Annotated in this window: 37 protein-coding genes (2 of these 37 cut by a window edge); 18 read left to right on the forward strand and 19 right to left on the reverse strand. The window is 67.9% G+C overall.

Annotated elements, in window-relative coordinates; all coding sequences use genetic code 11:
• Positions 1–3,826: the 5' portion of a CHASE domain-containing protein gene (locus tag FHS02_RS01385; protein WP_137312457.1), read on the reverse strand. The gene continues 62 nt to the left of window position 1, outside the view; the window shows 3,826 of its 3,888 coding nt (coding positions 1–3,826); it begins with the start codon at positions 3,824–3,826; its stop codon lies off the left edge, out of view.
• A gap of 395 nt (positions 3,827–4,221) precedes the next feature.
• Here FHS02_RS01385 and FHS02_RS01390 point away from each other — a divergent pair, with 395 nt between their 5' ends.
• From FHS02_RS01390 to FHS02_RS01400, 3 genes are all read left to right on the forward strand, one after another.
• On the forward strand, positions 4,222–5,880 hold the full coding sequence (locus tag FHS02_RS01390; RefSeq protein WP_229422504.1) for a sensor domain-containing diguanylate cyclase: 1,659 nt from the start codon (positions 4,222–4,224) through the stop codon (positions 5,878–5,880).
• Between the two features lie 193 nt (positions 5,881–6,073).
• Positions 6,074–6,442 (forward strand): hypothetical protein, encoded by a 369-nt coding sequence (locus FHS02_RS01395; RefSeq protein ID WP_137312459.1) that lies wholly within the window; start codon positions 6,074–6,076, stop codon positions 6,440–6,442.
• Positions 6,443–6,581: 139 nt separating this feature from the next.
• Entirely contained in the window at positions 6,582–9,317 is a 2,736-nt protein-coding gene (locus tag FHS02_RS01400; protein ID WP_217496889.1) for a glycoside hydrolase family 3 C-terminal domain-containing protein, read from the forward strand.
• 198 nt (positions 9,318–9,515) lie between these two features.
• Here the strand turns inward: FHS02_RS01400 and FHS02_RS01405 are convergent, their stop codons facing one another.
• Positions 9,516–12,860, reverse strand: a complete 3,345-nt coding sequence (locus FHS02_RS01405) for a DUF8487 domain-containing protein (protein WP_137312460.1) — start codon at positions 12,858–12,860, stop codon at positions 9,516–9,518.
• 241 nt (positions 12,861–13,101) lie between these two features.
• Here FHS02_RS01405 and FHS02_RS01410 point away from each other — a divergent pair, with 241 nt between their 5' ends.
• The 4 genes from FHS02_RS01410 (at position 13,102) to FHS02_RS01425 (ending at position 18,162) form a co-directional block, all read left to right on the forward strand.
• The gene (locus FHS02_RS01410; RefSeq protein ID WP_137312461.1) at positions 13,102–15,093 is read left to right on the forward strand and encodes a TonB-dependent receptor plug domain-containing protein; all 1,992 of its coding nucleotides are present in this window, start codon (positions 13,102–13,104) and stop codon (positions 15,091–15,093) included.
• Positions 15,094–15,109: 16 nt separating this feature from the next.
• Positions 15,110–15,565 carry a YfiR family protein gene (locus tag FHS02_RS01415; protein WP_175424694.1) on the forward strand — a complete coding sequence of 152 codons (456 nt, stop codon included), beginning with the start codon at positions 15,110–15,112 and terminating at the stop codon, positions 15,563–15,565.
• Positions 15,562–17,436, forward strand: coding sequence for a putative bifunctional diguanylate cyclase/phosphodiesterase (locus FHS02_RS01420; protein ID WP_137312463.1), 1,875 nt, complete (start codon positions 15,562–15,564; stop codon positions 17,434–17,436). The genes FHS02_RS01415 and FHS02_RS01420 overlap by 4 nt, the downstream gene beginning before the upstream one ends.
• 72 nt (positions 17,437–17,508) lie before the next feature.
• Positions 17,509–18,162 carry a MarR family winged helix-turn-helix transcriptional regulator gene (locus FHS02_RS01425; protein ID WP_137317245.1) on the forward strand — a complete coding sequence of 218 codons (654 nt, stop codon included), beginning with the start codon at positions 17,509–17,511 and terminating at the stop codon, positions 18,160–18,162.
• Between the two features lie 13 nt (positions 18,163–18,175).
• Here FHS02_RS01425 and FHS02_RS01430 read toward each other — a convergent pair whose 3' ends face one another.
• Positions 18,176–19,780, reverse strand: a complete 1,605-nt coding sequence (locus tag FHS02_RS01430; RefSeq protein ID WP_137312464.1) for a methyl-accepting chemotaxis protein — start codon at positions 19,778–19,780, stop codon at positions 18,176–18,178.
• A 187-nt stretch (positions 19,781–19,967) separates the two neighbouring features.
• Between FHS02_RS01430 and FHS02_RS01435 the strand changes: the two genes are divergently transcribed.
• Positions 19,968–20,873 carry a sugar kinase gene (locus tag FHS02_RS01435; RefSeq protein ID WP_217496890.1) on the forward strand — a complete coding sequence of 302 codons (906 nt, stop codon included), beginning with the start codon at positions 19,968–19,970 and terminating at the stop codon, positions 20,871–20,873.
• A 60-nt stretch (positions 20,874–20,933) separates the two neighbouring features.
• On the opposite strand, the gene FHS02_RS31300 is transcribed toward FHS02_RS01435, so the two are convergent.
• On the reverse strand, positions 20,934–22,121 hold the full coding sequence (locus FHS02_RS31300; protein WP_137312465.1) for a GGDEF domain-containing protein: 1,188 nt from the start codon (positions 22,119–22,121) through the stop codon (positions 20,934–20,936).
• Positions 22,122–22,402: 281 nt separating this feature from the next.
• On the opposite strand from FHS02_RS31300, the gene FHS02_RS01445 reads away from it, so the two are divergent.
• Positions 22,403–22,879 (forward strand): hypothetical protein, encoded by a 477-nt coding sequence (locus tag FHS02_RS01445; protein WP_137312466.1) that lies wholly within the window; start codon positions 22,403–22,405, stop codon positions 22,877–22,879.
• 142 nt (positions 22,880–23,021) lie between these two features.
• On the opposite strand, the gene FHS02_RS01450 is transcribed toward FHS02_RS01445, so the two are convergent.
• From FHS02_RS01450 to FHS02_RS01460, 3 genes are all read right to left on the reverse strand, one after another.
• Complete coding sequence (locus FHS02_RS01450; protein ID WP_137312467.1) at positions 23,022–23,996, reverse strand: IS1595 family transposase; 975 nt, start codon at positions 23,994–23,996, stop codon at positions 23,022–23,024.
• 128 nt (positions 23,997–24,124) lie between these two features.
• Entirely contained in the window at positions 24,125–25,099 is a 975-nt protein-coding gene (locus FHS02_RS01455) for an IS1595 family transposase (protein WP_137312468.1), read from the reverse strand.
• Between the two features lie 173 nt (positions 25,100–25,272).
• On the reverse strand, positions 25,273–28,335 hold the full coding sequence (locus FHS02_RS01460) for a TonB-dependent receptor (RefSeq protein ID WP_229422506.1): 3,063 nt from the start codon (positions 28,333–28,335) through the stop codon (positions 25,273–25,275).
• Positions 28,336–28,912: 577 nt separating this feature from the next.
• Between FHS02_RS01460 and FHS02_RS01465 the strand changes: the two genes are divergently transcribed.
• Positions 28,913–30,139: an ROK family transcriptional regulator gene (locus tag FHS02_RS01465; protein ID WP_137312469.1), complete on the forward strand. Its 1,227-nt coding sequence runs from the start codon at positions 28,913–28,915 to the stop codon at positions 30,137–30,139.
• A gap of 183 nt (positions 30,140–30,322) precedes the next feature.
• Complete coding sequence (gene yghU / locus FHS02_RS01470) at positions 30,323–31,159, forward strand: glutathione-dependent disulfide-bond oxidoreductase (RefSeq protein WP_137312470.1); 837 nt, start codon at positions 30,323–30,325, stop codon at positions 31,157–31,159.
• Positions 31,160–31,232: 73 nt separating this feature from the next.
• Here yghU and FHS02_RS01475 read toward each other — a convergent pair whose 3' ends face one another.
• From FHS02_RS01475 to FHS02_RS01485, 3 genes are all read right to left on the reverse strand, one after another.
• A complete protein-coding gene (locus FHS02_RS01475; RefSeq protein ID WP_137312471.1) occupies positions 31,233–31,976 on the reverse strand; it encodes a PEP-CTERM sorting domain-containing protein in 744 nt (247 codons plus the stop codon).
• A gap of 65 nt (positions 31,977–32,041) precedes the next feature.
• Positions 32,042–35,782 carry an SdrD B-like domain-containing protein gene (locus FHS02_RS01480; protein ID WP_137312472.1) on the reverse strand — a complete coding sequence of 1,247 codons (3,741 nt, stop codon included), beginning with the start codon at positions 35,780–35,782 and terminating at the stop codon, positions 32,042–32,044.
• Positions 35,783–35,932: 150 nt separating this feature from the next.
• Entirely contained in the window at positions 35,933–36,157 is a 225-nt protein-coding gene (locus tag FHS02_RS01485; RefSeq protein ID WP_137312473.1) for a hypothetical protein, read from the reverse strand.
• On the opposite strand from FHS02_RS01485, the gene FHS02_RS01490 reads away from it, so the two are divergent.
• The gene (locus FHS02_RS01490) at positions 36,156–36,740 is read left to right on the forward strand and encodes a hypothetical protein (RefSeq protein ID WP_137312474.1); all 585 of its coding nucleotides are present in this window, start codon (positions 36,156–36,158) and stop codon (positions 36,738–36,740) included. The genes FHS02_RS01485 and FHS02_RS01490 overlap by 2 nt on opposite strands.
• 95 nt (positions 36,741–36,835) lie before the next feature.
• Here FHS02_RS01490 and ppk2 read toward each other — a convergent pair whose 3' ends face one another.
• The 3 genes from ppk2 to FHS02_RS01505 form a co-directional block, all read right to left on the reverse strand.
• Entirely contained in the window at positions 36,836–37,756 is a 921-nt protein-coding gene (ppk2, locus tag FHS02_RS01495) for a polyphosphate kinase 2 (protein ID WP_137312475.1), read from the reverse strand.
• Between the two features lie 44 nt (positions 37,757–37,800).
• Positions 37,801–38,874, reverse strand: a complete 1,074-nt coding sequence (locus tag FHS02_RS01500) for a patatin-like phospholipase family protein (RefSeq protein WP_137312476.1) — start codon at positions 38,872–38,874, stop codon at positions 37,801–37,803.
• Between the two features lie 116 nt (positions 38,875–38,990).
• On the reverse strand, positions 38,991–40,322 hold the full coding sequence (locus FHS02_RS01505) for an MFS transporter (protein WP_137312477.1): 1,332 nt from the start codon (positions 40,320–40,322) through the stop codon (positions 38,991–38,993).
• Positions 40,323–40,705: 383 nt separating this feature from the next.
• On the opposite strand from FHS02_RS01505, the gene FHS02_RS31895 reads away from it, so the two are divergent.
• A complete protein-coding gene (locus tag FHS02_RS31895; RefSeq protein ID WP_137312478.1) occupies positions 40,706–42,286 on the forward strand; it encodes a methyl-accepting chemotaxis protein in 1,581 nt (526 codons plus the stop codon).
• A gap of 80 nt (positions 42,287–42,366) precedes the next feature.
• Entirely contained in the window at positions 42,367–43,482 is a 1,116-nt protein-coding gene (locus tag FHS02_RS01515) for a porin (protein ID WP_137312479.1), read from the forward strand.
• Between the two features lie 4 nt (positions 43,483–43,486).
• Here FHS02_RS01515 and FHS02_RS01520 read toward each other — a convergent pair whose 3' ends face one another.
• The 6 genes from FHS02_RS01520 to FHS02_RS01545 all read right to left on the reverse strand — a co-directional run bounded on the left by FHS02_RS01520 (position 43,487) and on the right by FHS02_RS01545 (position 50,851).
• Entirely contained in the window at positions 43,487–46,204 is a 2,718-nt protein-coding gene (locus FHS02_RS01520) for a glycoside hydrolase family 3 protein (RefSeq protein ID WP_217496891.1), read from the reverse strand.
• The gene (locus FHS02_RS01525; protein WP_137312480.1) at positions 46,201–46,464 is read right to left on the reverse strand and encodes a hypothetical protein; all 264 of its coding nucleotides are present in this window, start codon (positions 46,462–46,464) and stop codon (positions 46,201–46,203) included. Before FHS02_RS01525 ends, FHS02_RS01520 begins: the two co-directional genes overlap by 4 nt.
• Before the next feature lie 182 nt (positions 46,465–46,646).
• Positions 46,647–47,246, reverse strand: coding sequence for a TetR/AcrR family transcriptional regulator (locus FHS02_RS01530; RefSeq protein WP_137312481.1), 600 nt, complete (start codon positions 47,244–47,246; stop codon positions 46,647–46,649).
• A gap of 117 nt (positions 47,247–47,363) precedes the next feature.
• On the reverse strand, positions 47,364–48,596 hold the full coding sequence (locus FHS02_RS01535) for an ABC transporter substrate-binding protein (RefSeq protein WP_229422507.1): 1,233 nt from the start codon (positions 48,594–48,596) through the stop codon (positions 47,364–47,366).
• A 145-nt stretch (positions 48,597–48,741) separates the two neighbouring features.
• Positions 48,742–50,160, reverse strand: a complete 1,419-nt coding sequence (locus tag FHS02_RS01540; RefSeq protein WP_137312483.1) for a sensor histidine kinase — start codon at positions 50,158–50,160, stop codon at positions 48,742–48,744.
• A 1-nt stretch (position 50,161) separates the two neighbouring features.
• The gene (locus tag FHS02_RS01545) at positions 50,162–50,851 is read right to left on the reverse strand and encodes a response regulator transcription factor (protein ID WP_137312484.1); all 690 of its coding nucleotides are present in this window, start codon (positions 50,849–50,851) and stop codon (positions 50,162–50,164) included.
• A gap of 183 nt (positions 50,852–51,034) precedes the next feature.
• On the opposite strand from FHS02_RS01545, the gene FHS02_RS01550 reads away from it, so the two are divergent.
• The 4 genes from FHS02_RS01550 to FHS02_RS01565 all read left to right on the forward strand — a co-directional run.
• Positions 51,035–51,913 (forward strand): DeoR/GlpR family DNA-binding transcription regulator, encoded by an 879-nt coding sequence (locus FHS02_RS01550; RefSeq protein WP_137312485.1) that lies wholly within the window; start codon positions 51,035–51,037, stop codon positions 51,911–51,913.
• Positions 51,914–52,062: 149 nt separating this feature from the next.
• Positions 52,063–54,753, forward strand: coding sequence for a TonB-dependent receptor domain-containing protein (locus tag FHS02_RS01555; RefSeq protein ID WP_175424695.1), 2,691 nt, complete (start codon positions 52,063–52,065; stop codon positions 54,751–54,753).
• A gap of 27 nt (positions 54,754–54,780) precedes the next feature.
• Positions 54,781–56,421, forward strand: a complete 1,641-nt coding sequence (locus FHS02_RS01560) for an alpha-L-rhamnosidase-related protein (RefSeq protein WP_217496892.1) — start codon at positions 54,781–54,783, stop codon at positions 56,419–56,421.
• Positions 56,418–57,671 carry the 5' portion of an MFS transporter gene (locus tag FHS02_RS01565; protein ID WP_137312487.1) on the forward strand. It continues 6 nt past the right edge of the window, so 1,254 of the gene's 1,260 nt are visible here — the first part of the coding sequence; the start codon lies at positions 56,418–56,420; the stop codon falls past the right edge of the window. Before FHS02_RS01560 ends, FHS02_RS01565 begins: the two co-directional genes overlap by 4 nt.

A 57,671-nucleotide genomic window follows, 5' to 3' on the forward strand; every position in this document is an offset into this window, starting at 1 on the left:
TGAAATCATCCATGCCCGCCATGCTGCAGGCATCGCGCTCTTCCTGCGTGACGCCCGCCGTCATCGCCACCACCGGCAGCGTGAGCTGCAGCCTGTCGCGGATCGCCCGCGTCGCGGCCAGTCCGTCCAGCACGGGCATCTGCACGTCCATCAGCACGGCGTCGAAGCCGGCCGGGTCGCTTTCCAGCCGGGCGATCGCCTCGGCGCCGTCGCCGGCCACGGTGACGGCGGCGCCGGCGTAGTCGAGCAGGGCGACGGCCACGGTCTGGTTGATCGGGTTGTCCTCGGCCAGCAGCACGCGCATGCCCGCCAGCGGCGCTATGCCGTCGTCGGCGACCGGTACCAGGGCCGGTTCGACCGGGGTGCGTGCTTCGAGCAGCGCGGCATGCAGCGCGGCGCGGGTCGCCGGCGCATGCACGGCGGCGGCGGGGAAGGGCACCGGCGTGTCGCTGGTCGGCACCGCGAAGCCGTCGAGGATGCGGATCAGCGCGAAATCGGGCGGCAGCTGGGCGCGCCGGGTGGCCAGTGCGGCGATCACCTGCGCGGTGTCGATGCCGGGGCCGACGATCGCCAGCTCCCACGGCAGCGTGCCCGGCGCCGCCAGCAGCAGGCCAACGCGGGCCGGATCGTGCGCGACATGCAGGTGCCAGCCCCAGCGCGCCGTGGCATTGGCCAGCGCCGACACCACCCGTGTCTCGGGCTCGCACACCAGCACGGAAAGATGCATGTGCGCAGGTGGCAGGGCATAACGGTCCGGCGCGGCGACCTCGCGCAGCGGGACCGTCAGCGTAAACGTGCTGCCGGCGCCGGGCGTGCTCGCGACGTCCAGCGTGCCGCCCATCAGCGTGGCCAGGGTGCGTGCGATCGTCAATCCGAGCCCGGTGCCGCCGAAGCGCCGCGTGGTCGACGCATCGGCCTGGGCGAACGCGGAAAACAGCCGCTTCTGCTGTTCCGGGTCGATGCCGATACCGGTGTCGGTCACGTCCACCCGCAGTGCCGGCGCACCGTCCAGCGTGGCGCGGCCGAAGCGGCATTCGACCGCGCCCTGTTCGGTGAATTTCAGCGCATTGCCGATCAGGTTTGTCAGGATCTGTTCCAGCCGCAGCGCGTCGGCCTCGATCGTCGCGGGCAGCGCCGGCGCCATGTCGACCAGCACGCGGAGCCGGCCGCCGCCATTGACGGCCATCAGGCGCGCGCAGGCCAGCGCCACGTCGTCCAGCGCTACCGGTTCCGGGTGCAGTTCGACCTTGCCCGCTTCGATCTTGGAGAAATCGAGGATATCGTTCAGCACCGCCAGCAGCGTTTCGCCGGCGCTGCGGATCATCCGCACCAGCTCGCGCTGTTCCTTGTCCAGTGCGCCCCGTTCGAGCAGCGCCGCGATGCCCAGCACGCCATTCATCGGCGTGCGCAACTCATGGCTCATGTTGGCCACGAAGGCGCTCTTGGCGCGGCTGGCGCTCTGCGCGATCGCCACCGCCTGGCGCAGCTGTTCTTCCGCTGCGCGCGCGGCCGTCACGTCGCGCACGATGCAGGCAAAGCCGGTCGGCACGCCGTCACGGCGCACCGCCGTCAGCTGCAGTTCGCCCAGGAAGCGCGCGCCATCCCTGCGCACCAGTTCCGTGACGGCGGTGGCGCTGTCGCCGGCCATTGCCTCGGCCAGCAGCGCGCGGCCGCGTTCCGGGTCGGCCCACAGGTCGAGCGCGCGGCCGATGGCCTCGCCGTCCGTGTGGCCGAACAGGTTGGCGGCGCCGTCGTTCCACGCTTCCACGTGCCCGGCCGCGTCGAGGAAGATGATGGCGTGGCTGCGCACGCTGGCCGTGAACAGGCGGAAGCGCTCCTCGCTCTGGCGCGCCGCACGCTGCTGCCACTGCAGCTGGCGCGTGATCTGCTGGGCGATCTCCAGCGCGCGCGCGCGCGTCGACGCCAGCCCCCGCACGATGCTGAACAACAGGAAGCTGATCAGCGCACCCAGGCCCAGCGTCAGCAGCGGGCCTTGCCGGTCGATGCCGGATTCGAAGCTGGGGCTGGCGGTGAATTCCAGGCGCCAGCGGTGGCCGGCCTCGTCGATCGCCAGCGTGCGCACCGCCGCCAGCGGCTTCACGTAGCGCGACCCGCGCAGGTCGCGGGCCGCGCTGCGGTAGATTTCGCGGCCGCCCGATGCCGCATGCAGGTCGACGATCCGCAACGAGAACGCATCGTGCCTGCCGAGCAGGCTGCCGACCATCTCGTGCACCCGGAACGGGCTGTAGATGAAGCCGCGCAGCGCCGCCTCGCGCTGGGCCGGCGTGGCGGTCGGCGCATTCTTCCGGTACAGCGGCAGGAACATCAGGAAACCGCGCTGGTCGCGCCGTTCGAAATCGTGCACCAGCAGGATCGTGCTGGTACTGCCGATCCCGCCGCTGGCGTTGGCCGCCGTCAGCGCATTGCGCCGGTTGATCTCCTCCATCATGTTATAGCCGAGCGGACGGGCGTTGCCCGCGTTCCGCGGTGCCAGGTACGTCACCGCCGCGACTGGCCAGCGCACCGGTTCCGGCCACAGCCGGTAAGCGGGTCCGTCGGCGCGGCGGCGCTGCACGAACGCTTCGGCCTCGGCGGCGGAGCGCAGCCAGGTAGCGTAGCCGACCCCCAGCGTGCCCGGGAAGGCGCGTTCCACGTCGAAGTCGGCCACGTAGTCGTGCCACTCGGCGGCGGTGACCTCCTCCGAGGCATCGAAGAACGCCTTGCCGGCCATGAGGATGCGGCGGTAGTTGGCGATCCGGTAGTCCATCTGCTGCCAGGTCAGGTCGACGATGGCGCCGAACTGCTCGCCGATGCGGCGCTCGGCGTGCAGCGCCACCGCATGCCATGCCGTGGCGGTGATGCCGAGGCAGAGCGCCAGCGTGGCCATCGGCCAGCGTCCCGGACGCTGGCTGCCGGCCGGGCGCCGCCAGCCGGGCGCCGTATTGGCCATCAGCATGACGGCGATGGTCATCAGCGCCAGGTACAGATGCAGGCTGAGCAGCGAATGGAACTGGTCGCGCGTCGCGAACGGTCCGGCGCCCGCGAGCGTCAGGCGGATCGCGCCGGCGGCCACGATCGCCGCGGCCGCGGTGCCGCCCGGTGCGCCGAACAGGTAGCCGGCGCCGATCGCAGGGATCAGCAACGCCAGCGGCGCCCAGTCCGGCAAGCCGTCGGCTGCCGGCTGGAACACGGCGGCCGCGGCCAGCGCAGTCGTCGCCAGCAGTGCGGCCAGCGGCAGTGCCGCGCGCCGCAAGCGCAGCGGGCGCAGCGCGGAGCGTGAGGTCCAGGCTGCCACCAGCGGCGTCGCCAGCAGCATGGCCGTGGCATCGCCCAGCGACCACAATGCGATCACGGGGCCCAATCCGTTCCAGGATACGATCCCGGCCACTGCCAGCGTGCAGCCGCCGATCGTCCCGCTGGCAGTGGACGCGAGTACCGTGGCCAGCACATAGCCATAGACCACCAGCGGGCTGTCGCGCCGCAGCGTGCGGGCCGCATGGCGGATCAGCCACCAGGCGACGGCCGTGGCCAGCACGTTGCCGGCGCTGATGGCGCTGGCGGCGGCGATGGCCGCAGCCGGCGCCAAGGGGCGGCCGGCCATCAGGTACAGGTTGACGATCATGCTGCCGGCCGCCACCGCGATGAGCATCGGGCGCCGGTAGTGCAGCACGGCGGCCAGCGCGATGCCGGTCGGAAGCCAGACGGGACTGTGATTGCCGGTGGGTATCGCCAGCGCGATGCAGGCCGCCGCGGCGAGCACATAGGCAAGCGTGCACAGCACGATCCTGCCGGCATTGCCGATGAGCGGACCGGAACGCGTTTTCATGCGGTGTCTGTCTCCTCCCGGCGTTTGCCGGCATTCGCCGGCGCATCTGCCGCTTTTGCGATGCTTTTGCCACGCTTTGGCCTTGGTTTTGCCACGTTTTGGCCTTGGTTTTGCCAAATAATGCCTGAGTTGGTTCAAAGACGCACTTTGTGGCTGTGCGGCATATCGATTGCCTTGCAGTATCTACAACACCGGCTCGCCGCCTTCGGCATTACCTGGCTGTTACAATCGTTGTCCAATTGCAACAAAAGACTTTTTTGCGGCTTCCTTGCCTTATGCCAACGTTATAATCTGACCGTTGCACGCCCGCGCCCATGCCACGCGCGGGCGGCTTTCCTGGCCCAATTCCCTGCCGGATCACCGATCTATGCGTCCTCGCACGCCAGGGAGTTCCCGTGCCATCGGCCATTTCACCGTTCGCCAGCGTCAAGTTCAAGGTCTCCGCACTGGTGGCCTCGATGGTGCTCATCGCCGCCATCGGCGTATGCGGCATTTCGCTGCTGATCGCGGAATCGCAGATCCAGCGCATGATCGCGCGCCAGGAAATCTCGGCGCTGTCCGGCGCCGCGGCCTACCTGGACAACGACGTGCGTGCCAAGCAGCAGGTGTTGCGCAGCATCGCGGAAGAGGCGCTGTCGCGCAACCTGGGGGCGCGCGACGTGCAGGCGCTGCTGGAATCGCACCCTGGCCTGCGCGACGAGTTCGTCAACGTCGCCGGCTTCGATGCGCGCGGCGACCGCGTGGCCAGCCTGAAGAACCGCCGTGACAAGATCATCAACGTCAGCGCGCGCCCGTATTTCCAGGAAGCGCTGCGCACGCGGGACAGCGTGATTTCGGCGCCGTTCCGCAGCGCGCTGTCGGGCCAGCCGGTGGTGTCGGTGGCGCAGCCCCTGAGCGATGCGCGCGGCAGGATCCACACGGTGCTGGTCGGCGGGATCGACCTGCTGCGGCCCGGCTTCGCCGCCCAGGTCGAGGCGTTGCGCACCCGCGAGCAGGGTTACCTGTTCATCCTCGCCAACGACGGCACCGTGATCCACCATCCCCGCAAGGAGCTGATCCTGACCCGGCCGTCCGCCGACGAGATGCCGGCGATCGGCGCCGCGCTGGCGGACGAAGAAGGCTGGCGCGCCGACATCCTCGACGGCAAGGAGCCTTCGCTGGTGGCCTGGAAGCGGCTGCGGCATGCCGACTGGACGGTGGCCGTGTCGTATCCGCTGCGCGATGCCTTCGCGCCGATGGCGTCGGTGTGGTTCAACGCGCTGGGCGCGGCCGGCCTGTTCACGGCGTTGGCCGGCATCTTCGGCTGGGGGCTCGTGAAGGTGATGCTGGAACCGCTGGGCGAACTGCAGCGGGTCGTCGAATCGATCGATGCCGGGGCCACCGACATCAGCGCGTTCAATGTCGATCATGCCGACGAATTCGGCTTGCTGAGCCGGGCGCTGTACCGCCTGTCGCGCAGCCGCAAGGAGGCGGCCGACGAGCTGCGCCGCCTGGCGACGACCGACGTGCTGACCGGTACCCACAACCGCCGCATGTTCGACCAGTTCCTGCCGGCGGCGCTGGCCCGCGCGCGGCGCTCGAACGAATCGGTGGCGGTGGCCTTCCTCGACGTCGACCGCTTCAAGAGCATCAACGACAGCTACGGCCACGCCGTGGGCGACGCCGTGCTGGTGGAGTTCGCGCGCCGGCTGCAGGGGGCGGTGCGCTGCTCCGATACGGTGGCGCGCCTGGCCGGCGATGAGTTCGTGGTGGTGTTCGAACAGGTGCGCGGCCCCGCCGAGGCGCACCAGCTTGGCGAAAAAATCCTGGCGGCGATGCGCGCCCCGTTCCTCGTCGGCGACGCGGCGCTGCCGGTGACGGCCAGCGTCGGTATCGCCATTACCGGCACGCACACGAATGCCGAAGTGATCATGCAGTCGGCCGACTATGCGCTGTACGGCGTCAAGGCGGCCGGCCGCAACGGCTATGCGGTCAACGTGGTCGGCGCGGAAAAGCTCGCCAGCGTGCACGCCATGGCGCGGCACGAAGGAGGTGAGCTGGCCCGCATGGGTTGAACTGCCCGGCCGCGGTACCTGGTCACTCGCGCTGCGCACCATCGGCCCGTTCGGCCCGCGCCGCCACGAAAAGTTGCCCGGAAAATGGGGTACGTCCCCATTTTTCGAGCAACTTTTTTTTTCGGGCTGAATCGTGCAATAACGTGCAGACGTGTGTAATATCGTGCTATCGCAACGATATGGAGTGCACAACATGACCCCCATGACCATCCTGATCGCCGGTCCGTACCGCAGCGGCACCGAGGGCGACCTGCAGCGTATCGCGCGCAATCTCCACGCGCTGGAGCAAGCCGCCTGGCAAATCTATGCAAAGGGGCACGTGCCCCTGATCGGCGAATGGCTCGCGCTGCCGCTGGCGCAGCATGCCGGGCATGGCCGGGTGGCCGAGTACGTGCCGGCCGAGTTCCTGTACGGGGTGGCGCGCCGCGTGCTGGCCCAGTGCGGCGCCGTGTACCGCATCCCCGGCGCATCGCGCGGCGCCGATGGCGATGTGCGCCAGGCGCGCGAGCTGGGCCTGCCGGTCTATTTCAGCGTCGACGAGGTGCCTGCGGCGCAGGCGTAGCGGCTGCATGGCCGATGGACAGCGGCGGCGCGCCGCAAAATCACCTGGCGATTGACGATTTTCGGACTTGCCGTGTTTCTTTCTGGCCTGCAAAATTGCCGGATACCGGCAATTCAACAACAGACCGTCCAGGAGACCCATGCACTTCGCAGCCAGCCCCGGCATCCGCCATCCACTGTCATCACGCGCTTCTCCATCCGGCGCGGTCCCGCTCCGGTCCGCATTGGCCGCCATGCCGCTCGCGCTGGCGCTGGCCTTCGTCCCGGCCCTTGCCGCAGCCGACACCGCGCCCGCCTACCGCGACACCGCGCTGTCGCCCGAAGCGCGTGCCAAAGACCTGGTCGCGCGCATGACGCTGCAGGAGAAGGCCGCGCAGATGCAGAACGGCGCGCCGGCCATCGAGCGCTTCGGCCTGAAGCGCTACGACTGGTGGAACGAAGTCCTGCACGGCGTGGCCCGGGCGGGCCATGCTACCGTGTTCCCGCAGGCGATCGGCCTGGCGGCCACGTGGGATACCGCGCTGGCGGAGCGCCTGGCCGATGCGATCGCACTGGAAGGCCGGGCCAATTTCAATGCCGCGCTGCGGCGCGATCCCAGCGGCACGGCACGCTACTTCGGCGTCAATTACTGGACGCCGAACATCAACATCTACCGCGATCCGCGCTGGGGCCGCGGCCAGGAAACGTACGGCGAAGACCCGCACCTGACGGGCCAGCTGGGCATGGCGTTCATCCGCGGCATCCAGGGCACCGATCCGAAGGTGTACAAGGGCGTGGCCACGCCGAAGCACTTCGTGGTGCACTCCGGTCCCGAGCCGGAGCGCCACAGCTTCAACGTGGACGTCTCGCCGTTCGACCTGGAAGACACCTACCTGCCGGCGTTCCGCAACGCGATCGTCGACGCGAAGGCGTATTCGCTGATGTGCGCGTACAACGCGGTGGACGGCATCCCGATGTGCGCGCATCCGCTGCAGAACGGCCTGGTGCGCAAGGACTGGGGCTTCAAGGGCTTCATCGTGTCCGACTGCGATTCGGTGAGCGACCTCGTCACAGGGCACAAGACGTCGCCCGATATCCCGCACGCGGCGGCCACCTCGGTGAAGGCCGGCACCGATCTGGTGTGCGGCCGGAGCTACCTGGGCCTGCCCGACGCGGTGGCGCGCGGCCTGATCACCGAGGCCGAGATCGACACCTCGCTGGAACGCCTGCTGGCCGCGCGCATCCGCATGGGCCTGCTCGATGGCAGCGCCTGGGACAAGGTACCGTACAGCGCCATCAACTCGGGCGAGCACCGCGCGCTGGCGCAGAAAGCCGCCGAGGAAGCGATCGTGCTGCTGAAGAACGACGGCAACGTGCTGCCGCTCGCGGCCGGCGCGCGCATCGCCGTGATCGGCCCGAACGCGGCGCTGCTGCAAAGCCTGGAAGGCAACTACAACGGCACCATCGTCCACCCGAGCCTGCCCGTGGACGAATTGCGCAAGGTCTTCGGAGCGCAGCACGTCCGCTATGCGCCGGGTGCGCCGCTGATCGACGGCAAGCGCATGCCGATTGCCGAGACCTACCTGAAGGTGGCGGCGGACAGCGCCCAGCACGGCCTGAAGGGCGAGTATTTCGACAACCTGACCTTCTCCGGCACGCCGAAGCTGACGCGCGTCGATCCGGTCATCAACGTCAATTTCGAGCACAGCGCGCCGCAGGGCTTCGCGCCGAAAGGGTTCTCGATCCGCTGGACCGGCGTGGTCGTGCCGCCGAAGCCGGGCAAATACGAGCTGGGCTTCCGCATGGTCGTGCCGCGCGACCGGCCGCTGCCGAACATCAAGGTGTGGATCGACGACGAGCTCGTGGTCTCGCCCGAGAAGGCCGGCATCGGCGCCGGCAACACGGCCGAATGCGTGGCCGGCAACTGCCAGCAGCGCATGAACAAGATCGACTTCACGTTCGACGACACGAAGCCGCGCCGCGTGCGCATCGACTACGCGCGGACCGAGAACGACCGGCACAGCGCGCTGGAATGGGTGGCGCCGCAGGATGCGATGATCGACGATGCCGTTGCCGCGGCCCGCGCCAGCGACGTGGCCGTCGCGCTGGTCGGGCTGTCGCCCGACCTGGAAGGCGAGGAAATGAAGGTGGACTACCCGGGCTTCCGCGGCGGCGACCGCCTCACGCTGGCATTGCCGGACGCGCAGCGCCGGATGCTGGAAGCCGTCAAGGCGACCGGCAAGCCGCTGGTCGTGGTGTACCTGACGGGCGGGCCGATTTCCGACCCGTGGGTGGCGGCGAATGCCGATGCCATCGTGCATGCCTGGTACCCGGGCGAGGGCGGCGGCGCGGCGATCGCGCGCGTGCTGTCCGGCGCGGTGAGCCCGGCGGGCCGACTGCCGTACACCATTGTGCGGTCGGAAGCGGACCTGCCGCCGTTCGCCGACTACTCGATGCAGAACCGTACGTACCGCTACTTCAACGGCCCCGTGCTGCACCCGTTCGGCCACGGCCTGTCGTACACCAGCTTCAGCTACGCCGCGCCGGCACTGTCGGCCACGCGCGTCAAGGCCGGGCAGGCGGTGCAGGCCACCGTTACGGTGCGCAATACCGGCAAGCGCGACAGCGATGAAGTGGTGCAGCTGTACCTGGCCAAGCCAGGCGACCGTTCGAATCCCGTGCTGGCAGGCTTCCGCCGCGTGCACGTGAAGGCGGGGGGCAGCCGGACCGTGACGATGGACATCGATGCCAGGGCGCAGTCGCAGGTGGATGCGAAGGGCGCGCGGTCGGTGCGTGCGGGCGACTACACCGTGTACGCCGGGGGAGGGCAGCCGAAGCATGCCCGCGTGGCGCAGGCCAAGCTGCACGTCGATGGGGAGCTTGCGTTGCCGAAGTGATGGCGTTTGCATTGCTGGTGTCGGACACATTCATGTGTCGGACACCGGTTTTCGCCGACATGCCGGAAGGCGCCTAGGCAAAACCGGTGTCCGACACCATGCAACCGGTGTCCGACACCATGCAATCTTTCCGACACCATGAAACCGGTGTCCGACACCAGATCGCTGGCGTTACTGCGGCGGCGGTCGTTCCGCCGGTCAGCGCTTGCCGCCCCCCGGCCGCGCCGGCCGCCGGTCCTCCATCCCCGCCTCGTCGACGTCCGACGACGTCGACCGCGAACGCTGGTACTGCAGCTCGCTTTCCTCATCCGGCAGCGCCGGCCCGGTGTACGACACGGCCACGTCGGCCAGCGCGCTGGCGCGGTCGGCGCCGAAGCCGGACAGCGCGGTCAGCTTCAGCCAGCGGGCGGTGACGCCGGCGAAGCGGATCGCCTGCGGATCGAACGTCGAACCCAGCGTGGCGCGCGTCACGTCGCGCCATGCGCGGCCGTCGTCGCTGACCTGCACCAGCCATTCGCGCACGTCGCCTTCATGGTCGCGGTGGTTCTGGCGCGGCATCAGCACCAGGCCGTCGAACGGCACGGCGGCCGGGAAGGCGATCGTCAGGGCCGGTTGCGGGCGCACGCCTTCGCCTTTGCCCGCCTCCAGCGCATAAGTGTTCGGATCGCCGTCGATGGTCTTGTCGGCATCGCGCCAGCCGCTGGCGGTGGCGCCCAGTTTCTTCATCACGCGCGTGTCGAACAGCGAGCCGCGCAGCGCTTCGGGCGCGACCGCCGTGCGCGGCCCGAACGCGGCGCTGCCCATGTAGTCGAGCACGGACTTGCGCAGCTGCCGCGCCACCACGCGCGCATCCGGCCCGTTGCCGATGCCGCTCTCCAGGTCCGCCGTGGACACCACCAGCCGGCCGTTGCCGACGCGGGCCTCGAACAGGAGCCCCAGCTTGTAGTTGCGGTTCCAGTCGTCGATCGGCTGCACGATGGGCTGCAGCCCGGGCGGCAGCCGTGCCAGGTTCATCGCGCGCGCCGGCGCCGCCACCTCGGCCCATTGCCAGTCGTAGTGAACGTCGGTGGGGAAGCCGGCCAGGGCAGGGTGGGCCTTGTCGATCCACAGCCCGAGCATGCGGCTCCAGCCCGGATTCATCAGCCGGTTCCAGAACACCGGCACGTCCGCCAGCGGCGGCGAGGTCCAGTCCAGGTCCGCCTTGCGCGGCAGGTACAGCACCTTGCCGCCGGCCGCCAGCCGCGCTTCGGCTTCCGGCCACGCCCGGGTGACCAGCACGTCGGCCGGCGCATCCGCATCGAGCGCCTCCGGGTAGACCCAGAAGTTCCAGTCGTTCTCGATTGCCGTGCCGGCCAGGCCGACCACCAGCCGGTACTTCGCCGGCGCCTGCAAGCCCGCCAGCGGCAGGGCGATGCGGCCCAGCTGCGCATTGCGGCCGACGGGCAGGTCGGCCGCGGCGAAGCTGCCGCCGGCCACTTGCTTGCCGGCGGCGTCGACGACTTTCCACCAGGGCCGTGCGCCGCGCAGCATGTCCTTGCCGTAGTGGGCGATTTCAACCGGCACGTCCAGCGTGTCGGCGCTGGTCAGCACCAGGCGCGTGACCCTCGCCAGCGGCACGGTCTCGCCGTTGAAGCGGCGAAACGCCTCGGCGGAGGCGTAACCCTTCGATTCCCAGAACGTGTCGAGCAGGCCGACCAGCGCCGTGCCCTGGCCCAGGTAGTCGTGCAGGTCGAGCAGCTGGAAGCCGCTCATGCCGGGTGTGCGCAGGATCGCTTCGATCTCTTCCTTGTAGCACGCCAGCTGCCAGCGGCCGGACGCCAGCGCGAATTCGCGGTTCTTTTCCAGCACGCCGCGCGCCCTGGCGGAGTCGCGGAAGATCTCGTAGTTCCCGGGGCGCAGGTAGCCGGTGAACTTGCCGATCACCGAATAATCGGGGTAGGCCACCCACTGGCCGTTCTCGTGCGACAGCACCGGCACGCCGATGCCTTCCAGCGAAGCGGAATAATCGCGGCCGAACCAGCCGGTCTTGTTGCGCAGCGGTTTCGGGCCGATGCGCTGGATCGCCAGGTAATCGGTGCCCTTGTCGACGTCCGGCACCGCCGGTTCCGTGTGGCCGGTGCCATTGGTGTACAGCCGGCGCGGATCCGCCAGCCGGTAGTGGGCGATCCACTTGTCGAACGCTTCCTTCCACTTGCCCTTCGGTTCGTTGCTGGGGCTGAACAGCAGGAACGACGGGTGGTTGCCGTAGGCGCGGATCATGCGCTCCGTCTCCTCGTACAGCATGGCTTCCATCGGCGTGCCGGGTGATACGGTATTCCACATGCCCGGTTCCGGCTGCAGGTAGATACCCACCTCGTCGGCCGCCTGGAAGGCCGCTTCCGGCGGGTTGAACGAGTGGAAGCGCACGTGGTTGATGCCCCAGGCCTTGTTGATCGCGAAGATCTTCTTCCAGTAGGCGACGTCGGTCGGCGGGTAGCCGGTCAGCGGGAAGTCGCCGCCGTGGTGCGTGCCGCGCATGAACGTGGGCCGGCCGTTGACCAGCATCTGCGTGCCCTCGGCGCGGATCTGCACGAAGCCGAATGTCACGTCGCGCCGGTCGCGTGCCTGCGCGCCGTCCAGCGTCAGCTTCAGCGTGTGCAGCACCGGGTTCCATTCATCCCACAGCGCCGCATCGCGCGGATAGCGCACGGTGAAGTCGGCGCTGCCGCCCTGGGCGGTCCAGGTGACGGGAATGCGCTGGCCGTTCGCCTGCACGGTGCCGCTGCCGGCCTTGCCGCCGATGTTGCCGATCTTGAGCCGCACGCGCGCGGTGCGCGCCGCCACGTCCGGGAAGACCTGGGCGTCGTCGATCCACACCGGCGACGTCGCGCGCAGTTCCACCTTGCCGACGATGCCGTTCCAGCTCATGCCCAGCGAATCGGACACGCTGTGCGAATCGGGGCGATACTCCATCAGCATGCGGCTGTCCACGCGCACGGTGATGCGGTGCCGCCCCGGCGCCAGCAACCCCAGGTCGTAGGCGTGTTCGGCCACCAGGCTGCGGTTGCTGCCGATCTCGCGCTCGCCGAGCCACAGCGTGGAACCCCAGCGCGGCCGTTCCAGATGCAGCACCACGCGCTTGCCGCGCCAGGCGGCCGGCACGTCGATCTCGCGCTGGTACCACGCCGCGCCCAGGTAGTGGCGCGGCGGCTGCGACAGGAACGGCACCTTGACCTTGCCCGGCTGCGTATAAGCCTTGTAGTCCTCGCGCTGGTGCCAGTCCTTGTCGTACAGCGACAGTACCCACGGCGTCCGCGTCGAGATCTCGTCGCCGTAGCCCTGTGCGTTCAGGATGCCCGGCAGCGCGATCCGGTCCGCCAGCCGGTTCTGCATCGCGCCTGCGTACCAGCGCGCGGCGATGCCCTCGTCGCTGCGGTCGAGGGCAAAGCGCCAGGTGCCGGACAGGTCGCGGACATCGGCTGCATGCGCCGCGCCTGCCGCCAGCAGCACGGCGGCGCACAGTGGAAGAAAGCGGCGCGCGGAGAGGAAGGTCGAATGGGACATCGCGGACTGGACAGGTAACAGGAACGTGCATTATCGCGTGCCGTCCGGCACTGCCCGCGCGGTGCTGACAAGCAGTCAACAAGATGATCGGACGGCAACAGTTTGTCCTGAACAGTGTTGCATATGCGCACAAAACGTTATACATAACTTATCGAACGTGAATTTTCACGGCCTGTGGATGTAACATCTTTCTTCATATAAATTAACGAGCAGCAACTGCGCAGGCAGTGCGCGCGCCACCATGTCCCGTCCATTCGTACGCCAGCCAGTCGTCCTCGCGCTGCTCCTGCAGGCCGCGTTTGCCGATGCCGCTCCACGCCAGGATGCGGCCGGCGACCTGGCCGGGATGCCGCTGGAAAGCCTGATGGACGTGACCGTCGTGACGTCCGCGTCGCGCTTCGCGCAGCGCATCAGCGATGCGCCATCGGCCGTGTCCGTGCTGACGTCGCAGGACGTGCGGGAGCATGGCTGGCGTACGCTGGCCGAGGCGCTGGCCAGCCTGCCCGGGCTGTACGTGTCGGACGACCGCAACTACACGTATCTCGGTGCGCGCGGCTTCCAGCGGCCGGGCGACTACAACGGCCGGTTCCTGCTGCTGATCGATGGCGCGCGCGTCAACGACAGCGTGTACGACCAGGCCTCGATCGGCACCGAAGGCCTGCTGGACATGGACCTCGTCGAGCGCATCGAATACGTGCCGGGCCCCGGCGCGGCGGTCTACGGCTCGAACACGGTGTTCGGCGTCATCAGCGTGACGACAAAGTCCGGCAGCGCGCTGGCCGGGCCGCGCGCCGCGCTGGCGGCCGGCAGCAAGGGCGAGCGCCGCGGCCGCGCCAGCTGGGGCTATCACGCGCAGGACGGCACCGACGTGCTGCTGTCCGTCAGCGGCTTTACGCGCGACGGCGGCGACCTGTACGCCGCCGAATTCGACACGCCCGAGCAGAACCACGGCATAGCCGCCGGCCTCGATTACGACCGCTCGCGCAGCGCGTTCGTGAAAGCCGCGCGCGGCCCGCTGTCCTTCAGCGCCGGCCACGTGACGCGCGTAAAAGGCATACCGACGGCATCGTTCGGCGCCGTCTTCAACCTGCCGAACCACACGCGCGATGGGCAGAGCTTTGCCAGCGTCGGCTACAGCGCGCCGCTGTCGGAGGACCTGTCGCTGTCCGCCCGGCTGGAGTGGGGCCGCATGGACTATCTCGGCATCGGCACTTACCCGGACGAAGCGGGCACGCCGCGCATCAACGTCGACGGCGCGCACGGCGCCTGGCACGGCGCGAATGCGACCGCCACGTACACCGGCCTGGCAGGGCACCGGCTGCTGGCCGGCGTCGAGGTGCAGCGCAACACCCGCCGCGACCAGTACAACTTCAACCGGGATCCCTACGAGCCGGCGATGGACGACCGCCGCGCCGACAGCCGCGCCGGCATCTTCGTCGAGGACGAGGCGCACCTGGCGCAGGACCTGATCCTCAATGCCGGCGTGCGCTACGACCGCGACAGCACCACCGGCGGCCGTGTCAATCCACGCGTCGCGCTGATCTGGCACGCCGGGCCGAAGGATACGCTGAAGCTGATCCACGGCACCGCCTACCGGTCGCCGAATGCGTACGAACTGTATTACAACGTGGGTGCCTACGCGGTGGTCAATCCCGAACTGCGGGCCGAAGAGATCGCGACCAGCGAGCTGGTATGGGAACGGCGGCCGGATGCGTACAGCAAGCTGACGGTGGCGGCATTCCATTACCGCATCGATGGCCTGATCACGGAAACGCTGCGGCCGGACGGCATCCTGATGTTCGACAACACCGAGCATGCATCGGCCGACGGCATCGAGCTGTCTGGCGAGCGCCTGTTCGCGGGCGGCACGCGGGTGCGCGGCAGCTACACCTACCAGCGGGCGGCGGACGAGAAGGACGAATGGCTGGTCAATTCGCCACGCCACCTGCTGAAGCTGAACGCCACGTGGGCGCTGCCGGGCGATGCGCTGCGGCTGGGCACGGAAGGCCAGTGCACGTCGCGCCGCCGCACCGAGAACGCCGTCACGGGCGGTTTCTGCACGTGGAACGTGACGCTCGGTCCGGCCAGCCGGAACGGCAAGCTGGACTGGTCGGTCAGCCTGTACAACGCCGCCGGCCGCCGCTACGGCGATCCCGCCGGCCCGGCCTTCGTGCAGGAAGCCATCCCCCGCGAGGGCCGTACGGTGCTCGTCAAGCTGGGCCATGCGTTCTGAATGCCGGACTGCCGCCATGCTTGCGCTGCTCGCCGCCGCGCCGCCCGTGCTCGCCCAGACGGATGACGCGGTGCTGAAAGCGGCCTACATCTACAACATCGCGCAGTTCACGGCATGGCCGGCGGGCGCGGGCACGCGGCCGTTGAACGTCTGCGTCGGCAGCGGGCACGTGCTGTGGGAAAGCCTGCGCCGCCTGCAGGGCAAGCCGGTGGAAGGCCGCAGGCTGGCCATCGTCGAGCCGGCGCCAGGCACCGTGTGCGACGTGGCCGTGTTGCCGGCCGGGGCGGAGCGGGCGGCCGGCGACGGCGCCACGCTGGTCATCGTCGACGAGCCGGCCGGCGGTTACGCCGGCGCCGTGGCACTGGTCGAGGAGGACCAGCGCCTGCGCTTCGACATCGACACGAAGGAAGCCGCGCGCGCCGGCCTGCGCTTCAGCTCCCGGTTGCTGCGACTGGCCAGGAACGTCCGATGAAGCTTTTCCCGCGCCGCGCCGCGCCGAACGCGCGTACCCCGATCGCGGCAACGCTGCGCAGCGGCCAGCTGCTGGCGATGGCGGCGGCGCTGGTCATCGCCGGCGTGGTGCTGATCGCCTACCAGCTCATCGAGATTCGCCAGGCACTGACGGAAGGCGCCCGCGTGCAGTCGGCGATCGTGGCCGACAGCGTGACCGCGCCGCTGATGTTCGGCGACCGCGAGGTGGCGCATGAAACGCTGCGCGCGTTCCGCTACGCGCAGGGGTTCAAGGCGGTCGGTATCTACGACGGCAACGGCCGCCCGTTCGCCGAGTTTTCCTACCCGGGCAGCAGGCTGCCGCCCACGCTGGCGGCCGCGCGGGTCGCGCGCGATGGCGGCATCGTCGTGACCGACACGGTGCGCCACCGCGGCACGGTGCTGGGGCACACGGTCCTGCACGTGGGGACCGAACGGCTGCGCGCGGCCATGCTGCGCTACGTGGCCCTGCTGGTGGTGGCCTCGCTGGGGGCGATGCTGGTCGTCGCCACGCTGGGCCGCGCCACACGGGCCAGGGTGATCGCCGCCGAGCGCGAGCTCGACTACATGGCCCATACCGACCACGTCACCGAGCTGCCGAACCGCCATGCCACGTACGCACGGCTGGAAACGGCGCTGGCGCAGGCCAGCGCGGACGGCACGCAGGTGGCGCTGCTGCTGGTCGACCTCGACAATTTTAAGACCGTCAACGATACCGCCGGCCATGCCGCCGGCGACGAGCTGCTGAAGAAGGTGGCGGAGGCGCTGACCGGCGCGGTGCGCACGTCGGACCTGGTGGGCCGCATCGGCGGCGACGAATTCGCCATCATCGTGGCGCCGGTACCGGGGCGTGCCGCGGCGCTGGCGATCGCCGGCAAGGTCACGCAGGCGCTGCGCGCCCCGGTCGCGGTCGCCGGCGGCGAGTTCTTCGCCACCGCCAGCGTCGGCGTCTGCCTGTATCCGGACGATGCGGCCACCATGAGCGACCTGGTCAGCAGTGCCGACACGGCGCTGTACCACGCCAAGGGAGCCGGCCGCAACCGGCTGGCCGAATTCGTGCCGGCCATGACGGCGGCCACGCTGCGCCGCGCCGCCCTCGAGCGCGACCTGCGCCGCGCCGTCGATGCCGGCCAGATGGCTGTGCATTACCAGCCGCAGTTCGCCTGCGACGGCGGGGAACTGGTCGGCGTCGAGGCGCTGCTGCGCTGGCGGCATCCGGAACACGGCCCGATCTCGCCGGCCGAATTCATTCCGATCGCCGAGGAGACCGGCCTGATCGTGCCGCTGGGCAGCTGGGTGCTGCAGCAGGCCTGCGCCGACGTGGCCGGCTGGCAGCGCGCCGGCGCGCCGGCGCTGACGCTGGCCGTCAACATGTCGGCACGGCAGTTGCGCGAACCGGGCTTCATCGAGGACGTGACACGCGCCCTGGCCGACAGTGGCCTGGTGCCCGCCCAGCTGGAGCTGGAGCTGACCGAAAGCCTGCTGATGGAAGACGTGTCCTGCGCGATCGCCTTCATGCAGGCGGTAAGGGCCATCGGCGTGCGGCTGGCGATCGACGATTTCGGCACCGGCTACTCGTCGCTGGCGTACCTGCAGACGTTCCCGATCAACCAGCTGAAGGTGGACCGCAGTTTCGTGCAGATGCTGCCGCAGCGCGGCGAAACGATCATTCTCGCGGTGCTGGCGCTGGCGCGCGGCTTCGGTCTCACCGTGGTGGCCGAAGGTGTCGAAGAGCAGCGCCAGCTCGACTGGCTGCGGCTTGCCGGGTGCGACGTGGTGCAGGGCTACCTGCTGGGCGCGCCGATGAGCGCCGATGCGCTGGCGGCCCGCTACCTGAAGCTTGCCACCACGTAGACGGCACGGCGCCGCAGGACATGGATGTTAGGACTCCTTGACATCAACCGGCGGCGGGACTACCCTGCGCGGATGGATATCACCCCTGAAACCCCCTGGGACACGACGCCGGACCTGTCGGCCCGCATCGTGACCGCGATGGCCCGCCTGGCCAGCGTGCTGCGCGCCGGCATGTGGGCCGCGTCCACCGCCGAACAGCTCAATCCCGCGCAGGCCGACATCGTGCAGCTGCTGCACCGGCGCGTTCGCGGCATGCGCCTGTCGTGGCTGGCCCGGCAGCTCTCGATTTCCACCGCCAGCGCCAGCGATTCCGTGGCCGCCCTGGTGGCCAAGGGATACGTGCGCAAGACACGCGCGGCGGACGACGGCCGCGCCACCGCGCTGCTGCTGACGCCGGAAGGCGAGCGGCTGGCCGAGCGGCTCGAGGGCGCGCTGGGCTTCGCCGACGAAGCGGTGTCGGCGCTGCCGCAGCCGTTGCAGGTGGCCCTGCTGACGGGATTGTTCAAGACGATCGCCGAACTGCAGAAGACCGAACGTTTCCCCGAGCTGCGCGCCTGCCTGTCATGCCGGCATTTCGAGCCGAACAAGTTTCCCGGCGCCGCCGCGCCGCACCACTGCGCGCTGGTCGGCGCACCGCTGCCGATCGCCTTCCTGCGCATCGACTGCGCGGAACACGAACCGGCCGATGCCGGTGCCGCGCAGCGCAACTGGCGGACCTTCGCGTAGTGGTCCGCGTGGGCTAGCCGATCAGCGGAACGGCGCCCGGCTGTGCTGCCGGTCGCCGCACGGTGCCGGCATCTGCGCCGATCCGGAACACCGCCACGGCCTGCGCCAGCCGCGCCGCTTCCCCCTTCATCGATTCGGACGCCGCCGCGGCCTGCTCGACCAGCGCGGCATTCTGCTGCGTCACCGCATCCATCTCGACGATGGCGCGGTTGATCTGCTCGATGCCGGCCGACTGCTCGACGCTGGCCGACGAAATCTCGCCCATGATGTCGGTCACCCGCTGCACGCTGTCGACGATTTCGTGCATCGTCGAACCGGCTTCGCCGACCAGCCGGCTGCCGGCCGCCACCTTCTCGGTGGAGGCGCCGATCAGCTCCTTGATTTCCCTGGCGGCGGCTGCCGAGCGCTGCGCCAGTGTCCGCACCTCGGAGGCGACGACGGCGAAGCCGCGGCCCTGCTCGCCGGCGCGGGCGGCTTCGACCGCGGCATTCAGCGCGAGGATATTGGTCTGGAACGCGATGCTGTCGATCACCCCCGTGATGTCGCCGATCTTGCCGGCCGACGAGCGGATGTCTTCCATCGTGTCGACCACGCGGGCGATCACGTCGCCGCCGCGCGCGGCGACGTTCGAGGCGGCCGCGGCCAGCGTATTGGCCTGCCGCGCGTTATCGGCATTCTGCTTCACCGTGGAGGCCAGCTGCTCCATCGACGATGCCGTCTGCTCCAGCGCGCTGGCCTGCTGCTCGGTACGGGCCGACAGGTCCTGGCTGCCCGTCGCCACTTCGGCCGCGGCGGTGGCAATGATGTCGGTCCCTTGCCGCACCGTCGCCACGGTGGACGCCAGGTTCTCGTTCATGCGGCGCAGCGCGCGCAGCAGTTCGCCCAGTTCGTCCTGCGTGGCCGCCTCGATGCGGCTGGTGAGGTCGCCGGCCGCCACGGTATTGGCGACGCCGAGCGCCTGGCCGACCGGCGCCGTGATCGATCGCGTGATCCACCACGCCACGAGCGCCGCCAGCACGACGGCAGTGATACCAAGGCCCCACATCAGGTTGCGGGTGCTGGCGTAGGTGTCGGCGGCTTCCCTGGCGGCGGCCGCACTGATTTCCTTCTGCAGCGCGGCCTGTGCGCCGACGGTGCCCTTCAGCCGCGCCAGCAGAGGCCGCATCCGGTTGGCAAGCAGTTCCCGCGCCGCTTCGTCGGCGCCGCTGCCGACGTGGCCCATCAGGGTGTCCTGCATCGTCGCGTAGAGGGTGGCGTCGGTGCGCATCTGCCGCAGCAGGTCGACCGCCTGCGGGTTCTGGATCGTGGTTTCGAGATCGCGCAGCACCGCATCGATCGCCTGGCGCGACGCCAGGACTTCATTGCGCTGCCGCTGCCGGTCGGCCGGGTCGGCATACAGCAGCATGTTGCGCAGTGCGATCGCGATGTCGTTGATCTCGGCCTGCATGCGCCCGGTCGCGTCGATCTTCGGCATCCGGTTATTGACGATTTCATGGGTGCCGTTATTCACTCGCGACAGCATGACGTTCGACAGCTGGACCATCGCGACCAGCATGATGCAGATGACGGCAAAGCCGAGCGCGAGCCGTTTGCCGATACCGAGATTCGCTACGTTCATCGTCTTCCTCCTTGGCGGGGCTGGCGGGCGGCGGCCGTGCCGTCCCGTCGCGCTACTTATACCCGACCGCGACAGCCGCTGGCGCACGGCCGGCTGCCGCGCCGCAGCAAAAATGCTTTGCATGGCGGCCGGGAGATGATAGCGTTACCGCCAGTTTGATTGCCCGATAACCTTGTCCTGTACAACGATGAGCACACACGTACTTTCCGGCGCCGTGCGCCGCTTCGACCTGGTCGGCCTGGGCGAATGCATGGTCGAGTTCAATGCCACCGAGCCGCTGGCCCGTGCCGAACGCTTCACGAGGGCGTATGGCGGCGACGTGCTCAATGCGCTCGTGGCCGCGGCCCGGCAGGGCGCGCGCACGGCGTTCGTCAGCCGTGTCGGCGACGATCCGTTCGGCGCCGGCCTGCGCGCCGCCTGGGAAGCCGAAGGCGTCGACGTCGGCCAGGCGCCGCTGGTGCCGGGCGAGAACGGCGTGTATTTCATTTCGCTCGACGCGCACGGCGAGCGCTCGTTCACGTACCGGCGTGCCGGCAGTGCCGCGTCGCAGCTGACGGCGGCCGATATCGACGCGGCGTTCATCGCATCGGCCCGCTGCCTGCTGCTGTCCGGCATCACCCAGGCGATCTCGCCGGGCGCGCGGGCCGCCACGCTGGCGGCGGCGCGCTGCGCCCGCGGGCATGGCGTGCTGGTGGCCTACGACCCGAATTACCGCCCGCGGCTGTGGGGCAACGAGGAGGCCGCCCGCGCCGCCTGCGCGGAACTGCTGCCCTTCGTCGACATCCTGATCCCCAGCCTGCCGGCCGATGCCGCCATCCTGCCCGGGGCTCCCGGCGAACTGGTGGAGCATGCGGTGGTCAAGCACGGGGAGGAGGGGTGTGAAGTATGGCTGCGCGGCCAGCGCACCGCGGTGCCCGCCGCCGCCGCCACGGTGGTGGACACCACCGGCGCGGGAGACGCCTGGAATGGCGCCTACCTTGCCGCCGTGCTGCGCGGCGAAGCGCCCGCCGCGGCCGCCGGTATCGCCAACCGGATCGCCGCCGCCAAGCTGGCCCACCGCGGCGCGATTCCGCCACGGGAAGCTTCCGACTGAATTAGCAGCCGTCTGGTGTAGGACACCCGCAGGGTGTCGGACACCGGTTTTCTTTTTCCCTCAGGCCGTCGACCGCATCCGGCTGGCGGTCACCGTTACCCCGCGCACGCAATTGCGCCCGCCGCGCTTGGCCGCATACAGCTGCGCATCGGCCGTCTCGACCAGCACCGCCGGCGTATCCGGGGCATCGGGATCGAGCGCCGGCACGGCGGCGATGCCGAAGCTGGCGGTGGCGTTGACGAACTTTCCGAGATCGACGGCGCAGCCGATGCTGCAGAACGCATGGCGGATCCGTTCGGCCAGCGCCTGCGCGCCGTCGAGGTCCGTTTCGGGCAGGACGATCAGGAATTCCTCGCCGCCGTAGCGCACCACGCTGTCGACCGTTTCACGCGTCATCGCCAGCAGCAGGCCGCCGAATTCGTTCAGCACGTGATCGCCCGCCGCGTGGCCATGCGTATCGTTGATGCGCTTGAAGTGATCGATGTCGCACAGGATCACGGACAGCGCCGTGCCATAGCGGCGCGCGCGCGCCAGCTCCGCGTCGAGCAGGCCTTTCTGCAGCACGCGGCGGTTGAAGCAGCCGGTCAGCGGATCGCGGTCGGCCAGTTGCTGCAACTGGATGGCCGAGCGGAACTCCTCGCGCTGGGCCAGGTTGAAGCGGCGCGCACCGATGTAGCCGAGCGCATTGCCGAGAATGAGCAGCAGCACCAGCGCCACCTGGTCGTCCATCTTCAGGTAGCCCTGGACGAGCAGCATTGCGCAGAACACGATGCTCGACCCGCTGGCGATCCACACGGCGTAGACGAAGCGGTTTGGAATGTTGATGTAGATAGCCATCAGGATCAGCGCCTGCGACATCACGTTCCACGCGGTGGCGGCGGGCTGGTACCAGCACAGCACCATGAACACCGCCATGCCGACCACTTCGACCGCGCAGGCGGCCAGCACGGCCACGCGTACCGACTCGGGCCGGCGCATGATCGCCAGGCAGCCGCCCGCGGCGACCAGCGCCACCGCCACCCGGAGGGCGATCATCGTCCATGCCAGCGGACCAGGGCCCAGCGTGGCCACGTCGGTCGCGCCGAACGCCACGTAGAACGCGGCGCAGAACAGCAGGCTGACCTTCAGCTGGGCGGAACGCTCGGGCAGGTGATGGCGATTGAAACGGTCTTCGACGGCGGCGTCCGCGAACTCCGCGCGCTGGCGGTCGATTTCGAGGCGGGGATAGGGCAGGTCGCGGTGCGGCACAGGGGTCTTTCCGGCATTGACGATGCCCGCAGGGCGCAGGCGATGCTACAGGATTGTACATTAAATTTCTGATAAGTATTAATCTAATAGCAGCTATCCGCATTGCTTATAGCGTACGTATAAGCAACCCCGTGAGTATTCGATAGATTTCCTGCCGGCATCACCTGCCAGAATGGCAGTTCCCTGTCCGGGTGTACTGCCGTACCGGATTCTCCGGCTTCCACATCCATTGCGCGAATAGTCGCAATTACAAAGCGCAAGGTATCCAGAATATTTTATAAATGAAAATACTTCGACGAGCTTCACTTACCGCCGCATTGGCCGCCAGCATGGTATTGCCTCCTGCCTTGGCAGCCGATGCCGCCAGCGGCGACGCGGACATCGCCATTCTTCTCGGACGCTATGTCGCCAGCAGCAGGAACGCGCAAGCGCTTTATGCCGATATGAAAATAGCGCGCGGCTCGATCAGCTGGAAGACCAACGGCAGACCGAAACGATGCCGGGCAAACTGGTCATTATTGCCCGCGGAGCAGGCCGCCGCCTTGTTATCCAGTTCGCCGTCATATCTTGCAAGAGCGCAGACCGGCAGCGTCACTTATCTCACGCGACTAACGCAATTGAATTGCAATCGGCCTGTAGCGTCCTTTCTTTTTGTTCTGGACTCGGAAGGGAAATCAGCGCAGGTGCAGGGATACGACGAGACGGGGGACTTGAAGACATTTTTCGTGATGCACAAGAAGGTCGTGAATAATCCGTAGGAAACAAATCGCTCGTAGCGCCGGCGCTGCCGCGACAGCGACGGGCATGGAAAATCCGTGCAGACAGGCAAACCCGGCTTTACGCCAACAGCGCCAAAAAAAGGGCGCTGTCACCCGAGCCTGTGGAAGTTTCGCCAGGTCATCAAGAAAGAGCATCATTGCCGCGCAGCGCGGCGATCAGGCAGTCTGCAGGAGCCAGCCAGCGCTGCCCGTCGAGGCCATGGCGCCAGCCCAGGTAGTTCGGCAGGTATTTGCTCGCCACGCCATTGAACCGCGACAGCCAGCCATGGAAGCGGCTGTGATAGCCATTCACGTGCTGCAGGTGGATGGCACCCCGGGCGCGCACGCCTGCCCTCAGGTTGACTGCTTCGTGCAGGATGCCGGCTTGGCGTGTGAACGTTCGGTAAGCGGCAGCGCTGTCCGACACCAGCAAGACATCGGCGGCCAGTATGGGGGGCAGGTGGAACGCCAGCTGCCGCGCCGTCACCGGGCCACGGCCGCAAACGAAATCCCGGGTTTTCCCGTCCCGGTCGCGCGCTACCAGAATGCAGTCGAGTTCGTTCGAAATGCCGCGCCGCCTGGCCTTGCCGCCACGCCGGCGCGCGGGCCGGTCCAGGTGCCGGCTGCCTTTCTGCGATTCGAGCAGATAGGTCTCGTCCGCCTCGACAATGCCTTGCAGCCGGGGTGGCCGGTCGTGCCGTGCGCCGCCCATGAAACGATGGCGCCAGCGAAAGCTGGTATTGCGGTGGATGCCCGTGGTATCGGCGGCGTTCCGGACCGTGCGTGAATCCAGCACAGCCTGCAGGAAAGGTAGCCATTTGCCGCGCAGGCGCAGGAAAGCGAAGGGTGTGCCGGTCAACGCATTGAAGGTGCGGCGGCATGCCAGGCAGCGGTAGCGTTGCAGGCCGCCAGTGCTGCCATGACGGTGGATGCGGATCGCCGCGCAATGCGGACAACGATCGCAGGGCTGGCCGAACTTCTCGATCAGTTCCAGACATGTCGCCAGTGACGAGGCCGGCTCGAGCAGGGCACGCAGTGTCGTCAATTGGGCGCCGGAGAACCCGTCGAGTTGCCCGCGCAATCGTTCCAGCAAGCTATTGAAAACGCCGTCATGCATCGCCGCCTCCATCGTCAATACGGATGAGACAGCAATGGTGGCGAATGGTTCAGTTCACCCCACAGGTTCGGGTGACAGAGCCAAAAAAGGGCGCTGTCACCCGAGCCTGTGGAAGTTTCGCCAGGTCATCAAGAAAGAGCATCATTGCCGCGCAGCGCGGCGATCAGGCAGTCTGCCGGAGCCAGCCAGCGTTGCCCGTCGAGGCCATGGCGCCAGCCCAGGTAGTTCGGCAGATATTTGCTCGCCACGCCATTGAACCGCGACAGCCAGCCATGGAAGCGGCTGTGATAGCCATTCACGTGCTGCAGGTGGATGGCACCCCGGGCGCGCACGCCTGCCCTCAGGTTGACTGCTTCGTGCAGGATGCCGGCTTGGCGTGTGAACGTTCGGTAAGCGGCAGCGCTGTCCGACACCAGCAAGACATCGGCGGCCAGTATGGGGGGCAGGTGGAACGCCAGCTGGCGCGCCGTCACCGGGCCACGGCCGCAAACGAAATCCCGGGTTTTCCCGTCCCGGTCGCGCGCTACCAGAATGCAGTCGAGTTCGTTCGAAATGCCGCGCCGCCTGGCCTTGCCGCCACGCCGGCGCGCGGGCCGGTCCAGGTGCCGGCTGCCCTTTTGCGATTCGAGCAGATAGGTCTCATCCGCCTCGACAATGCCTTGCAGCCGGGGTGGCCGGTCGTGCCGTGCGCCGCCCATGAAACGATGGCGCCAGCGAAAGCTGGTATTGCGGTGGATGCCCGTGGTATCGGCGGCGTTCCGGACCGTGCGTGAATCCAGCACAGCCTGCAGGAAAGGTAGCCATTTGCCGCGCAGGCGCAGGAAAGCGAAGGGTGTGCCGGTCAACGCATTGAAGGTACGGCGGCATGTCAGGCAGCGGTAGCGTTGCAGGCCGCCAGTGCTGCCATGACGGTGGATGTGGATCGCCGCGCAATGCGGACAACGATCGCAGGGCTGGCCGAACTTCTCGATCAGTTCCAGACAGGTTGCCAGTGACGAGGCCGGCTCGAGCAGGGCACGCAGTGTCGTCAATTGGGCGCCGGAGAACCCGTCGAGTTGCCCGCGCAATCGTTCCAGCAAGCTATTGAAAACGCCGTCGTGCATCGCCGCCTCCATCGTCAATACGGATGAGACAGCAATGGTGGCGAATGGTTCAGTTCACCCCACAGGTTCGGGTGACAGAGCCCCAAAAAGAACGGGCCGCCCGCAGGCAGCCCGTTTGGACACGGGACGCCAGCTGCGGCGCCCCACGATCCCGTTGTAAGTCCCGTTCTACATCAGAACTTGTAGCGCGCGCCGACCATGTAGCGCGGGCCGCCTTGCGTGGCGGACAGCACCATCATCTCGTGCCGGCCATGCACGCGCTGCGTTTCGTCGTTCAGGTTGATGCCTTCGAACTGCAGCGTCAGGTTCTTCGTCAGGTTGTAGCCGATCGACAGGTCGACCTGGCCATACGGTTCCACGTACTGCGGATTCGGTCCAGCCTGGTCGGTGACCGAGGTCAGGAACTTGTCGCGCCAGTTGTACGCGGCGCGAATCGACCACTTGTCGTTCTCGAAGATACCGATCACGTTGGCCGAATCCGACAAGCCGACCAGCGCGAACTGGTTGCCCGAACTCGCGTTGTCGAAGCTCAGGTTCGACTTCACGTACGTGTAGTTGGCCTGGATGCCGAAGCCGCTGGTGCCGAACATGTGCTGCCAGTTGACTTCCGCGCCTTTCACGTTGGCCGACTTCTCGTTGACGAACGACGTGATCTGGTACTGCACCAGCGGATTGCCGGCGATGCCCGCGATCGTGCCGGTGGCATTGCCGGCCGCATTGTCCGCGCCCTGTACCACGCCCTGCTGGCCGTTGAAGTTGCGGAAGATGTAGTTGCGGATGCAGGTGGTGTCGGTATTGATGCAGCCCGACGCCAGCGCCGCGTTCCAGTAGGCGCCGCCCACCGGCGTCGTCACGTTCGGCGACGTTTCCATGTTCACGCTCTGGCCCGCGTAGTTCGACAGGGACTTGTGGAACAGGCCCAGCGAAACGGTGCTCTGCGGCGAGTAGTACCACTCGGCCGACAGGTCCAGGTTCTTCGACTTGACCGGTTCCAGCGCCGGGTTGCCGCGCGTGCCGGTACCGTAGTTGATGTTGCCGGTCGGGCTGATGTTGGTGCCGCCCTGGATCTGGTCGTAGCGCGGACGGCCGATCGTATGGCCATAGCTGGCGCGGACCTTGAAGTCGTCACGCACGTTCATGTCCCAGTCGAGGCTCGGCAGGATGTGGTGGTACTTGCCCTGCAGGCTCGTGAATTCCTTGCCGGAGAAGACGAATGGCAGTTCGTTCTGCGCCACCCAGTTCACGCCGGCCACCGTCTGCGACAGCGCGGTCGACAGCACGTCGGTTTTTTCGTAGCGGAAGCCGATACCGGTGTGCATCGGCATCGCCGTGTCCCACTCGGTATTGAGCTGGAAGTACAGCGCGCGGCTCTTTTCCGTGGTGCGGCGGTCGTAGTCCGGGCTGGCCAGGCTTGGCAGGTAAAGCTCCGGCTTGCCGGTCGCATCCGATACGCGCTGGCGCATCGCCGCGAAGTCGAACAGGTGGATCTGCTGGAACAGGGCCGGGTTGTCGTGGCCGCCCAGCTTGTCGAAGTACTGGCCCAGCGAATCCGGGCGGAACATCGATTGCGGGTAGTCCGCCGGCGACGTGGCGCCGCCCCACGAATCGCTCTGTACCTGCTGGAACGCGGAGCGGTTCTTCACGTTGGTCAGCGACAGGCCGAAGTTCAGCTCGGAGGTTTCCCACAGCTTCAGGCGGCCGCCGGCTTGTGCCTGGTCGATCTCCATGCGCTGGTAGCCATCCTGGAACCAGGAACCGGACACCTGCATCGGCGCGCGGTTGAAGTCGGCACCCTCGATCGACAGCACCGGGATCTCGTTGCCGAACAGTACACGCGTGTTGCCGCGGCTGAAGCTGACGGTGGCCAGGTCGTTGTTCGAGCCGAACGGGCTGTCCTTCTGCGACGTGGCGGTCGAATGGTGCGCATCGAACGTCAGGCGCAGGTCGTTCGACACCTTCCACTGCGTGTTGAAGCCCAGCGACTTGTTCTCGGACTTGGTGGCGAAGTCGCCGCCGTTCATGCTGATGTCCTGGTTGGACACGTTCTCCTGGTAGAAGATCGGTGCCGCCACCGGGCCGTCGGTCCAGCTCGAGACGGACGGGCCGTGGTTGAACCAGGCCGACAGCTCGTGGTACTTGGTCTGCACCTTGTTCAGCGAGTAGGTGTAGTCCAGCGTCGTGGTCAGGTCCTTGTTCGGGCGGAACTGGAACGTCAGCTGGCCGTTGGTGCGCTGGCGCTGCGAGCCGCGCATGAAGTACGAGATATTCTGCGGTACGGAATACACGTCGCTGCCGTCCGGGCGGTTCGTGATGTTTTCCGAGCCGGGCGCGCCAGGCAGCGGGATCACGCCGGTCACGCCGGTCTGGTTCGCCGTGTACGGGCCTTTCCAGCCGTTGGTGATCTGCGCCTGGTTCACGCCCAGGTTACGCTCCTGGTAGCTGGCGCTGACCGACACGCCGAACTTGCCGTCGCCCCAGGTCGTGCTGTAGATCCCCGAGACTTCCGGCGTGTAGGAGCGCTTGGCAGCGTCTTCCTGCGGCAGGTTGTCGTTCGACGTGTCGTAGACCACCTTGCCGCCGATGCTGGCCATGTTGCCCAGTTCGAGCGGGCGTGCCGTCATGATGTTCAGCGTGGCGCCGATGCCGCCCGGCGGCGTGTCGGCGCGCGAGCTCTTGTACACCTGGATCTGCGACACGGCTTCCGAAGCCAGGTTCGAGAAGTCGAACGCGCGGCCGGCCAGGTCGCCCAGGTTCGAGGTGGGCATCTGGCGGCCGTTCAGCAGCACCATGTTCAGGTCCGGACCCACGCCGCGCACCGTGACCTGCGAGCCTTCGCCGCGGTTGCGGTCGATCGACACGCCGGAAATGCGCTGCAGCGATTCGGCCAGGTTGGTATCGGGGAACTTGCCGATGTCGTCGGCCACGATGCCGTCGACGATACCGTCGGAATTGCGCTTCAGGTTCAGCGTCGATTGCATCGAGGCGCGGATGCCCTTGACGACGACGGTAGCGGGTGCGCTGGGGTCGGCCACATTGCCGGCCACGTTGCTGGCGGCCTCCTGGGCCGATGGTCCGGTGGCAGCCTGGGCTGCGGCGGGTGCTGCCTGGGTAGCGTCCTGCGCGAATGCCGGCGCCATCAGCGTGGCGCAAGCCCCGGCGACGGCGATGGCGATCAGGCGATGCCTGGTGTTGGGGAAAGCATTGAGTTCCATGGAACCCTTGGATCTGTACAGCACGGTGTCTCCTCTCTGGTGTGGAACGCCGCGTCCGGGGGCAGGGGGCGGCGTCATTGGTCTTGCCAAATTCACATGTCCCTGCGTTCCGATCACCGCGGGACTTCAGCTGGCCGCATGCTGTCTTTGCAGCATTGCCGACCGGCGGAATTTACACAAGAGTAAGAAAATTGCGGTAATTGGTCAATCGGGCGAACAAATAAAATTGTGTCCTGAATCAGTAAAAAACCCTGTATCGGCGGGCATTTACGTCATCATCCGGTCATACGTACCGTACGTAATGGCAAGGAAAACGGTTTCCAAGAAATCGTTTTCATAGCAAAATCAACGACTTCTGGAAACGTGTCCACCAGCAACAAAAAATCGCGGTGGCGCCCATGTGGGCGATTGGCAAGCCGGCGCCTTCGCCGAATCCGTTGCAAAAAATTCACAGCGTGAGGCAAAAAACCAACGTTCGATGGAAACGTGTCCACACGTTGCCGGCGCGGCATGGACCGCGCAGCGGATTGCGCGGGCATTTTTTGGCAATGGCGGTCCCGGTGCTGCATAATCCGCCCACTGCAATCGACCCAGATCCGCCATGCCCGTTACCGGTGACCAGCAACTCCTGAAACAACTGAACCGGATGGCGCTGGTGCGCCAGGTGAGCACGCAGCCCGGCCTGTCGCGCGCGGCGCTGTCGGACGAGCTGCGGCTGACGAAATCCACCGTCAGCCAGCTGGTGCGCGAACTGATGGACGAAGGCTGGCTGACCGAGCGCGCGCTGCTGGTGACGGGGGAAGTGGGGCGCCGCGCCACGCCGCTGCACCTGGACCCGTCCCGCCTGGCGCTGATCGGCGCCGAGGTGGGCGTCGACGAAGCCCGCGTGGTGGCCACCAACCTGCTGGGCGAAGTGCTCGATGCGCGCGTGATCGATTACGACGACGCGCACGACCCGGCGTCGTGCATCCGCCTGGCGGCGCAGGCCATGGTGCGGCAGGCGCGCCGGCTGGCGCGCCCGTCCGCCGCCGGCGGCACGCGGCAGGTGCTGGGGGCGGGCATCGGCCTGCACGGCGCCGTCGATGAAAACACCGGCGTGCTGCGCCACGCGCCCCACCTCGGCTGGCGCAATGTCGACGTGCGCACCCAGGTCGAGGCGCATTTCGCCGGCACCGTGCTGCAAGGCCTGCCGCTGTACATGCAGAACGAGGCCAACGTGGCGGCGCTGGCCGAGTTCGAGTTTTCCCGCGAAACCGCCGGCGACCCGCTGATCTACCTGTCGATCAGCTACGGCGTCGGGGCCGGCATCATCGTCAGCGACCGGCTGCTGACCGGCATGCGCGGCTTCGGCGGCGAGGTCGGCCACGCGATCCTGCAGGCCGACGGGCCGCCGTGCACGTGCGGCCGGCGAGGTTGCGCCGATGCGCTGATCGGCCTGGCCGCGCTGCTGGGCGACGAACGGCCCAGCTACGCGGCGCTGGAACGGCTGTACAAGCGGGTCGCCGATCGCGTGCCGTCGACCTGTGCCACCGTCGACGCGGCCGGGCGCCAGCTGGGCATCCTGCTGAACAACCTGTGGGCCGGTTTCGACCCGATGGCGATCGTCATCGGCGGGCCCGCGCTGCGGCTCGGCGACGCGCTGACCGGGCCGGCGCGCCGGGTGCTGGCCGGCTATGCGGAGGCGGCGATGCTGACGCCGCCGGAGATCCGTATCTCGCACTTCGGTGCCGACGCCGTCGCCGTCGGCGCCGCGGCACTGGCGCGCTACCGCCTCACGCGGCCGCTCGACCTGCAAACGCTGGAGCGCAGCGCCGAGCGCGCGGCGTAGGGCAGTCGCAAGGCAACCGCGAGGGAAATGCAAAGGAAACGCAAAGGCGCCGAAAGCCGCGGCGACGCCAAAAATCGGGCGCCGCCGTACGCGTTTTTTCCAGCCATGCCAAACTAGTCGTCCCTGCGCTGCGCGGTCGCCACCGACCGGCGCGGCCATGACCCGTACAGGAGAGAAAAGCGCATGAGTGAAACCCCGAAATACGTGCCCCCGGCCGTGTGGACGCCGCCCGCCGCGTCCGGCGGCACCTTTGCCAGCATCAACCGCCCGGTGGCCGGCGCCACCCACGACCGCGAGCTGCCGGTGGGCCGGCACCCGCTGCAGCTGTATTCGCTGGGCACGCCGAACGGCCAGAAGGTCACGATCCTGCTGGAAGAACTGCTGGCGCTGGGCCATGCCGGCGCCGAATACGACGCGTGGCTGGTGCGCATCGGCGAAGGCGAGCAGTTCGGCAGCGGCTTCGTCGACATCAATCCCAATTCGAAGATTCCCGCGCTGGTCGACCACAGCGGCGAAACACCGCTGCGCGTGTTTGAATCCGGCTCGATCCTGGTGTACCTGGCCGAAAAATTCGGCGCCTTCCTGCCCGGCGAAACGCGGGCGCGCACGGAAACGCTGAACTGGCTGTTCTGGCAGATGGGCTCGGCGCCGTTCGTCGGTGGCGGCTTCGGCCATTTCTTCGCGTACGCGCCGGAGAAGCTGCAGTACCCGATCGACCGCTATGCGATGGAAGCCAAGCGCCAGCTCGACGTGCTGGATCGCCAGCTGGCCAGCCACCGCTTCGTGGCCGGCGACGACTACACGATCGCCGACATGGCGATCTGGCCGTGGTATGGCCTGCTCGCGCTGGGCGAGCTGTATGGCGCCGGCGAGTTCCTGTCGGTGCACGAGTACACCAATGTGCGGCGCTGGGCGGAAGAGGTGGCGGCGCGCCCGGCGGTGGCGCGCGGGCGCCGCGTCAACCGGCTGCAGGGCGAGCGGCACGTGCCGGAGCGGCACGACGCGTCCGACCTGGATTGAGTCCGGCGATGCAATGAAAAACGGGCGCCGCGGCGCCCGTTTTTTTATCCCCGCGTGGGGAAGAAGGTCGGCATTACTGCTTCGAACGGCGGCGCGCGGTGAAGCCGACCACAGCCAGGCCCAGGCCCAGCATGGCGTAGGTCGACGGTTCCGGTACCGGCGATACGGCGTCGGCCTGGGCAACCAGGAAGTCCTGCGAGGTGACCGACGTGTAACGCGTGAACGTGTACGTCTGGGTGTACTTGATGTCGCTGTTCTGGGCCGCGGCCAGCATCTCGTTGGCGACGTTGACGGTGATGTCCGCGCCCGTCCATTCCCCGACGCCGTTGCCGCGCTTCTGGCCGAGGGAGTTGGTGGTCACGGTATTGTTCATCGCAATCGTGCCGCTGGCGAGCGTTGCGTCGTCGTTGTACAGCTCCCACAGTGCCAGCTGGAAGCTCAGGCTCAGGTCCTTCGATGCTTCGGTCGCACCGCTGATCTGGTTGTAGTACAGGCCATACAGGCGTTCGATCGACTCTTGCCGTGCCGCGGTGGCAAAGCTGAACGAGCTTGCTGCATAGCTCTGCGGTCCGCTCCCCATCGCCTGGCCCGGCTCGATGCACAGCGCCAGGAACTGGCTGCCGGTGGCGGTGGAGACGTCCCACGTCTCCACATTGACGGAGGTGCCGGCGCGGCGGGTCGGGAACGCGGCAACTACCGTTTTCTGGACATCGTGCGCCTGGGCAGTGACGGTGACCGGCGTTTCGACGGCGTAGGCAGGAGCGAACAGGGCGGCGCCGATGGCGACGGCGGACAGCGTGGTGAAGATGGTTTTCATGGTGTGCTTTCGTATTCTTGGTCGAAGCGTGCCGGCGGCGCCGGCACGCGGGATGCAATGGTGGGTCAGGCGACGGTGAACGGCGCGGTGCCGGTCTGGCCGATTAGCTCGGCCATGTTCAGGCCGTCGATCCCGGCGGCGGCGAGGTCGGCCGCATCGACGTTGAAGTACACGTCGGTCATCGATACTTGCTGCCCGTTGACGACGGCGCTGCTGCGCTCCAGGTGCAGGTTGCCGCTGGCGTCCACGAACGGCAGTTCCTCGTACGACACCGTCAGCGACGTCACGCCGGCCTGGGCCAGGGTGACCAGTTCGCCCGCGTCGGTGACGCCGTTGCTGTTGGCGTCCCGCCACAGCGTCAGCGTATCGAACTGCGCGTCGCCGGCCGTCACGAAGCCGTCGCCATTGCTGTCGAACGACGACAGTTTCGCGAAGCCGCTGCCCTTGGTGGCGCCGCCGAACAGTTCGGAGATGTCGTCGATGCTGCCGTTGCCGTTCGTGTCGATCGCCAGGAACGCGTCGCCGGAAGACAGCCAGCCGGACTTGATCGCGCTGCCGGTGCCCAGCAGGTCGAAGCTGCCGGCGAAGTCGCCGCGGGCGATCGTCTGGATGCCGTTGCCGTCGAGGTCGATGGCGATCGGCGTGATCGCCGCATCCCAGCTGCGGTCGTTCTCGCCGGACGACAGGAACGTCGCATCGGTCTGCGTCAGGCCGACCTTGCTGATGCCGTCGCCCTTCACATCGCTGTCTACCAGGTCGTTCGTGCCGGTGTTCTGCACGCCCCACTTCCAGTCGTTCATCGAGTAGGTGTAACCCTTCGAGTCGGTGAAGTAGACGTTGCTCTTGTCGAATTTCAGGTAGTAGCTGCCCGGATCGAGGTTGCTGAACGCGTAGCTGCCCGTGCTGGTGGTGGTGGTCACGGCCACCTGGGTGTTGGTGGTGGCGTTGAACAGCATGACCTTGATCTTGCCGATGCCTTCCTCGCCCAGGTCCTGCACGCCGTTGTGGTTCCCATCGCGCCATACCTTGTCGCCGATGCTGGCCTTGCGGTACAGGCCCGCGTCCACGTCGGTCTTCAGCTCGCCGGCGGCCAGCTTGAACACGCCGCTGCCGGCGACCGTCGTCGAACCGGACAGGTTCGTGAAGTCCGAATCCGTGCTGTCCAGGCCCACGTTCGCCTTGGTCGTGAAGTAGCCGGTCGGACGCGTCACTTCGACGCTGTAGGAACCGGCGGCGAGTTTGTCGAAGGCATAGGTACCGTCGGCCGTGGTGACCGTGGTGGCTTTCAGTACGTGGTTGGCGTCGTACAGCTTGACGGTCGCGCCGCCGATGCCGGCTTCGCCCTTGTCCTGCACGCCATCGAAATCGCTGTCTTCCCACACGGTGCTTCGGATGCCGGTCTGCGTCAGGCCGGCGTCGAGCGAGGTTACCGCTTCGCCTGCCTTGACCGTCACGGAGCCCAGGCTGCCGTTGGCGGCGGCGTTGCTGTCGTAGCTGCCGCTGGTGGCGTACTGCTTGGTGACACCGTAGCCGTCCGGCGTCTTCATGCCGACACTGTAGGTGCCGGCCGCCACGCTGAACTTGTAGTTGCCGTTCGCATCGGTCTTCGTGGTGGCGACGACGGCGCCGCTGGCGTCGGTCAGCGTCATGACCACGTTGGCCACGCCGCACTCGCCGCTGTCCTGGATGCCGTCGGCATCGCTGTCCAGCCAGACGCGGTCGCCGATCGAGCCCTTCTGCGCCACGCCGGCGTCGACCGACGTGTTGTTTTCGCCGGAAACCAGCGTCACCTTCTGCGACAGGCCAGTGGCGTCGATGTCGGAGTCCAGCGCATCGTTGCTGCCGGCATTCTGCTTCGTCACGTAGTAGCCGGTCGGCAGTGCCGTCGTGTCGAACTTCACGCTGTAGGTGCCCGGCTTCAGGCCGGTGAACGCGTAGTCGCCGCTGGCATTGGTGATGGTGGTGGCGATCGCGGTGCCGGTCGAGTCCAGCAGCGTGACCTTGGCGCCCTGGACGCCGCTTTCGCCGGTCTCCTGGATGCCGTCGCCGTCGCAGTCGAACCACACCTTGCTGCCCAGCGAGGCGGTGCGGTACACGCCCGCGTCGGCCGGATCGATGGTGGTGCCCGCGGTCACGGCGAACGTGGCGGACGTGCCGCTCGCGTCGACGTCGCTGTCGAGCGAATCGCTGCCGGTGTTCTGACTGGTAAACACGTAACTGGCGGGCTTGGCCACCTGCACCGAGTAGTTGCCCACGGCGGTGGTGAACGTGTAGTTGCCCAGCGTGTCGGTGGTGGCGGTGGCGACCTTGTTGCCCTTGGCATCGATCAGCGACACGGTGGCGCCGGCCACGCCGGCTTCGCCGCTGTCCTGTACGCCGTTGGCATTGCTGTCTTCCCAGACGGTGCTGGCGATCTTGCCGAGCTGCGTGTTGGCCGGCGCTTCGAACACGGCGTTCTGGCCGGAAGACAGCGTCACCTGGGCGGTGCTGCCGTTGCCGGCGGCGAACGTCACGCCTTGCGGCAGCGTGGCGGCATCGAATTTCAGGCTGTAGGTGCCCGGCTTCAGGTCGCCGAACTGGTAGTGGCCAGCGGCATCGGTGCGCGCGGTGGCGACGACGCCGCCGTTCGCGTCGAGCAGCGAGACCGAAACATTGCCGATGCCGCTCTCGCCGGCGTCGAGCGTGCCGTCGCCGTCGGTATCGTTCCAGACGGTGCTGGAAATGCTGGCATGGCGGTACAGGCCGGCGTCGGCGGTGTCGTACACATCGCCCTTGGCCACCGTGATGCCACCGGTCAGGCCGCTGGCATCGATGTCGCTGTCCACGGCGCCGTTCGAACCCACGCCCTTGTCGGTGGCGATATAGCCTTTCGGCGCGGTGATCGCCACGGTGTAGGTGCCGGTGCCGATCGAGAAGCTGTACTGGCCGTTGGCGTCCGTCTGGGTGGTCGTGATGACGTTGCCGGCAGCGTCGCGCAGGTCGACGCTGACATTGGCGATGCCAGCTTCGCCGGCATCCTGGATGCCGTTGCCGTTATTGTCTTCCCAGACGGTGTCGCCGATCTTTGCCAGCGTGGGCGCGCCGCTGCCCGGATTGCCTGGTTCTTCCGGCGTGATTTCCGGCACGGGAACCTTGAACGACAGGTAGTTCGTGGCCACGCTGGTGTCCTGCGCGCCGGTACCGGTCGTGCCGCCGTTGTCGCGCACGTGGAAGCCCAGCTCGACGATGCCGCCCGACGTCGCGCCCGGCACGAACGACAGCTTGCCCGCGGCGATATCGGCGGCGGCAATCTCGCTGCCCTTCGTGACGGCCGCGCCATTCAGCAGGATCGTGCCGTCGGCCGGCAGCGATTCGACGATGATCGACTGGAAGGCATGTCCTTCGACCGCGTCCACGAAGCCGAAATCGGCAGTGCCCAGCACCACTGGTTCGCGGTTCGCCAGGTCGAAGTCGCGGTCGGCGCCGGCCGGCGCATCGTTGACCGGATCGACGACCACGCGGATTTCCAGCGTCAGGTAATTACCGTTCGCCTTGTCCTCGACAAGGAACTGGTACGTATAGAATTCGCCGTTGTAGTCCTTCTCCCAGCCGCCTGGACGGACGTACAGGTGTTCGCTGTCGCTCATGCCGAGCAGTGGCGTATCGCCGCTGGCCCATTCGCCGTTCGGCAGTTCGGTCTCGTACATCTCGACGGTCAGGGCGGTGCTCGTCCGGTATCCGGCCTGGGCCAGGATGTCGCGCAGTGAAACGGTCGACGAGGTGTCTTCGTCGACGTGAATGGTGCTGAAGAGTGCGATATCGCTCATGCAGTGTGCTCCGATGTCCGGCTGCGCATTGCTTGGATGGCGCGGCGGACGGGGTGACCCTGGGAGGCGGTACAGGTGCTTGGTACAGCTTCTGCCGGGAAAGGTGCCGGGCGGGGTTTTGATGCCGCTCAGCTATTTATGTTGCTCATTCTACAGCACTTTGATCCAAATAGTAACAACAGTAAATAAATGTTTGGTAATTGCAAAAATAGTTTCATTTGATTTATTGAATGTGTTGCGTCCAGGACGAAAAGCGTCGTGACGTTGCATGAGTAGCATGACTGGGGAGCCAAAAATGGAATGGGGAAAGTTAGTGCCTTGACGAAATGTCATCTGGCCGTCATCATCGGTCCTTTGACCGTCGAGCGAACCCATGGCACTCCTGACCGTTACCGAAGCCGCCCGTCTTGCGCGCCGCAGCCGCGCTTCCATCTACCGCGACCTGGAAAAGGGCCGGCTGGAAAAGGTGTTCACGGCCGACGGTGCGCTGAAGATCGACTCCGCCGCGCTGGCGCGGGCTTACGGCCAGATCGGCCGGCGCGAGGAACCGGGTGCGCCGGGCGCATCGCCGGCGGCGACCGACATGGCGATCCAGGCGGTATTGCGCCAGGTCGACGGTGCGGCGCCGGTAGCCGGGCAGGTGGCGGGGCAGGTTGCGGAAAGCGCCGAGATGGCCGTGCTGCGCGAGCGCCTGGCAGCCTGCGAGCACCGCATCGTGCTGCTGGAACGAATCGCCCAGCTGGAAAAGGCCGCGCGGCAGGCGGCCGACGTGACGTGGCGTGCACGCCTGCAGGGCAAGGAAGAAGTGATCAGTGCATTGACGATGGCGCTGGCCCGGCCGGAGCCCCAGCCGCTTCCGCAGCCACGCGCGCTGCCGCAGTTGCCGGGCCTGCCGCGCGACGATGCATGGCCGACCTGGCACCACACGCCGGGCGGCGAAAAACGCGCCATCAATTGAGCGGTGACGGCCGGGTGCTATCGCAGCAAGCGGCCTGCTTGACCTGCATGCGGCGTTGCCCTGGCATTGCCGCGATCACCCGGACGTAAAAAGCCTTAGTAAATCTCCGGCACGATGATCTCGGCCGGTACCGGGCGGCGCACGTAGTCCTCGTGGTATTCGCGCTCCGGCAGCGCGATGGCCGGCCGTTCCACTTCCACGTACGGAATCTGCGCCAGCAGGTGGGCGATGCAGTTCAGCCGCGCCTTTTTCTTGTCCACGCCCTGCACCACCCACCACGGCGCCTCGGGGATGTGGGTGCGCTCCAGCATGATTTCCTTCGCCTTCGTATATTCTTCCCAGCGGCGGCGCGATTCCAGGTCCATCGGCGACAGCTTCCACTGCTTCAGCGGATCGTGGATGCGCGACAGGAAGCGGGCATTCTGTTCCTCGTCCGAGATCGAGAACCAGTACTTGATCAGCTGGATGCCGGAACGGGCCAGCATCCGCTCGAACCCGGGCACGGTCTGGAAGAATTCCTCGTACTCTTCGTCGGTGCAGAATCCCATCACCCGTTCGACACCGGCGCGGTTGTACCAGCTGCGGTCGAACAGCACGATCTCGCCGGCCGCCGGCAGGTGGCAGACATAGCGCTGGAAATACCACTGCGTGCGTTCGCGGTCGTTCGGCGCCGGCAGGGCGACCACGCGGCAGACGCGGGGATTCAGGCGCTGGGCGATGCGCTTGATCACGCCACCCTTGCCGGCCGCGTCACGGCCCTCGAACAGGATCACCACGCGGTGGCCCGTGTGGACCACCCAGTCCTGCAATTTCACCAGCTCGGCCTGCAGCCGGAACAGCTCGCGGAAATAGGCGCGGCGCGCATCCTTCTCCTCGTCGCTGCGGCCTGCCTGCGGCAGCAGCGTGTCGGGATCGAGATCGCGGTCGTCCAGTTCCAGTTCCAGCTCCTCGTCGTAGCTGTCGTCGATGTCGCGCTGCACGCGGTGGCTGACGTCTTGCGGGTCGTTCTGCAACATTCGGTACTCCGGCTACAAGGGATGATGGTGCCGCAGTCTACGGATCAAACGTGACAGGCCGATGACTCGCGGCGTTCGGTGACGATGTCGGCGGCGAAGATGCGGGCCGGGTCGAGCGTGGTCCTGTGCCCCAGGTCGCGGCCGTGCTCGCGCAGCCATGTTTCGGCCGCCTCGACGCCTTGCGCATGCAGCGATTCCAGGAAAGGCAGCTCGGAATTGAACTTGCTCGATATGCCGCTGTCGACGAGCGTATCGAGTCCGCTGATCAGGTGCAGGCGGGTGGCACTGGCGGCCACGCGCGCCGCCCGTTCTTCCTCGGCGAGATGCTGGATATGGTACAGCGAGCTGATTTCCCGGACGAACGCGATATTGAACGCGATTTCATTCGAGCGGTTGGCGATGTCGGCCTGGCTGCGCGGCAGGTCGCTACGGTTGATCGGGTTGATCTGCACGACGATCACGTCGCGCGCCGGCCGTTCGAGCAGCGGGAACAGGGGCGGGTTGGCGACATAGCTGCCGTCCCAGTAGACCTCGCCGTCGATTTCCACGCCGGCGAAAACGGTCGGCAGGCACGCCGAGGCGATCAGCCGCTGTACGTCGAGCTCCTTGCGCGTGAAGATCTTGCCGGTACCGGTGCGCACGTTGGTGGCGCCGATGAACAATTCGAATTCCTCGCAGCCGCGCACCCGTTCGAAGTTGATCATCGTCGCGAGGAACTGCTTCAGTGGGTTGATGGTGACGGGCAGGTTGGCCACCGGGCCGATGATCGCCCCCATCATTTCCATCAGGTGATACGCCGGCGTGTAATCCATCACCCACCGGCCGGTGAGGCGGTCGACGGGCGACCGTTGCAACGGGCTCATCAGCGATACCTTGCCCAGCGTGGTCCAGAAGCGGCGCAGCGCGGCCTGCGCGCCGCGCCGGCCGCCGCCGAAGGCATGGCCGTCGGCCATGACCACGGCATTGATGGCACCGGCGCTGCTGCCGGTCAGCGAATCGATGACGAGGTGCTCTTCGTCGAGCAGCCGGTCCAGCACGCCCCAGGTAAAGGCGCCGTAGGTGCCTCCGCCCTGCAGGGCGAGGCTGACTGTTTTATTGGTGGTGATCAGCAATTGCATTCCCCTTCGAAGTAGCTGGGCCAGGAACGGCCCCTGCCAACACTGTAGGGGGTTTCGCGAACTTCCGGCGCTACGGATCAGCCGGCGGCACGCATGGCGCCGCCGGCCAGGGGCCGTCAGGCCGGTTTCGGCGTATTGCGTGCGCCGGCATGCACCAGCAGGATCGCCAGGCCGGCGATGGCGGCCGGAATGCCGAGGATCGCGATCACGGCGGAGAAGCCCCAGCCCATCGACAGCAGCACGCCGCCGAGGAAGGAGCCGAGGATGCTGCCGAAGCGGCCGATGCCCAGCATCCACGAAACGCCGGTGGCGCGCACCGCCGTGGGGTAGCAGGCCGGGGCGAAGGCCGTCATGCCGGTCTGGGCGCCGTTCATGCAGAAGCCGGCCAGCATCACGAAGAGCGTGAACATCGCCGAGTGGATGTCGCTGGCCGCCAGTGCCAGGATGAAGATGGCGCCGCCGCCGTAGGCCAGCCCGATCACGCGGTTGGCGCGCCAGCGGTCCATGTAGAAGCCGACGACCAGTGCGCCGACGGTACCGCCCAGCTGGAACAGCGCGGTCAGGCTGGCGGCCCGTTCGATCGGCAGGCCGGCATCGCGGATCAGCGTCGGCAGCCAGCCGCCCAGCAGGTAGATCACCAGCAGCCCCATGAAGTACGTGGTCCACAGCGACAGCGTCATCGATTTATACGTGGGCGAGACCAGCGTGGCCACCGGGTGGCCGGCCGCCACCGGCGGTTCGCTGACGTGGAAGCGGGTCGTGTCGGTGAAGTCGCCGCCGCACACGCGGCGCAGCGTCTGCGCGATCCTTGCCGGCGCCATCTTGCGCACCACCATGAAGCGCGCCGATTCCGGCAGCAGCCACATGTAGATTGGCAGGCACAGCAGGGGGATCGCGCCGCCCACCATCAGCATGGTGCGCCAGCCGTACGTCGGCAGCAGCGCCGCCGCGGCAAAGCCGATCAGCGCCGAGCCCAGGTTAAAGCCGGTAAACATCACCGCCAGCAGCGTGCTGCGCGAGCGCTCCGGCACGTATTCGGACAGCAGCGTGGTGCAGCACGGCATTGCGGCGCCCAGGCCCAGGCCGGTCAGGAAGCGCAGCAGGCCGAGCACGACGATATTGTCCGCGGCCGCGCTCAGCAGGTTGAAGATGCCGAACAGCGCCACGGCGCCGAGCAGCATCCGCTTGCGTCCCCAGCGGTCCGACATGGGGCCGACGAACAGCGCCCCGATGGCCAGGCCGACCGGGGTGGCGCTCATCGCCACCCCGAACGCGGTACGCGAAATGCCCCATTCGGCAATGATGTCCGGGGCCAGGAAGCCCATGATCGCCACGTCCATGCCGTCGGTGGCGACGATCAGGAAGCAAAGGCCGAGCAGCAGCCACTGGTATCTGGACATGCTCCGGCAATTGATGTGGTCCCGGACGTCCAGCGCTTGATGTTCCATGCAGTCTCCTTGATGCGTACTTGGTGAATCCCCGGGCGCGCGGACGCCGCTTTCTTCGTTCCGATGCCCGCCGCAAGGGGCACGCAGGACCGTCTTCGACCGGGTCGATAACGTTGCGGCCCCGGCCGGCCGCAACGGCGATGGCGGGAGACGCGCGCCAACTATACTGAACGGCCGTTCGGTTAGCAATCGTTTGTGCGGTGATCGAACAGTTTTTGTGACAGGGCCGGGATGGTGACGTTTCGCCAAGGCTCCCGGCCAGGCGTTGTACGACTGCATCACCCGGGACATTTTCGGCCCCGGCAGACGGCGATTCGCGCATTGATGTGCGGCAACAATGTAAAGTTCAGGACATATTTACTGTTCGCTGCTGTCACAATCACATGAAAAACCTCTCCATCGGCCAGCGCCTGGCCATCGCCTTCGGACTCGTGCTGCTCGTCATGGCGGGCATTTCCCTGTTCAGCCTGGGGCAGCTCGCCAGCCTGAACGACAAGATCGACCTGATCGTCAACGACCGGTACCGCAAGGTGCAGACCGTGACGAGCGTGCGGCAGGCCGTGAAGGATGCCTCCACCAGCCTGCGCAACCTGTATGCGATCACCGACCCCGCCCAGGCGCGCCAGGAACGCGCGCTGCTTGCGGCATCGGATGCGGCAGCGGTGAAGCTGCTGGGCGACTTCGCGCAGAAGATCACGGCGCAAAAGGCGCGCGACCTGGTCGGCACGATCGACGGGGCGCGGCAGCGCTACGGCGCCGACCGCGACGCCTACCTCGGCCTGCTGGAGCGCGGCGAACGCGATGCGGCGGCGGCACTGCTGCTGGGCAGCCTGTCGGCCAATTTGGCCACGTACGAGAAACACGTCTCGACGCTGGTCGACCTGGGCGGCGTGCTGATGCTCAAATCGGTCGACGAAGCGGAGCAGGGCTACCGCCACAGCCGCGTGCTGATCGTGGCGCTGTCGCTGACGGGCCTGGCCCTGGCCGCGGCGCTGGGTTACTGGATCGGCCGCGGCATCACCCGGCCCGTGCGCGCGGCGGTGCAGGTGGCTGAAACGATCGCTTCGGGCGACCTGAGCCGCACCATCGATGCCGACCGGAACGACGAGACCGGCCAGCTGATGGCGGCGCTGGGCTCGATGAACGCGTCGCTGGCCCGCATCGTCCACGGCGTGCGTGCCGATGCGGACGCGATTGCCGGCGCCGCGCAGGAAATCGCCAGCGGCACGCTGGACCTGTCGTCGCGCACCGAGGAACAGGCCAGTTCGCTGGAAGAAACCGCGTCGTCGATGGAAGAGCTGACCAGTGCCGTGCGCCAGAGCGCGGACACGGCGCACAGCGCGCTGGCCGTGGCGCAGGGCGCCGCGAAGGTGGCGGAAAAGGGCGGCGCCGAAGTGGCCCAGGTGGTCGACCGGATGGCCGCCATCAGCGAAGCGTCGCGCAGCATCGCCGACATTACCGGCGTGATCGACGGGATCGCGTTCCAGACCAATATCCTGGCGCTGAACGCGGCCGTCGAAGCGGCGCGCGCCGGCGAGCAGGGCCGCGGCTTCGCCGTCGTCGCCAGCGAAGTACGCAACCTGGCGCAGCGCTCGGCCACCGCCGCGCGCGAGATCAAGGCGCTGATCGAGGATTCCGCCAGCAAGGTCGCGGCGGGCAACGATTACGCGCACCAGGCGGGCAGGACGATGGAAGAAGTGCTGGCCGGGATCCGGCAGGTGGCGACGCTGATGCACGACATCGATTCGGCCAGCCGCGAGCAGACGCTGGGCATCGACCAGATCAACCAGGCCGTCACGCAGATGGACCATGTGACGCAGCAGAACGCCGCGCTGGTGGAAGAGGCGGCCGCCGCGGCCGAATCGATGCGGCACCGTACCGACAGCCTGCTGGCATCCGTGCAGGTGTTCGTGCTCGATGGCAGCCGCGCCGGCGCGCCGCAACTGCCACGACTGCCACGCTAGGCGGACACGCCCGGCACAGACTCTCGGCAAACACGCTCGCCACAGACGGCCCGGCACAGACGAACACGAAGGGGACCATCATGCAACACAAACCGAATCAGCCCGCACGCCGCCTGCACGCCGCACTGGCGCTGGCGCTGGGTACACTGGCCGCGGGCGCCGCACAGGCGCAATCGAGCGTCACCGTCTACGGCATCCTCGATACCGCGGTGACCCGCGTGACAAATGCCAATGCCGCCGGCGACGCCGTCACGAAGATGCCGTCGCTGACCGGATCGCTGCCGTCGCGGATCGGCTTTCGCGGCACCGAGGAACTCGGCAACGGCCTGGCCGCCGTCTTCACGCTGGAGAGCGGCATTGCGCCGGACAGCGGCGCGATGGGCCAGGGCAACCGGCTGTTCGGCCGGCAGGCGTCGGTCGGCCTGAAGGGCCGCTGGGGCACGCTGACGCTGGGCCGGCAGGCGAACATGACCTTCCACGCCACGCTGAAGTCGGACGTGCTGGGACCGAACCTGTTCGCGATCGGCAGCATCGACCCGTATATTCCAAATGCCCGCAGCGACAACGCGATCGGTTACCTGGGCAACTTCGACGGCATCGTCGCCGGTGCCACGTACAGCCTGGGGCGGGACACTTCCAGCGCGGGCGGACCCGCCGCCACGGGCTGCGCCGGCGAATCGGCTGCGGACGCCAGGGCGTGCCGGCAGTACACGGCGCTGCTGGGCTACGAAATGAAGGGCTACGGCATCAACGTGTCGTACGACAAGCTGTTCGGCGGCACCGGCGCAGGGGGCGGCCTGGCCGGCAGCGGCCACTACGACCGGCGCGCCATGGTCAACGGCTACTACCTGTTCGGCGCCACGAAGCTGGGCGGCGGCGTGATGTTGCGCAAGACCAGCGCCGCCACGGGCGTGACGGAATCGACCATGGCTTACCTGGGCGCCAGCCATCCGCTCAGCGCCTTCCTGGTGCTGGATGCGCAGGTGGCCAGGAAGGATGTAAAGCGCAGCGGCGACGATTCGACCATGGTTGTGACGCGGCTGACGTACCTGCTGTCCACCCGCACCGCCGTCTACTGCGCGGTGGGGCGGATGGACAACGACGGTGCCGCCGCGATCGCGCTCGACGCGGGCGGCACCGCCGGCCCTGGCAAGGCGCAGACCGGCGTGATGACCGGCCTGCGGCACCTGTTCTGACGGATCAGTAGGCGCGCCCGGCGGGGACTTTCACGGCTTCGCGCAGCGGTGCCGGCAACGGGTTGGACGAACCGGTCGACAGCTGCATGGCGCCCGCCACTGTCAGCTTCGCTTCCAGGGGCAGGGTGGCGGACGAGCTGCCGACACGGATCGCATAGCTGCCCGCGTCGACCTGCCAGGCCCCCGCACCCGCGGCGTAATACGCCAGCGAGCGGGCGTCGACGGGGATCGTCACGGTCTTGCTTTCACCGGCCTTCAGGAACACCTTGGCGAATCCCTTCAGCTCCTGTTTCGGCCGGGAGACCGCCGCGGCGGCGGGGCGCACGTAGAGCTGCGCAACTTCATAGCCGGCGCGCGTGCCCGTATTGGTCAGCGTGAAGGTGGCCTCGACCGTGGCACCCGCTGCGAGTTTGCTGCTCGACAGTTTCAGGTCGCCGTAGGTGTACGTCGTGTACGACAGGCCGGATCCAAACGGATACAGCGGCGCGGTGCCGGCCTTGTCGAAGCCGCGGTAGCCCATGAACACGCCTTCCGAGTACGACAGCGTTTTCCTGGACGGATTGGTGGCGGCATCGGCGAAGGTTCCCGACGGCTGGTATTGCGCGATCGTGCCATACCCCGCGGCGGTCGGGTAGCTGGCGGCCGTGCGGCCGATCGTGACCGGCAGGCGGCCCGACGGATTGATGTTCCCGTACAGGATCTCGGCCAGCGCCTGGCCGCCGAACTGGCCGGGATACCAGGCCAGCAGTGCCGCCGCGACCTTGTTCGACCACGGCATGGCGGACGGACCGCCGCCATGCACGACGACCACCGTATTCGCGTTGACTTTCGCCACGTTGGCGATCATGTCGGACTGGTACTCCGGCAGGTCGAACGCCACGTCGCTGCCTTCGCCCTCGTATTCGGCGTTCTTGCCCACCGCGACCACCACGGCATCGTAGCCTGCCAGGCTGTCCGGCGCCGCCAGCGACGCCCAGCTCATCTGGATGCCGTTGATGCCGCCCAGGACGGGGAAATAGGCGCCCGTCGTGCGGCGGTATTCGAGCTTCACGCTGTACAGCGCGCCGGCTTTCAGCCTGCCCGTCTTGCCGGATACGCTCATGGCGTTGACGACGTCCCCCGCCACCGGCGTGCCGTCGAAATCGATCGCCAGCTCGCCGTTCACCCACAGCCGGAAGGCGCCGTCGGCGCGTACCTTGAACACGTGCTCGCCGGTCACCGTGGGCCGGACCGTGCCCGTGAAGCGGGCCGAGAAGGCGCCTGCCGCCGGATTGAATCCGGCAATCGCGGTGGCGCCGCCGGCCGTGGTGTTGGTGCCCCGGATGAAGTCCCATGCCACGCCCGGTTCGACACGCGTCACGGCCGCCGTGCCGCTCAGTTCCGTGTTGGCGAAGTACTCGGCCTTCAGGCCCGGTTGCAGGGCGGCCGGCGTGGAGCCGGGCTGGTACCAGACCGCCGTTGCCGGATCCAGCGACATCGAGGAGATGAAGGAAACGTTGGCCGTGTCCACGTTCAGCTGCTGCAGGCCGCTGACTTCGGTGATGTAGCGGTTCGGCGGCGCCCACGCGGTACCGAACGGCGAGGCGGGCGCCTGGCGGGCGAGGTCGCCGATCACCGCGATCCGCGCGTTGGCCGGCAGCGGCAGCACCGGCTGCGAGCCGTTCTTGCCGCCTTCGTTCTTCAGCAGCACGATGCCTTCGCGCGCCACCGCCAGCGACGCGGCGTCGCCATGCGCGGTGTCGAGCGCCGTCGGAGTGGGCAATCCCTTGTCGAATCCGTAGCTGACCATCGCGCGCAGGTTGCGGCGCACCTTGTCGTCCAGCACGTTCATCGGCACCTGGTTGCTGTACACCAGGTCATACATCACGGCATCGGTGTAGGCGAGGGCGCTCGGCATGTCCAGGTCGGTACCGGCCCAGGCCGCCTTCTGCGCATGGTGGATCGAGTTGAAGTCGCTCATCACGAAACCGCGGAAGCCCCATTCGCCCTTCAGCACGCCGGTGATCAGGTGATGGCTCTCGCAGCCGTACTCGCCGTTGATCTTGTTGAACGCGCACATGACGGAGGCGGGATCCGAGTTCTTCACGGTCGATTCGAAGCCGGGCATGTAGATTTCGCGCAGCGTGCGCTCGTCCACCGTCACGTCCAGCAGGTGGCGGTTGGCTTCCTGGTCATTGGCGATGTAATGCTTCGCCGCGGCCTGGATGCCCTGCGCCTGGATGCCGTTGACCACCGCCGGCCCGAGCACGGCGCCGAGGAACGGGTCCTCGCCGCTCAGGTACTCGGCATTGCGGCCGTTGTACGGCGTGCGGTACATGTTCAGGCCGGGCGACAGCATCTGCTGGGCACCCGCCTGCCGGGTCTCGTAGCCGATCGCCAGGCCGAACTGCTGCGCGCGATTGATGCTCCAGGTCGCCGCGAGGGCCGACTGCGACGGGTACTGCGCGCCAAAGGTGCCGAGGCCCACGTGCACGCCCATCGACGAATCGTAGGCGACCGTGCCGGGCAGGCCCTGGGACGGCAGCTGCGGCAGCATGCGGCCGTCGTTGACGCGAATGAATTCGAACTTCTGCTGCAGCGTCATGTTGTCGAGCATCGCGCCCACGCGCGCTTCGACTTCCAGTCCCTGCAAGGGTGCGGCGTTGGCGAATACCGGCAGCAGGGCCTGGCACAGGATGGCGAGCGAGGGCAGGGCCCGCGGAATGGCGGTCATCGGCTTCATTGCTTGACCGCTCCCGGCGCATCGGCCTCTTCCTGGGGCAGGTCGACGACCGGCGCGGATTCACGGGCCGGCGCGTCGGACCCGATGCGGTTCTCCTCGAACAGCTTTTTCTGCTTGTCGAGATGGTCGGCGCGGGCGGCGCGTTCCTTTCGCGCGGCAGCGGTATCGGTGGCCGCGGTCCTGGTGTCGGCCGCGGCGTACGCGGACAGTGCGCAGAGGAGGCTGGCAAGCCCCCACTGGCCTAGGCGTGGAATGTTCATGGTGATCTTTCGATGAGTTGTAAGAGCGCGCGGCCGCACGCGTGCCGGCAGGTCTTATCTGTACCAGCCGGTACAGTATAAACGAAAGATTAATACCTTAACAAAAATGTTAATAATGTTTTGTAAAGTGTTGGTGGCGCCAGCCGGGCCGCCGGCTGCCTGCTGGTAATGAAGGGGCGCCTTCAGCGGGGCGCATAAGCGCGCAGGAATACTTCGATGGCGCGATCCGCCACCGCTTCGATCCCGGCCGGAAGCGGCGCCGGTTCACCAAGCATCGTCCGGTCCAGCAGTTCGCCTTGCAGCAGGCCTTTCAGGTGCATGGCGGCGACCCGCGCATCGCACCGGACGATCGCGCCGGCTGCCACCTGGCGTTCGAGATATTGCTGCATCAGGCGCCAGCCGGCCGCCGGACCCGTGGCATAGAACACCCGGCCGGCGTCGCTGCGATCGCCGTCCTGCAGGGCGATGCGCAGCACCGACACCATGTCCGGACTGAGCAGGTGCAGCAGGTAGTTGCGGCCAAACCGGTGCAGCGCGTCGCCGGCCGGGAGGTCCGGGTCGAGGGCCATGAACGCCTGCCGCAGCTTCAGCTCGGATTCCCGTGCCAGCACGGCCTGCACCAGGTCGGCCTTGGAAGGGAAATAGTTGTAGATCGTTGCCTTGGAGCCGCCCATGCGGGCGACGATCTCCGACATCGTCGTGTTCTCCACGCCGAGTTCGCTGAAGGTATCCGCCGCCACGCGCATGATCTGGACACGGCGTTCTTCTGACTTGCTGCGCATGCTGCTCCGGCAATGATGAAAGGCGCCCAGTATAGCGGGCGGGCATCGGCCCGGGGCCCGGCTTGCCTGCCTGTCAGGATTCCGGCCGGTAGCTGAATTCGCCTGCCGGTCGGCGGGTCATTTCGGTGCCGTTGCGGGCCGCTGGCCGGCCGCCCCGGCCAGCCGGGCCATCGCTTCGCGCGCCGTCATCCGGTCCTGGTGCCAGAACTGCTGGACCACGTCCCACATCGGCGCGACGGTGTGCGATGGCTGGGCCATGCCGTGCGCGAGGCTGGGCAGCAGCGTGCCCCGTTTCGCGCTGTGCTGGAAATCCTGCCGCGCACGCCGCGCGCAGGCGTCGAAGCGGTCCAGCGGCACGTCGAGCCGGGCCGGGATCGACCCCTTGGCCAGGTTGAACGCCTGCTGGAAATCGCGGCCCATCACGGCGCGCGCCAGATCGCGCTGCGCCGGCTTCTTTTCCGCGCTGACGTCGAACAGCACGATCGAATCGATGTCGAAGCTGAACACGTCGCGCGAACCGGGCGTCGGCGCGCACAGGATATCGACGCCGGGCCGCTTGCCGGCGGCCAGCATTTCCGTCTTGGCCCAGTCGCCCATGATCAGCATGCCGGCCGCGCCGCGGTTCAGCATGGCCGTCGCCGCCACCCAGTCGCGGCCCATGTTGCGCTGGTCCGTATAGGATTTCAGCCGCTTGAAGGTTTCCAGCGTTTTTTCCATCGCCGGACTGGCCAGCGCCGCGGGGTCCAGTTCCAGGAACGCCTTCTTGTAGAAGTCCACGCCGCCGACGCCGATCGCCACGCTTTCGAACGTGCCCAGGTCCAGCCACGACTGGCCCCCGTAGGCGACCGGCGTGACGCCGATCCTGCGGATCGCCTCGGCGGCGGCGAAGAATTCGTCCCAGGTCGCCGGCACCTTGGCGCCGGCGCGGCGCAGTACGTCGGCATTGATCCACAGCCAGTTCACGCGGTGCACGTTGAGCGGCGCCGCCACGTAATGGCCGCGGTACTTCATCGTGTCGCTGATCAGCCGCGGCAGCAGCGCATCCCACCGCTCGGCGCCGGCCACGTCGTCGAGGCCGGACAGCTTGCCCTTGCGGGCCCATTCCTGGATCGCCACCCCCTTGATCTGCGCGGCCGTGGGCGGATTGCCGGAGCGCACGCGCGAATCGAGCATCAGCACGGCCAGCCCGCCGCCGCCATCGGCGATGGCGAAGTCCTTCCACGTGTGGCCGTTCGCGCGCAGCGTTGCCTTCAGCTGGGCCACCGCCTGCGCCTCGCCGCCGCTGGCCCAGAAGTGCAGCACTTCCACTTCGCCGGCCCGCGCCGGGCAGGGCAGGGCGGCGTGCAGCAAGGCGAGTACGACGACCGCAAGGCGCGCCGGGGCAACGGCATGGCGGCAATGTTGCTCGAAAAATGGGGACGGACCCCATTTTTCGAGCAACATTGCTGCGAGGCGCGGTTTGCATGGCGGCAGGGTTCTCATGGCTGCAGGGGGATCATGGCTGCGCCTGGCGCGGCAGGCGGATCGTCACGCGCAGGCCGCGCGGTTCGGCGTCGCCCAGCGTCACGGTGCCCTGGTGCCGCTCGATGATCTCGCGCACGATCGCCAGGCCCAGGCCGCAGCCGTCGCCGCCTTCGGTGGCGCGCACGAAGCGCTCGAACACGCGTTCGCGGTCGGCGGCGGGAATGCCGGGGCCATTGTCCTCGACCATGATCACGGCGGCACCGTCCTGCGCGCCGCCTTCGGCCCGCAGCCGCAGCGTTACTTCCGCGCCGCGCCCGCCGTAGCGGATCGCGTTGTCGACCAGGTTGGTCAGCGCTTCGCGCAGCAGCGCCGCGTTGGCATGGACGGGAATCTCGCCGGCGGGCGCATCCACGCCCAGGTCGACGCCCGAGCGCAGCGCGCGCGGCACCAGGTGCGCCGCCACTTCGCGCACGAAGCGGTGCAGGTCGAAGCGGGTGCGTTCCAGCGCCGCCGCACCCGGCTCGGCACGGGCCAGGGTCAGCAGCTGGGCCACCAGGTGGGCGCTGCGGGTGGCGCTCTGGTGCACCATGTCCAGCCGGGTACGCTGGGCCTCGTCGCCGGCCGCTTCCAGCGCCAGTTTGGTCTGGCTCTTCAGGCCGGCCAGCGGGGTGCGCAGCTGGTGCGCCGCATCCGCGATGAAACGCTGCTGCGCGCCCACGTGGTGGCGCACCGATGCCAGCAGATCGTTCAGGGCGCCGGCCAGCGAGCGCAGTTCGGTGGGCGCCAGGTCGAGCTTGAGCGGCGTCAGGTCGCCCGGGGCGCGGCTCTCCACTTCGCGGCGCAGCCGCGCCAGCGGCGCCAGCCCGGCACGGATGCCGGCCCACACGATCACGCTCATCAGCAGCACCAGGCCGGACAGCGGCAGCAGCGTGTCGGCCAGGATCGCCCGTGCCAGCTCCTCGCGGTTGGCGCTGCTGCGCGCTACCTGCACCAGCATGGTCTGCTGCGGCGCGCTGACATCGCCGAACGCCACGTACAGGGCGGCGATGCGCATCTGCTTCGGCGTGCCGCTGGGATCGGGCTGCGGCACCACTTCGCCGTCGTAGAAATAGGGAGTGTCGAGCTTGCGCCCGAGGCGTGCCGGCGGCGCCGGCAGGTTTTCGTTGCCCAGGATGAAGTGGCCGGGCGGCGTGCTCACCGTATACATCAGCGGATCGCGCGGGTCCGCTTCGAGCACATCCTGGGCGGCGCGCGGGAAGTCGATCAGCAAGCCCTGTTCGATGGGTTTGACCTGCCGCAGCAGCGCCCGCGATGCCTGGGCCAGGCTGGCGTCGATCGCGCGGTTCGCATAGGTGGCGGCCAGCCGGTAGGTGAGAAAGCCTCCCGCCACCCACAGCACCAGCTGCGGCAGCAGCAGCCAGAGCAGCAGTTTGCGCTGCAGCGAGACCATCTCAGGCGCGTGCCGCGCGGCTGTCCGCTTCGAGCAGGTAGCCCAGGCCGCGCACGGTGCGGATATCCAGGCCGGACCCTTCCAGCCGGCGCCGCAGGCGGTGGATATAGACCTCGATGGCGTTGCCGGCGCCGGTGCCGGCGCCGTCGCTGGCCCAGCTTTCGTTGATCTGTTCCTTCGTCACCACGTTGTCGCGGTTCACCAGCAGCAGTTCCAGCAGCGACCATTCGCGCGGGCTCAGTTCGATCGGCTCGCCGGCGATCGTGGCGCGCCGGGTGCGCAGGTCGAAGGCGAGCTTGCCGAAGCCCAGCTCGGAGTTGCCGCTGCCGGCGCTGACGCGGCGCAGCAGTGCCCGCACGCGGGCGTCGAGCTCGGGAAAGTCGAACGGTTTCGTCATGTAGTCGTCGGCGCCCGCATCGAGGCCGGCGACGCGGCTTTCCAGCGCATCCTGCGCCGTCAGCACGATGACCGGCATCTGCTGGTTGGTGGCGCGCACGTGGCGCAGCACGGTGAGACCGTCGACCATCGGCAGGCCCAGGTCGAGGATCGACAGGTCGAACGGCTGCCGCTGCAGCAGGTATTCGGCGACCGGGCCATTCGGCGCATGTTCGACCGTATAGCCCATGCCGCGCAGGTGGGCGCACAGTGCGTCGGCAAGGATGGGGTCGTCTTCGGCAAGCAGGATGTGCATCAAAAGAGTTTAACAATAAATGAACGAACGGGCCACTTTTGGGCGATCGACATCCAACCGCTCAATTTTTTGTCATGTTTCTTTAAAAGGTTTACGCAACATTAATGTTTCCGTATATTTGCTTACAAGACGTTAAGGTTCGCACAAAGACAGGCCGCCAGACGGCCGATAAAGGAGACTGCGATGGACCCGCGCTACCGCCACAAGCACCTGCTGCGCCTGCTCGCCGAGCATGGTGCCGCGCCGATTCCCCAGCTGGCTGCCTGGCTCGGCGTGTCCGCCGCCACCGTGCGGCGCGATATCCGCCTGCTCGACACGGCCGGCCAGCTGCGCCGCACGCACGGCGGCGCGCGCCGCATCGAATCCGGCGCGGTCCAGCCGGCGGCGGGGCGGTCCGCCGGCATGCGGGGCGATACATTCATCGATGCTGCGCGCGCCAACGCCGGCGCCAAGCGGGCCATCGCGCGCCACGCCGCGGCACTGTGCGCCGACGGCGACACGCTGCTGATCGGCGGCGGCACCACCACCTTCCACCTGGCCGCCTTCCTGGCGGAGCGGCGCATGCGGGTGCTCACCAACTCGTTCGCCATTGCCCGCGAACTGCTGGCCGCCGGCGACAACGACGTGATCCTCACCGGCGGCAAGGTCTATCCGGCGCAGGGCATCATCCTCAGCCCGTTCGACACCGAAGCGGTGCAGTACTGCTACGCCGACCGGCTGTTCATGGGCGCGCACTGCCTGTCGGCGCTGGGCCTGATGGAGGCGGACGCGCTGCTGATCCAGGCCGGCCGCAGGCTGCTGCACCAGGCCCGCGAAGTGGTGGTGCTGGCCGATTCCTCCAAGTTCGACCGGCGCGGCGGCATGTTCCTGTGCGCACTGGACCGGGTTGCCCGCGTCGTCACCGATACGGGCGCGCCGGACGCCGGCGTGCAGATGCTGGAACGGGCCGGCGTGAAGGTCGACGTGGTCGCGCCGGATGCGCCGGCAGGCGCCGGCGAGGCAGCCTGCCGGCTGTCCCCGGCGCGCAGCTGGTCCACTGCGAGTCCGTCCACGCCGCACTAGTTTCAGCCCAGTTTTCAGTCTGGTTTTCAGCCTTATACCGGCACGCGCCGGACCCGATGCGCACGCTGCCCGCGCCGCGCATGGGCCGCGCTGCGCCAAAAAACACTGCAGTCCAACGCAACACCCATACCAATACAAGGAGACAGGCAATGCAAGCACACCCCATTCACCGCGTTCCCACCGTGCGCATGACGAGGATCGCGCTGGCGATCTGCGGCCTTGCCGGCGTGATCGGCAACGCCACGGGGCAGCAGGCCGTGCAGCCCGAGAACGTGGTCACCGTGACCGGCACCAGCATCCGCGGCGTGGCCGCGGTGGGCTCGGACGTCACGACGATCCGCCGCGAAGATATCGCCGCCACCGGCGCGACGACGTCCACCGAGCTGCTGCGCTCCGTGCCCGAAATGAACAACTTCAGTGCGTCGGGCATCAACAACGGCCAGAACCAGGCCAACTTCGTCGACCAGCCGGCCATCCACGGCATCGGTGTGGGCAACGGCGGCGGCGGCCTGACACTGGTGCTGCTGGACGGCCACCGCCTGCCGGGCGCCGGTATCAACCAGACCGCACCGGACGCCGGCGCGATTCCCACGTCGATCCTGGAACGCGTCGAGGTGATGGCGGACGGCGGCTCGGCCATCTACGGCTCCGATGCCGTGGACGGCGTCATCAATTTCGTGCCGCGCAAGAGCTTCGACGGTGCCGAGACGAAGCTGCGCTTCGGCAGCGCCGATGGCTACCGCACGAAGAACTTCAGCCACCTGATGGGGCGCAAGTGGGATGGCGGCCACGCGCTGGCGGCCATCGAACGTTCGGAAAACACCGCGCTCGACGGCTTCGCCCGCCCGTACGCGGTGGCCGACCAGCGGCGCTGGGGCGGGGCCGATGCGCGCTCGACCAATTGCACGCCCGGCACGGCCACCGTGGGCGGCGTGAATTATCCGATCGTCGCGGGAGGTCCGCTGGTGCCGGGAGCGGCGTCGCGCTGCGAAACCAACCGGGGCAACGACCTGTATCCCGCGCAGGACCGGGACCAGGCCTATTTCAGCGTGCGCCAGGACGTCGGCGAGTCGGCGGAACTGTATGCAAGCTTCCTGTATTCGGGACGCCGGCTCGGATCCCGGGTATCCGGCAGCGGCGTCACCAGCGGCGGGCTGTCGCTCAGCGTGCCGGCCGGCAGCCCGTTCCACCTGCCGCTGGCCGGTGCCGAAGCGGGTGCGCCGCAGTCGGTGACGTACAACCCGGCCGCGGATTTCGGCGCGGCGTTCACGAACCGCATCACCACCAGCACGCGCAGCCTGGTGGCCGGCGCCAACGTCCAGCTGCCGAACGACTGGAGCGCCAAGGTCGAGTTCAACTACGGCATCGAGAAGGATGACGTCAACAACTTCGGCATCAACCAGGCCCTGGCGATCGCCGCGGCAGCCAGCGGGACGTTCAATCCCACCGGTATCGGCGCGCAGACCAGCGCCGGCGTGCTGGCCCAGATCGGCAATTTCGTCACGCGCTACAACGCCCGGCACACGCTGAAGGAAGCCCAGGTCAAGCTCGACGGCCCGCTGTTCCAGATGGGCGGCGGCAAGGCCCGCGCGGCGCTGGGCGCCGGCACCCGGCGCGAAGAGATGGAAGGGCTGACCTCGGCCGGACCGGTGGGCGGCGATTTCACGTCCGCGCCGTACACGTCGGTCGGCACCCGCGATGACGACTTCGTCTTCGGCGAGCTGTATTTCCCTGTGCTGGGCGAAGCGAATGCCGTCCCCGGCGTCAGGAAGCTCGACCTGTCGGTCGCCGCGCGCCACGACCGCTACAGCGACGTGGGCAGCACCACCAATCCCAAGGTGGGTGCGACCTGGACGGTCGCCGACGGCGCCAAGGTGCGCTTCTCCGCCGGCCGCTCGTTCCATGCGCCGAGCCTGGCGGACGCGCCAAGCGCGATCGATACCCGGGCCATCCGCGCCGACTGCCTGCCCGGCCAGCACCTCGGCTGCAGCGGTGCGGGACCGTCCGACTATGCCGTGTGGCTGGCCGGCGGCAACAACCTGAAGCCGGAGAAAGCCAATACCTACAGCATGGGCCTCGATCTGGGTCCCGAGCTGCTGGGCGGTTTCAAGCTGGGCGTGACGTACTTCCGGATCGACTACAAGGACGTGATCACGTTCCCCACGTTCGGACCGCTGTTCAACCCGATCGGCGCCTATGACCGGTACCGCACGCTGCGTCCCGCCGGTGCCACCGACGCGCAATGGCGCTCCACCGTCGAGCCGCTGCTGGCCGGCCTGCGCCACGATGGCCTGATCTATCCGGACGTCGGCCTGCCGCTGGCGATCTACGACCTGCGCCGCCAGAATTTCGCCGACGAGACGATCCAGGGTATCGACTACAACCTCGAATACCGCCTGCGCAACAGCATCGGCCAGTGGAACTTCGGCATCGCCGGTACCCGCATGCTCAAGTTCGACCAGAACGTGCCGGGCGTGGCGGAAACCATCGAGCTGCTGAACACGAACTACTCGGTGCGCGACAAGGTACGGCTCCAGGCCGGCCTGGTACGCGGCGACTTCAGCGCCGCGCTGTTCGCCAACCATGTCGGCAGCTACCGCAATACGGGCGTCACGCCGGTCCAGCGGGTGTCCAGCTTCAACACGGTCGACGGCCACTTCGCGTGGAAATTCAAGGATGGCGGGGTACTCGGCAACACCACGCTGGCCATCGACGTGACCAACCTGTTCGACCGCAATCCGCCCGTGTTCTATACCGGCGGGTCGATCCTTGGCTTCGATGCCGCCGCCGCCAACCCGCTGGGCCGCGTGATTTCGGCCAGCCTGACCAAGCGCTGGTAAGCCCCTCTGCAACCACCAAGGAGAGCAATGAAACCAAGTCCGGAACAGATCGCCCAGGCCAATGCGGCCGAGGAAGCGCGGCGGATCAACCTGCCGGCCGGCGCACCCGTCGCGGCGTTCCTGCGCACGGCGCAGGCGCTGACGCCAGTCCTGAACGAGCGTGAAATCATGCCGGTGGCACTGGTGGAGCCGGAGGCACGCCCCGATCTTCCACTGCGCCATGCCATGCGCCCGGTGGACGACGGCGCCGGCCTGGCGCGGCGCGACTGGCCCGAGGGCGCCGCCTTCATCGCCGATTTCGGCGAGCACCTCACCGGCTACCTGTCGTTCCGGGCGGTGCCCGTGAACAGCGTCGCGGACAGCCCGATCCGCCTGCGGCTCACATTCGGCGAGGTACCGACCGACGTGGCCGAGCCGCTGTACCCGTATTCAGGCTGGATCAGCGCGGCCTGGCTGCCGGAGGAAATCGTCACGGTCGACGACCTGCCCGCCGTGTTCCGGGTGGCGCGCCGGCATGCGTTCCGCTACGTGAAGGTCGAAGTGCTGGCCGCGTCGCGGCGCTTCGGCGTGCGGTTCGAAGCGATGACGGCGCATGCCGTCACGTCCGCCCGCACGGAGCCGTCGCCATTGCCCGATGCGTATCCGGAATGGATCCGCCGGGTCGACCTGGTGGCGCAGCGCACGCTGCGCGACTGCCTGCAGACGGCGTTCGAGGATGGCCCGCGCCGCGACCGGCGCCTGTGGGTGGGCGATCTGCGGCTGCAGGCGCTGGCCAGCTATGTCACGCTGCGCGCCGACGACGTCGTCAAGCGCTGCCTGTACCTGTTTGCCGGCCTGCCGCGTTCCGACGGCCTGGTCAACGGCTGCGTGTATGAACGCCCCGAGCCCACCTACGGCGACACTACCACGCTCGATTACGCGGCGCTGTTCTGCGTGACCTTGCAGGAGTACGTGGCGGCGACCGGCGACCTGGCCTGCGGGCGCGAACTGTGGCCGGTGGCGCGGCGCCAGGTCGACTGCCTGCTGGCGCGCCTCGACGACACGCTGCTGTTCCACGACAGCGGCGAAACGTGGTGCTTCATCGACTGGGCCTTCGGTCTCGACAAGAGCGCCGCGACCCATGGCGTCATCGTGTTCACGCTGCGGCGCATGCTGGCGCTGGCCGACGTGCTGGACTGCGCGGAGGAGGTGGCGCACTACGGTCCGCTGGTCGACGGCATGTCGGCCGCCGCGCGCGCGCAGCTGTTCGACGCCAGCCGCGGCGTCTACACCAGCGGGCCCGAACAGCAGGTGTCGTGCGCGGCCCAGGCGTGGATCGTGCTGGCGGGGATCCCGGAATCGCGCGACATCGCGCAGGCGGCATTGCGCAATGCGCTGGCCGACCCGGCCGCGCTGCGGCCCATTACGCCGTATGCCTATCACTACATCGCCGAAGCGATGCTGGCCTGCGGCATGGATGGCGAAGCGCTCGAACTGGTGCGTTCCTACTGGGGCGCGATGCTCGATGCCGGCGCCGACACGTTCTGGGAAGCGTTCGACCCGGCCGATCCGCTGGCGTCGCCGTATGGCGACATCCACGCCAACAGTTATTGCCATGCGTGGAGCTGTTCGCCGGCGTGGCTGTTCCGGGCGCGCGGCCTGGGCCGGCCGGCAGGGGAGGCGGCATGAAGGTCGAGACGATGCCCGTGCCGCGGCTGCGCGACTTGCCGCGTGCGGCGTGGCGCGTGGCGATCCTGGCCGGCATGGCGTCCTACCTGGACGCCGCCGCGATCATCACCAGCGGCGGTGCGCTGGTGCTGTACAAGGATCGCTTCGGCCTGTCGCTGGGCCAGATCGGCCAGCTGTCGGCGGTGCTGACGGCGCTGTTCGCCATCGGCGCGCTGGTGGGCGGACGGCTGGGCGACCGCTTCGGCCGGCGCCGTGTGTTTACCACCACGATGGTCGGGCTGGCGCTCGGCACGGCCATGCTGGCGTTTGCGCCGTCGCTGCCGGTGCTGTACGCCGGAACGATCGTCGTCGGCTTCTGTATCGGCGCTGACCTGCCCGTGTCGATGGCGATGATCGCCGAGGAGGCGCCGCCCGGCTTCAAGGGCCGGCTGATCGCCTTCTCCCACGTGCTGTGGATGGCCGCGATCGGCACCACGTACGTGCTGCAGATCTTCGTCGGCGGCCTGGGCGAACTGGGCGGGCGGATCATGTGGGCGCACGTGCTGGCGGTGGCGCTGCTGGTGCTGGCGCTGCGCGCCACGCTGCCCGAATCGGGCGAGTGGACGCGGGCGCGCGCCGATGCGGATGCCGGACCGGATGGCAGCGTGCCCGGCGCCGGCAGCATGCGCGAACTGTTCGGCCGGCGCTTCGTCGGCCCGTTCATCGCGCTGGCGCTGTTCTACGGCGTGTTCAACCTGGCCGCCAACACGGGCGGCCAGTTCGGCACGCTGCTGTACACGGAAGTGGCCCGCACGTCGGTGTCAACGGCGGGCCTGGTCAACACGGCACAGCTGGCGGTGTCGTTCACGGCCGCGATCCTGTTCATGCGCACCGTCGACCTGCCGTCGCGGATGACGTGGTTCGTGCTGGGCGGCGCGCTGGCGGTGGCCGGGCAGCTGGCGCCGCTGGTGTTCGGCGTGAACGTGTTTTCGCTGGCGGCCTGGCAGATCCTGCAGGGTATCGGGGGCGCGTTTGCCGGCGAATCGATGTGGAAGGTGTGGAGCCAGGAACTGTTCCCCACCTTGCTGCGCTCGACGGCGCAGGGGGCGACCACGTTCTTCACGCGCATGCTGGCGGCCGTGGCCGCGCTGGGCACGCCGCTGCTGATCGAGAGCGGCCCGGCCACGCTGTTCATGACCCTGACGGTGGCGGTAAGCTTCACCACGGCGCTGGGATGGCTGTATATCCGGCGGCTGCCGGCCGCGGCCCTG

Source organism: Pseudoduganella umbonata (genome assembly GCF_014192225.1).
In the GTDB taxonomy this organism is placed as follows: Bacteria; Pseudomonadota; Gammaproteobacteria; order Burkholderiales; family Burkholderiaceae_D; genus Rugamonas; species Rugamonas umbonata.

Coding starts and splice junctions, on each gene's coding strand:
- FHS02_RS01395 (WP_137312459.1), top strand. CDS start 6,074: ATGACCCCCATGACCATCCTGATCGCCGGTCCGTACCGCAGCGGCACC.
- FHS02_RS01400 (WP_217496889.1), top strand. CDS start 6,582: ATGCACTTCGCAGCCAGCCCCGGCATCCGCCATCCACTGTCATCACGC.
- FHS02_RS01405 (WP_137312460.1), bottom strand. CDS start 12,860: ATGTCCCATTCGACCTTCCTCTCCGCGCGCCGCTTTCTTCCACTGTGC.
- FHS02_RS01410 (WP_137312461.1), top strand. CDS start 13,102: ATGTCCCGTCCATTCGTACGCCAGCCAGTCGTCCTCGCGCTGCTCCTG.
- FHS02_RS01415 (WP_175424694.1), top strand. CDS start 15,110: ATGCTTGCGCTGCTCGCCGCCGCGCCGCCCGTGCTCGCCCAGACGGAT.
- FHS02_RS01420 (WP_137312463.1), top strand. CDS start 15,562: ATGAAGCTTTTCCCGCGCCGCGCCGCGCCGAACGCGCGTACCCCGATC.
- FHS02_RS01425 (WP_137317245.1), top strand. CDS start 17,509: ATGGATATCACCCCTGAAACCCCCTGGGACACGACGCCGGACCTGTCG.
- FHS02_RS01430 (WP_137312464.1), bottom strand. CDS start 19,780: ATGAACGTAGCGAATCTCGGTATCGGCAAACGGCTCGCGCTCGGCTTT.
- FHS02_RS01435 (WP_217496890.1), top strand. CDS start 19,968: ATGAGCACACACGTACTTTCCGGCGCCGTGCGCCGCTTCGACCTGGTC.
- FHS02_RS01445 (WP_137312466.1), top strand. CDS start 22,403: ATGAAAATACTTCGACGAGCTTCACTTACCGCCGCATTGGCCGCCAGC.
- FHS02_RS01450 (WP_137312467.1), bottom strand. CDS start 23,996: ATGCATGACGGCGTTTTCAATAGCTTGCTGGAACGATTGCGCGGGCAA.
- FHS02_RS01455 (WP_137312468.1), bottom strand. CDS start 25,099: ATGCACGACGGCGTTTTCAATAGCTTGCTGGAACGATTGCGCGGGCAA.
- FHS02_RS01465 (WP_137312469.1), top strand. CDS start 28,913: ATGCCCGTTACCGGTGACCAGCAACTCCTGAAACAACTGAACCGGATG.
- yghU (WP_137312470.1), top strand. CDS start 30,323: ATGAGTGAAACCCCGAAATACGTGCCCCCGGCCGTGTGGACGCCGCCC.
- FHS02_RS01475 (WP_137312471.1), bottom strand. CDS start 31,976: ATGAAAACCATCTTCACCACGCTGTCCGCCGTCGCCATCGGCGCCGCC.
- FHS02_RS01480 (WP_137312472.1), bottom strand. CDS start 35,782: ATGAGCGATATCGCACTCTTCAGCACCATTCACGTCGACGAAGACACC.
- FHS02_RS01490 (WP_137312474.1), top strand. CDS start 36,156: ATGGCACTCCTGACCGTTACCGAAGCCGCCCGTCTTGCGCGCCGCAGC.
- FHS02_RS01485 (WP_137312473.1), bottom strand. CDS start 36,157: ATGGGTTCGCTCGACGGTCAAAGGACCGATGATGACGGCCAGATGACA.
- ppk2 (WP_137312475.1), bottom strand. CDS start 37,756: ATGTTGCAGAACGACCCGCAAGACGTCAGCCACCGCGTGCAGCGCGAC.
- FHS02_RS01500 (WP_137312476.1), bottom strand. CDS start 38,874: ATGCAATTGCTGATCACCACCAATAAAACAGTCAGCCTCGCCCTGCAG.
- FHS02_RS01505 (WP_137312477.1), bottom strand. CDS start 40,322: ATGGAACATCAAGCGCTGGACGTCCGGGACCACATCAATTGCCGGAGC.
- FHS02_RS31895 (WP_137312478.1), top strand. CDS start 40,706: ATGAAAAACCTCTCCATCGGCCAGCGCCTGGCCATCGCCTTCGGACTC.
- FHS02_RS01515 (WP_137312479.1), top strand. CDS start 42,367: ATGCAACACAAACCGAATCAGCCCGCACGCCGCCTGCACGCCGCACTG.
- FHS02_RS01520 (WP_217496891.1), bottom strand. CDS start 46,204: ATGAAGCCGATGACCGCCATTCCGCGGGCCCTGCCCTCGCTCGCCATC.
- FHS02_RS01525 (WP_137312480.1), bottom strand. CDS start 46,464: ATGAACATTCCACGCCTAGGCCAGTGGGGGCTTGCCAGCCTCCTCTGC.
- FHS02_RS01530 (WP_137312481.1), bottom strand. CDS start 47,246: ATGCGCAGCAAGTCAGAAGAACGCCGTGTCCAGATCATGCGCGTGGCG.
- FHS02_RS01540 (WP_137312483.1), bottom strand. CDS start 50,160: ATGGTCTCGCTGCAGCGCAAACTGCTGCTCTGGCTGCTGCTGCCGCAG.
- FHS02_RS01545 (WP_137312484.1), bottom strand. CDS start 50,851: ATGCACATCCTGCTTGCCGAAGACGACCCCATCCTTGCCGACGCACTG.
- FHS02_RS01550 (WP_137312485.1), top strand. CDS start 51,035: ATGGACCCGCGCTACCGCCACAAGCACCTGCTGCGCCTGCTCGCCGAG.
- FHS02_RS01555 (WP_175424695.1), top strand. CDS start 52,063: ATGCAAGCACACCCCATTCACCGCGTTCCCACCGTGCGCATGACGAGG.
- FHS02_RS01560 (WP_217496892.1), top strand. CDS start 54,781: ATGAAACCAAGTCCGGAACAGATCGCCCAGGCCAATGCGGCCGAGGAA.